At 55.1% G+C, this 56,978-nt stretch carries 52 protein-coding genes (1 of these 52 running past the window's edge); 31 read left to right on the top strand and 21 right to left on the bottom strand.

What is annotated here, in order from left to right:
• The 7 genes from C8N36_RS12270 to C8N36_RS12240 all read right to left on the bottom strand — a co-directional run.
• Window positions 1-226, bottom strand: the start of a protein-coding gene (locus C8N36_RS12270) for a DUF1523 family protein (protein ID WP_097805017.1). Its footprint begins 392 nt before the window's first position; the window shows 226 of its 618 coding nt (coding positions 1-226); its start codon is at window positions 224-226; its stop codon lies off the left edge, out of view.
• 12 nt (window positions 227-238) lie between these two features.
• A complete protein-coding gene (locus C8N36_RS12265) occupies window positions 239-505 on the bottom strand; it encodes a hypothetical protein (RefSeq protein ID WP_097805018.1) in 267 nt (88 codons plus the stop codon).
• Window positions 506-569: 64 nt separating this feature from the next.
• Window positions 570-902 (bottom strand): hypothetical protein, encoded by a 333-nt coding sequence (locus C8N36_RS12260; protein WP_097805019.1) that lies wholly within the window; start codon window positions 900-902, stop codon window positions 570-572.
• Window positions 903-933: 31 nt separating this feature from the next.
• Entirely contained in the window at window positions 934-2,094 is a 1,161-nt protein-coding gene (gene nagA / locus C8N36_RS12255) for an N-acetylglucosamine-6-phosphate deacetylase (protein ID WP_097805020.1), read from the bottom strand.
• Window positions 2,091-3,119 carry an SIS domain-containing protein gene (locus tag C8N36_RS12250; protein WP_097805021.1) on the bottom strand — a complete coding sequence of 343 codons (1,029 nt, stop codon included), beginning with the start codon at window positions 3,117-3,119 and terminating at the stop codon, window positions 2,091-2,093. The genes nagA and C8N36_RS12250 overlap by 4 nt, the downstream gene beginning before the upstream one ends.
• Before the next feature lie 9 nt (window positions 3,120-3,128).
• Window positions 3,129-3,887: a GntR family transcriptional regulator gene (locus C8N36_RS12245; protein ID WP_097805022.1), complete on the bottom strand. Its 759-nt coding sequence runs from the start codon at window positions 3,885-3,887 to the stop codon at window positions 3,129-3,131.
• On the bottom strand, window positions 3,884-4,756 hold the full coding sequence (locus C8N36_RS12240; protein ID WP_097805023.1) for a glucosamine kinase nucleotide-binding domain-containing protein: 873 nt from the start codon (window positions 4,754-4,756) through the stop codon (window positions 3,884-3,886). Before C8N36_RS12240 ends, C8N36_RS12245 begins: the two co-directional genes overlap by 4 nt.
• A 160-nt stretch (window positions 4,757-4,916) precedes the next feature.
• Here C8N36_RS12240 and C8N36_RS12235 point away from each other — a divergent pair, with 160 nt between their 5' ends.
• The 6 genes from C8N36_RS12235 (at window position 4,917) to C8N36_RS12210 (ending at window position 10,976) form a co-directional block, all read left to right on the top strand.
• A complete protein-coding gene (locus C8N36_RS12235; protein ID WP_245910801.1) occupies window positions 4,917-5,840 on the top strand; it encodes an N-acetylmuramic acid 6-phosphate etherase in 924 nt (307 codons plus the stop codon).
• Entirely contained in the window at window positions 5,837-7,090 is a 1,254-nt protein-coding gene (locus C8N36_RS12230; RefSeq protein ID WP_097805024.1) for an ABC transporter substrate-binding protein, read from the top strand. The genes C8N36_RS12235 and C8N36_RS12230 overlap by 4 nt, the downstream gene beginning before the upstream one ends.
• 87 nt (window positions 7,091-7,177) lie before the next feature.
• Window positions 7,178-8,092 (top strand): carbohydrate ABC transporter permease, encoded by a 915-nt coding sequence (locus C8N36_RS12225; protein ID WP_097805025.1) that lies wholly within the window; start codon window positions 7,178-7,180, stop codon window positions 8,090-8,092.
• A 12-nt stretch (window positions 8,093-8,104) separates the two neighbouring features.
• Window positions 8,105-8,944: a carbohydrate ABC transporter permease gene (locus C8N36_RS12220; protein WP_097805026.1), complete on the top strand. Its 840-nt coding sequence runs from the start codon at window positions 8,105-8,107 to the stop codon at window positions 8,942-8,944.
• Window positions 8,941-9,987 carry a Gfo/Idh/MocA family protein gene (locus tag C8N36_RS12215; RefSeq protein WP_176527093.1) on the top strand — a complete coding sequence of 349 codons (1,047 nt, stop codon included), beginning with the start codon at window positions 8,941-8,943 and terminating at the stop codon, window positions 9,985-9,987. Before C8N36_RS12220 ends, C8N36_RS12215 begins: the two co-directional genes overlap by 4 nt.
• Window positions 9,984-10,976: an ABC transporter ATP-binding protein gene (locus tag C8N36_RS12210; RefSeq protein WP_097805027.1), complete on the top strand. Its 993-nt coding sequence runs from the start codon at window positions 9,984-9,986 to the stop codon at window positions 10,974-10,976. The genes C8N36_RS12215 and C8N36_RS12210 overlap by 4 nt, the downstream gene beginning before the upstream one ends.
• A 3-nt stretch (window positions 10,977-10,979) precedes the next feature.
• Here C8N36_RS12210 and C8N36_RS12205 read toward each other — a convergent pair whose 3' ends face one another.
• From C8N36_RS12205 to C8N36_RS12185, 4 genes are all read right to left on the bottom strand, one after another.
• Complete coding sequence (locus C8N36_RS12205) at window positions 10,980-12,599, bottom strand: Na/Pi cotransporter family protein (RefSeq protein ID WP_306456920.1); 1,620 nt, start codon at window positions 12,597-12,599, stop codon at window positions 10,980-10,982.
• A gap of 96 nt (window positions 12,600-12,695) precedes the next feature.
• Window positions 12,696-13,610, bottom strand: coding sequence for an HAD-IIA family hydrolase (locus tag C8N36_RS12200; RefSeq protein WP_097805029.1), 915 nt, complete (start codon window positions 13,608-13,610; stop codon window positions 12,696-12,698).
• Between the two features lie 39 nt (window positions 13,611-13,649).
• Window positions 13,650-13,991 carry a hypothetical protein gene (locus C8N36_RS12195; RefSeq protein WP_141468093.1) on the bottom strand — a complete coding sequence of 114 codons (342 nt, stop codon included), beginning with the start codon at window positions 13,989-13,991 and terminating at the stop codon, window positions 13,650-13,652.
• A gap of 371 nt (window positions 13,992-14,362) precedes the next feature.
• Window positions 14,363-15,565, bottom strand: a complete 1,203-nt coding sequence (locus tag C8N36_RS12185) for a M24 family metallopeptidase (protein ID WP_097805031.1) — start codon at window positions 15,563-15,565, stop codon at window positions 14,363-14,365.
• A 278-nt stretch (window positions 15,566-15,843) separates the two neighbouring features.
• Between C8N36_RS12185 and C8N36_RS12180 the strand changes: the two genes are divergently transcribed.
• On the top strand, window positions 15,844-16,749 hold the full coding sequence (locus C8N36_RS12180; protein WP_097805032.1) for a DMT family transporter: 906 nt from the start codon (window positions 15,844-15,846) through the stop codon (window positions 16,747-16,749).
• Between the two features lie 117 nt (window positions 16,750-16,866).
• On the opposite strand, the gene C8N36_RS12175 is transcribed toward C8N36_RS12180, so the two are convergent.
• Complete coding sequence (locus C8N36_RS12175; protein WP_097805033.1) at window positions 16,867-18,333, bottom strand: NAD-dependent succinate-semialdehyde dehydrogenase; 1,467 nt, start codon at window positions 18,331-18,333, stop codon at window positions 16,867-16,869.
• Between the two features lie 82 nt (window positions 18,334-18,415).
• On the opposite strand from C8N36_RS12175, the gene C8N36_RS12170 reads away from it, so the two are divergent.
• From C8N36_RS12170 to C8N36_RS12130, 9 genes are all read left to right on the top strand, one after another.
• Entirely contained in the window at window positions 18,416-19,204 is a 789-nt protein-coding gene (locus C8N36_RS12170) for an alpha/beta hydrolase (RefSeq protein ID WP_097805034.1), read from the top strand.
• Window positions 19,205-19,278: 74 nt separating this feature from the next.
• Window positions 19,279-19,812: an RNA polymerase sigma factor gene (locus tag C8N36_RS12165; RefSeq protein WP_170125867.1), complete on the top strand. Its 534-nt coding sequence runs from the start codon at window positions 19,279-19,281 to the stop codon at window positions 19,810-19,812.
• A complete protein-coding gene (locus tag C8N36_RS12160) occupies window positions 19,809-21,758 on the top strand; it encodes a vWA domain-containing protein (protein ID WP_097805036.1) in 1,950 nt (649 codons plus the stop codon). Before C8N36_RS12165 ends, C8N36_RS12160 begins: the two co-directional genes overlap by 4 nt.
• 159 nt (window positions 21,759-21,917) lie before the next feature.
• Window positions 21,918-24,092 carry an esterase-like activity of phytase family protein gene (locus tag C8N36_RS12155; protein WP_097805037.1) on the top strand — a complete coding sequence of 725 codons (2,175 nt, stop codon included), beginning with the start codon at window positions 21,918-21,920 and terminating at the stop codon, window positions 24,090-24,092.
• A gap of 162 nt (window positions 24,093-24,254) precedes the next feature.
• Window positions 24,255-24,806, top strand: a complete 552-nt coding sequence (locus tag C8N36_RS12150; RefSeq protein WP_097805038.1) for a hypothetical protein — start codon at window positions 24,255-24,257, stop codon at window positions 24,804-24,806.
• Between the two features lie 180 nt (window positions 24,807-24,986).
• On the top strand, window positions 24,987-25,766 hold the full coding sequence (locus C8N36_RS12145) for a dihydroxy-acid dehydratase (RefSeq protein ID WP_097805039.1): 780 nt from the start codon (window positions 24,987-24,989) through the stop codon (window positions 25,764-25,766).
• On the top strand, window positions 25,744-26,631 hold the full coding sequence (locus C8N36_RS12140; protein WP_370739154.1) for a DUF6478 family protein: 888 nt from the start codon (window positions 25,744-25,746) through the stop codon (window positions 26,629-26,631). Before C8N36_RS12145 ends, C8N36_RS12140 begins: the two co-directional genes overlap by 23 nt.
• A 14-nt stretch (window positions 26,632-26,645) precedes the next feature.
• Window positions 26,646-27,023, top strand: coding sequence for a hypothetical protein (locus C8N36_RS12135; RefSeq protein ID WP_097805079.1), 378 nt, complete (start codon window positions 26,646-26,648; stop codon window positions 27,021-27,023).
• A gap of 77 nt (window positions 27,024-27,100) precedes the next feature.
• A complete protein-coding gene (locus C8N36_RS12130; RefSeq protein WP_097805040.1) occupies window positions 27,101-28,015 on the top strand; it encodes a DMT family transporter in 915 nt (304 codons plus the stop codon).
• Here C8N36_RS12130 and C8N36_RS12125 read toward each other — a convergent pair.
• The 5 genes from C8N36_RS12125 to C8N36_RS12105 all read right to left on the bottom strand — a co-directional run bounded on the left by C8N36_RS12125 (window position 28,012) and on the right by C8N36_RS12105 (window position 33,360).
• On the bottom strand, window positions 28,012-29,325 hold the full coding sequence (locus C8N36_RS12125) for an NAD(P)/FAD-dependent oxidoreductase (RefSeq protein ID WP_097805041.1): 1,314 nt from the start codon (window positions 29,323-29,325) through the stop codon (window positions 28,012-28,014). The genes C8N36_RS12130 and C8N36_RS12125 overlap by 4 nt on opposite strands.
• Window positions 29,322-30,140 (bottom strand): ABC transporter permease, encoded by an 819-nt coding sequence (locus C8N36_RS12120; RefSeq protein ID WP_097805042.1) that lies wholly within the window; start codon window positions 30,138-30,140, stop codon window positions 29,322-29,324. Before C8N36_RS12120 ends, C8N36_RS12125 begins: the two co-directional genes overlap by 4 nt.
• A complete protein-coding gene (locus tag C8N36_RS12115) occupies window positions 30,137-31,027 on the bottom strand; it encodes an ABC transporter permease subunit (protein ID WP_097805043.1) in 891 nt (296 codons plus the stop codon). The genes C8N36_RS12120 and C8N36_RS12115 overlap by 4 nt, the downstream gene beginning before the upstream one ends.
• A 54-nt stretch (window positions 31,028-31,081) precedes the next feature.
• Window positions 31,082-32,209, bottom strand: a complete 1,128-nt coding sequence (locus C8N36_RS12110) for an ABC transporter ATP-binding protein (protein WP_097805044.1) — start codon at window positions 32,207-32,209, stop codon at window positions 31,082-31,084.
• 65 nt (window positions 32,210-32,274) lie between these two features.
• Window positions 32,275-33,360, bottom strand: coding sequence for a polyamine ABC transporter substrate-binding protein (locus tag C8N36_RS12105; RefSeq protein WP_097805045.1), 1,086 nt, complete (start codon window positions 33,358-33,360; stop codon window positions 32,275-32,277).
• 153 nt (window positions 33,361-33,513) lie between these two features.
• On the opposite strand from C8N36_RS12105, the gene C8N36_RS12100 reads away from it, so the two are divergent.
• From C8N36_RS12100 to C8N36_RS12065, 8 genes are all read left to right on the top strand, one after another.
• Window positions 33,514-34,188: a GntR family transcriptional regulator gene (locus C8N36_RS12100; RefSeq protein WP_097805046.1), complete on the top strand. Its 675-nt coding sequence runs from the start codon at window positions 33,514-33,516 to the stop codon at window positions 34,186-34,188.
• A gap of 115 nt (window positions 34,189-34,303) precedes the next feature.
• On the top strand, window positions 34,304-35,689 hold the full coding sequence (locus tag C8N36_RS12095) for an aspartate aminotransferase family protein (protein ID WP_097805080.1): 1,386 nt from the start codon (window positions 34,304-34,306) through the stop codon (window positions 35,687-35,689).
• Window positions 35,690-36,067: 378 nt separating this feature from the next.
• Window positions 36,068-37,876 carry a DNA mismatch repair endonuclease MutL gene (gene mutL / locus C8N36_RS12090; RefSeq protein ID WP_370739155.1) on the top strand — a complete coding sequence of 603 codons (1,809 nt, stop codon included), beginning with the start codon at window positions 36,068-36,070 and terminating at the stop codon, window positions 37,874-37,876.
• Window positions 37,873-39,240 (top strand): DNA recombination protein RmuC, encoded by a 1,368-nt coding sequence (locus C8N36_RS12085; RefSeq protein ID WP_097805047.1) that lies wholly within the window; start codon window positions 37,873-37,875, stop codon window positions 39,238-39,240. Before mutL ends, C8N36_RS12085 begins: the two co-directional genes overlap by 4 nt.
• A gap of 231 nt (window positions 39,241-39,471) precedes the next feature.
• A complete protein-coding gene (gene aceE / locus C8N36_RS12080) occupies window positions 39,472-42,129 on the top strand; it encodes a pyruvate dehydrogenase (acetyl-transferring), homodimeric type (protein ID WP_097805048.1) in 2,658 nt (885 codons plus the stop codon).
• A gap of 21 nt (window positions 42,130-42,150) precedes the next feature.
• Window positions 42,151-43,401 carry a dihydrolipoyllysine-residue acetyltransferase gene (gene aceF, locus C8N36_RS12075; protein WP_097805049.1) on the top strand — a complete coding sequence of 417 codons (1,251 nt, stop codon included), beginning with the start codon at window positions 42,151-42,153 and terminating at the stop codon, window positions 43,399-43,401.
• A gap of 11 nt (window positions 43,402-43,412) precedes the next feature.
• Window positions 43,413-45,146, top strand: coding sequence for a dihydrolipoyl dehydrogenase (gene lpdA, locus C8N36_RS12070; RefSeq protein WP_097805082.1), 1,734 nt, complete (start codon window positions 43,413-43,415; stop codon window positions 45,144-45,146).
• 154 nt (window positions 45,147-45,300) lie between these two features.
• The gene (locus C8N36_RS12065) at window positions 45,301-45,630 is read left to right on the top strand and encodes a DUF3775 domain-containing protein (protein WP_097805050.1); all 330 of its coding nucleotides are present in this window, start codon (window positions 45,301-45,303) and stop codon (window positions 45,628-45,630) included.
• Between the two features lie 8 nt (window positions 45,631-45,638).
• Here C8N36_RS12065 and C8N36_RS12060 read toward each other — a convergent pair whose 3' ends face one another.
• Window positions 45,639-46,892: a DNA polymerase IV gene (locus C8N36_RS12060; protein ID WP_097805083.1), complete on the bottom strand. Its 1,254-nt coding sequence runs from the start codon at window positions 46,890-46,892 to the stop codon at window positions 45,639-45,641.
• A gap of 113 nt (window positions 46,893-47,005) precedes the next feature.
• Here C8N36_RS12060 and C8N36_RS12055 point away from each other — a divergent pair, with 113 nt between their 5' ends.
• Genes C8N36_RS12055 through C8N36_RS12045 form a run of 3 tightly spaced genes read left to right on the top strand, consistent with a single transcriptional unit; the run spans window position 47,006 to window position 48,591 of the window.
• Complete coding sequence (locus C8N36_RS12055) at window positions 47,006-47,899, top strand: SPFH domain-containing protein (RefSeq protein WP_097805051.1); 894 nt, start codon at window positions 47,006-47,008, stop codon at window positions 47,897-47,899.
• On the top strand, window positions 47,899-48,171 hold the full coding sequence (locus C8N36_RS12050) for an NfeD family protein (protein ID WP_097805052.1): 273 nt from the start codon (window positions 47,899-47,901) through the stop codon (window positions 48,169-48,171). Before C8N36_RS12055 ends, C8N36_RS12050 begins: the two co-directional genes overlap by 1 nt.
• Window positions 48,172-48,174: 3 nt before the next feature.
• The gene (locus C8N36_RS12045; RefSeq protein ID WP_097805053.1) at window positions 48,175-48,591 is read left to right on the top strand and encodes an NUDIX domain-containing protein; all 417 of its coding nucleotides are present in this window, start codon (window positions 48,175-48,177) and stop codon (window positions 48,589-48,591) included.
• 28 nt (window positions 48,592-48,619) lie between these two features.
• On the opposite strand, the gene pyrF is transcribed toward C8N36_RS12045, so the two are convergent.
• The gene (gene pyrF / locus C8N36_RS12040) at window positions 48,620-49,315 is read right to left on the bottom strand and encodes an orotidine-5'-phosphate decarboxylase (protein WP_097805054.1); all 696 of its coding nucleotides are present in this window, start codon (window positions 49,313-49,315) and stop codon (window positions 48,620-48,622) included.
• 55 nt (window positions 49,316-49,370) lie between these two features.
• Window positions 49,371-49,643, bottom strand: coding sequence for a hypothetical protein (locus tag C8N36_RS12035; RefSeq protein ID WP_097805055.1), 273 nt, complete (start codon window positions 49,641-49,643; stop codon window positions 49,371-49,373).
• 206 nt (window positions 49,644-49,849) lie between these two features.
• Between C8N36_RS12035 and clpB the strand changes: the two genes are divergently transcribed.
• A complete protein-coding gene (clpB, locus tag C8N36_RS12030; protein WP_097805056.1) occupies window positions 49,850-52,462 on the top strand; it encodes an ATP-dependent chaperone ClpB in 2,613 nt (870 codons plus the stop codon).
• Window positions 52,463-52,521: 59 nt separating this feature from the next.
• Here the strand turns inward: clpB and C8N36_RS12025 are convergent, their stop codons facing one another.
• Complete coding sequence (locus C8N36_RS12025; RefSeq protein ID WP_170125866.1) at window positions 52,522-52,965, bottom strand: DUF302 domain-containing protein; 444 nt, start codon at window positions 52,963-52,965, stop codon at window positions 52,522-52,524.
• A 116-nt stretch (window positions 52,966-53,081) separates the two neighbouring features.
• Here C8N36_RS12025 and C8N36_RS12020 point away from each other — a divergent pair, with 116 nt between their 5' ends.
• From C8N36_RS12020 to msrQ, 3 genes are all read left to right on the top strand, one after another.
• Complete coding sequence (locus C8N36_RS12020) at window positions 53,082-54,575, top strand: FMN-binding glutamate synthase family protein (RefSeq protein ID WP_097805057.1); 1,494 nt, start codon at window positions 53,082-53,084, stop codon at window positions 54,573-54,575.
• 161 nt (window positions 54,576-54,736) lie between these two features.
• Window positions 54,737-55,636: a protein-methionine-sulfoxide reductase catalytic subunit MsrP gene (msrP, locus tag C8N36_RS12015; protein WP_097805058.1), complete on the top strand. Its 900-nt coding sequence runs from the start codon at window positions 54,737-54,739 to the stop codon at window positions 55,634-55,636.
• The gene (gene msrQ / locus C8N36_RS12010) at window positions 55,636-56,232 is read left to right on the top strand and encodes a protein-methionine-sulfoxide reductase heme-binding subunit MsrQ (protein ID WP_097805059.1); all 597 of its coding nucleotides are present in this window, start codon (window positions 55,636-55,638) and stop codon (window positions 56,230-56,232) included. The genes msrP and msrQ overlap by 1 nt, the downstream gene beginning before the upstream one ends.
• Window positions 56,233-56,978 lie beyond the last annotated feature (746 nt).

Genomic DNA, 56,978 nt, shown 5'->3' with positions numbered 1-56,978 from the left:
TGCCGTCCGGTGTCGTGGTTTGGATAAAGAACACGTCACGATTGGGCATTGTACCATCGCTGCCCACATCTGCTTGGGCCCAAAACAAGCTGTTGTCGCCGGGATCGACCCGCTTTTCATAGGTGTCGGTGATCCGAACAATGTCGTGCTGCGGCAGAGTGTAGTGCAAGAAGCCAGCTACAATGACCCAAAACACAACAATTAAGGTCCATTTGACATACGCCATTTCCGGCCCCTTTCAGTGGAAATTTGTCAGATATACGATGGTCAGCACAATGCAGATTGGCAGACCATAGACCAGAGCAAACAGTGACCAGCGCCGTAGTTTTTGGCTTTTTCTGAGGCCGTCATCGACATAATCGTCCACATCGCCCTTGCGTCCGTCGACGCGCCAATCGTCTTCGAGCGCGTCGCGCTTTTTTGCGCGCAGGCGCAACAGCGACACGATATAGACAATCGATAGGACCAACAGGCCGACGATCACAAAACGCCCCAGCGCGATCATTGCATTCCCCTTTGCTAGTTATCATCTGAGCCTAAGGGAGAGAAAAATCAACCTTTGGTGTGATCTACCAAGTGTTCGTTGTCCACCGGCGCGGTGCTGTTGAAACAACCAGCGCCAAAATCGGCCCCCAGATCAAACCGGCTTTAGCCCCCAGCGATAAAAAATGCCAAAAGCCGGTGGAACCGTCTCTCAGCAAGCGCTCTGTCAATTCGGGGTTCTCGACCTGATAAAGCGCTGAAAACCCCAAGGCTGAAATCAAAAGCATTGCGGCGCAAGACAGCACTGTCAAAAAGACCAGCCCGCCAATCGTTTCCGGTACAAGCCGCTCTAGACGGCGCGGCACTACAATGGACGCAAGCGCCAGAAAAACAGATGGGACAACGAGCTCTGTGAACATGAATGTAGAAATAAACCGGGCTACAGGCGCGTCAAGCGCCAGTTGTGGTTTCGGTTAGAGCCGGTGATTGTGGGTTCAGCGCAAATTCAGGGGTAATGCGGATCATATCCAATGCATTTGCCCCGATCAGGCGGCCTTGTTTCAATCCCGCTAAATTCGCCGGAACGGACGTCGCGGCCCGCAAAGCAGACTGCAAAGGAATGCCGACCTGCCGAACCATCACGCGCAAGGCGGTGCACAGGTCCAGATCTGCGCCGGCCAGAGTGCCGTCTTGCAACGTCAGCTGACCCTGATTGCGCAAGACGATGCGGCCGTCGATTTCAAACGACTGAATGTTACTTCCAGCGCAGGCCATCGCATCACTGACCAAAAACACCTCGCTTGGGCCTGACTTGGCGTCCCATGCGGCGCGGATCGTAGCAGGATGCACATGCACGGCGTCTGCGATCAGACCTGCTGACAGCGCTCCGTTTTGCAATGCGGCCCCCACCAAGCCGGGCTCGCGGTTTCCAAGTTGGCTCATGGCGTTGAACAGATGCGTGACACAGCGCGCGCCAGCGTCGGTATATGCCATACAGGTTTCAAAATCGGCGTCGGTATGCCCCAGCGAAACAATGGCTCCGGCCTGAGCCAATGCCTGCACTTGATCGGTGCGGACATTTTCAGGGGCAACTGTCAGCATCAAGGCGGGTAACTCTGCAGCCGCGTCTAACAGCATTGCCAAATCGGCATCATCCATCGGGCGGATTAACCCTGCTGAATGCGCGCCCTTTCGGGCAACCGACAAATGCGGACCCTCCAGATGCAATCCGGCGATCCCCGGGGTGTTTGCGGCGATGGCTTGTTTTGCAGCGGCGATCGCGGAGGCGGTTTTATTCGCTGTATCTGTGATCAAGGTGGGCAAAATCGACGTTGCCCCAAGGCTGCGATGCGCGCGGGCCATGCGTTGCAAGGTTTCCAACGTCGGGGCATCGTTGAACATCACCCCGTCGCCGCCATTCACCTGCAAATCAACAAAACCCGGTGCCAGTATGTCTCCGCCCAGATCGATCGCTTCAAAATCATCCGTGCTATTTCGATCAGGCTCTATTGACGCGACCACCCCATCTTGGGCGACCAAGCAATGATCGTTCAGCAACCGTTCCCCGTCAAAGATCGGACCACCGTGAAAGATCTGGCGCGCAGGGTTCATACCGTTTCCGTTACCTTGTTCAGATGGCGCGGGGCGTCCGGATTGACATTTCGCGCGGTCGAGACCTTTTCGACCATCGCGTAAAAGGACACAACGGATGAAATCGGGTCGGTCAGCCAATGATCTGTCCGTTGATGCGGCAGGCAGATCGCCTTTTTGGCTTTGCGGCTGGTGACAAAGGCCAGTGCGCCTTTTTCGGTCAGCGCATCAGCCACATCTACCAAAGATTGCTCTGCTGCATCCGCAGCGGCAAAGGCGATTACTGGAAATCCGCGCTCAACTATCGAAACGGGGCCATGCATGACCTCTGCCGAAGAATAGCTCTCGGCGTGAATTTGGCAGGTTTCCTTGAACTTCAGCGCAGCTTCGTTCGAAATGGCAAAAGACGGGCCGCGCCCCAAGGTCAAAACAGATTGGCCGTTGATTGCATTGGCGGCCATGGTCCAATCGCATTTGGTTGCGGCTTCCAAGTGCTCGGGCAGGGCGCGGATTGCGGTCAATAATTCGGTGTTGCCTTTCAATTCAGCGATCAACCACAAACCCGCCACCATCGAGGTGACAAACGTCTTGGTTGCCGCGACGCTCAGCTCAGGTCCGGCGCAGATTGGCAGGGTTGCCGTCGCGATCTGGGCCAGCGGCGACGTGTCGTCATTGGTGATCGCCACACTGGTGGCTCCGGCCTCGGTCAAGGCGCGGGTCAATTCGACAATGTCGGGGCTTTTGCCGGATTGCGAGACCGACAGGCATAGCGCGTTTTTCGGGACCTTTAGCTTGGCCCCGTAGATCGACGCGACCGACGGTCCGACCGAAGCCATCGGCAACCCCAGTTCCAGCTCGCACGCATATTTCAAAAACGAACAAGCGTGGTCAGACGAGCCGCGCGCGACAGACATAAGATAGGGAATATCATCGCCAATCAGGGCTTTGGTCTTGGCGATTGCGGGGCCTCCTGCAGTGAGCAGGCGATCAACAGCCGCGGGGATCTCTTCGATCTCGCGGCGCATCTGGGTCGTTTCAGTGGTCATAACTCAGCCTCATGCGTTGGATAACCGCAATTCGGCGACAAAGTCATAGGCGTCACCGCGATAAAGCGATTGGGTGTATTCCGCGACACGTCCGTTTTCGAGGAACGATGTGCGTTTGATGCTTAGCCCTGCGGTGCCTTCGGCGACGCCCAGAAGCTCGGCATCCTTGGCGGGCAAATTGACAGCCGAAATTTTCTGAACCGCGCGCACGGGCCGCTGTCCGCTGGCATCAAGAAGCTCATAAAGCGACGTGGTGACCTCAAGCGGGTTGGGTAAAATGTCTAGCGGCAAGGCTGCCCGTTCAATTGCCATCGGCCGTCCACCTGCTTCGCGCAGGCGGGTGATGCGCGCTACGGATTCGCCCGTGGACAGGGCTAGGGCTATGACTTCGTCGGGGGAGGGCATAAATATCCCGCGTTCAAGCCAGCTGGACGTCGTTTCCATCCCGCGTCGACTCATGTCTTGGGTAAAGGACGTCAGATGTGACAGGGATTGTTCAACTTTTGGTTCAGCTTCCCGAACGAAGGATCCAGACCCCTGACGCTGAATGATCAGGCCCTTTTCGACCAGTTCATGAATGGCTTTGCGCACGGTGACGCGGGACAGATCTGTCATATCTGCCAGTTCACGCTCCGGCGGCAGTGAACTGTTGGCAGGTAAAACCCCGTCGGCAATGCCCTGTTCAAGCCGCCGGCGCAGTTGGACATAGCGCGGACCGGCACTGGGCGAGAGCCATTGCTCAGGGTCCAGAAACGTAGAAACACTCATCCCATGAGCTCCTTTTTGAAGTCATAAGCGAGGGCGATGGCCCCATCGAGCGGGGTTCCAAAGGCGGGGGCCAGCACGTCTTGCAAGTCCTCGTGGAAGTAGCGGGCGTAGCAAGGTGCAATTCCGCCAGTAAAGGTAATCGGCATTGGTGCGGCCCACCCCAAGCGTTTGATCGCGAAGGTCAGCCAATTTGCGCCATCTTCCAAAATGGTCCTAGCGATCGCATCGCCTGCCTCTCCCGCTGCCGTGACGTCTGGTGCGATTGTTCCAAGGTCAGAGGCCGAGGCCTTTGCCGCAAACTCAACGATCCCTGTCGTTCCGCCAAATTGTGCAAGCAAAGCGGTTGTCAAATCCGTATGCGGTGTCAATTGATCCCGCGCGTTCAGGGTTGCGGACAAGGCCATTCGCCCCACCCACTGCGCCGATGCCTCGTCGCCCAGCCTTGCGCCCCATCCGCCTGCAAAGCGCGGGTGCCCGTCGGTTTGGACCACCTGAAAAGACCCGGTTCCACAATGGATAAGCGCCCCGTTGCCCAGCCCCAAAGCACCGCGTGCCGCAGCTACGCGATCTTCTTCGATGCGAACCTGTGAGAACGGCAATCGTCCTGCAACTTCGGAGGCCTTGCTTGGGCCAGTAACGCCTGCCAGCCCTAAATAGGCCGGAACGGAATGCAGTTTTGAGGCGTCAAGACTGATGACTTCGGCAAGCCCGTCAAGTCCGTCCAGAATTTGCTGTGCGGCCCCGTCCATATCGGATGTGACATTGCAGCTGCCGGATTCATAGGTGTGACGTTGGCCTGCGATCTCGCAGGAGACGCGGCACCGGGTGCCTCCGCCATCTATGGCGATTATGTCGGGTGGTCTGGTCATGGTGCTACCTATATAATACCTTTTGTAAAATTGAAAGGCCGAAATGATACCTATTGGACGATTTGCGTGGCGTAAATCGCCGAATATCAACAGAAATAAAAAATGGTAGACAAATGGTATTGTAAAGGTATGCTTCTGGTCAGATGAGGGGATTCTTGCTGTGACGCCAACAACTGAACAAATACATCCGCAAGCTTTGGCGTTGGACGTGCAGACGCTGGACGCGGCTGTGATGGCTATATGCGATGCGCAGGTTCAGGCCGCTGGTGTCGTCGCGCGTTGCACTGCGCAGTTGCAAGCCGGTGGCGTGGCGATGGCAGAGGCTATTCGCAGTGATGGCAAGCTGTACTATGTTGCGGCTGGATCCTCGGGGTTGATGGCTGCGGCCGACGCGATGGAATTGGGTGGCACGTTTGGTATTCCCTCCCGCCAGATTGAAATCTTGATGGCAGGCGGTGTGCCTTCCACGGCGCATATGCCCGGTGATGTTGAAGATGAAGTCGCGCAACTGTCTGTGGCGTTGGCGGGTCTGCAAAGCCGCGATTGCCTGATCGCGGTCACAGCCAGCGGCAGTACTCCTTACACGCTGCGCGCCGCCAAAATAGCGCAATCGGTTGGAGCAACCGTCATCGGTATCGCCAACAATCCAAATGCCGTGCTGTTTGACCTTTCAACCCATGCCGTCGCTTTACAAACGCCGCCGGAAGTTCTGTCCGGATCAACTCGGCTTGGGGCCGGTACGGCGCAAAAGATCGCCCTTAACGCCTTGTCGACGCTGATGGGGGTCGCGCTGGGGCACGTCTATCAAGGTATGATGGTCAATTTAAAGGCGGACAATATCAAGCTGCGCGAACGCGCCAGAGGTATTGTCTGCCGCATCACTCAGGTCGACGAGGCCGCTGCGACAAGCGCACTGGCGCGCGCAGATGGGGATGTCAAAACCGCCTGTCTTTTGTCTTTGGGTGCGCAAACACCTGAATTGGCCCATGCTGCATTAGGTGCAGCAGAGGGGCATCTGGGCCGCGCAATGTCGGGGCTAAATCTGCACATAATAAAAACTGAAAAACTGGGAGTAACATTATGAAACACAAGGCACTTTTTCTGGCATTGGCCAGCACAGCCCTGACAGCAACGGGCGCTTTCGCCGAGGATGTGACGCTGAACATCGAAAGCTGGCGCAATGATGACCTGACTCTGTGGCAGGACAAAATCATTCCGGCGTTTGAGGCCGCTAACCCCGGTATCAAAGTCAACTTTACCCCGTCCGCGCCAACCGAATACAACGCGGTTTTGAATTCCAAATTGGATGCCGGTTCTGCCGGTGATTTGATCACCTGCCGCCCGTTTGACGCTTCTTTGGCGCTGTATGATGCAGGTCATCTGGCCAATCTTGCCGACATGGAAGCCATGGGCAATTTCTCTGATGTAGCAAAATCCGCATGGCAGAGCGACGATGGATCTGCCAGCTTTTGTGTGCCAATGGCATCGGTGATCCACGGCTTTATCTATAACAAAGAAGCCTTTGAAGAGGTTGGCGTAGCGGTCCCAACCACCGAAGGCGAATTCTTTGCGGCGCTTGAAGCCTTCAAAGCGGACGGCAACTATATCCCGATGGCCATGGGCACAAATGACCAGTGGGAAGCGGCCACAATGGGCTACAACAACATTGGTCCTAACTACTGGAAGGGCGAAGAAGGCCGTCAGGCGTTGATCGCAGGTGAGCAAAAGCTGACTGACGACGCATGGGTGAAACCATACGAAACGCTGGCGAAGTGGGGTCCCTATCTGGGCGACGGTTTTGAGGCGCAGACTTATCCAGATAGCCAAAACCTGTTCACCCTTGGCCGCGCGGCGATTTATCCTGCGGGCTCATGGGAAATCACAGGTTTCAACGCTCAGGCCGACTTCGAAATGGGTGCCTTCAAGGCCCCTGTTATGGCCGCTGGCGACACCTGCTATATCTCGGACCACACCGACATCGGCATCGGTATGAATGCGGCAACCGCGCATCCCGAAGCGGCAAAAGCGTTTTTGTCATGGGTCGCCTCACCTGAATTCGCGGGCATCTTTGGCAACGCGCTGCCCGGGTTCTTCCCACTGTCGAACACACCGGTTGAGCTGGAAGACCCGCTGGCCAAAGAGTTCGTAAGCTGGCGCGGTGAATGCGAAAGCACCATTCGGTCAACTTACCAGATCCTGTCACGTGGTACGCCCAACTTGGAAAACGACACGTGGGGCGCTTCTGTTGCCGCGATCAAGGGGACATCAACTCCGGCTGAGCTGGGCGCAAAACTGCAAGACGGTCTTGCGATGTGGTACGAACCACAGCAGTAAACCTTTGGCTTGAGAGCTGAACGTTCGGGCGGGATCTGCCTGCCCGAACACCCCTATCCCCCTTGAAATCATTTCCAGAGGTTCCCCATGGATCGCCCTCGCTTTCGCTGGCACATTGTTGTGTTTCTGGCACCCGCTGTGCTGGTCTACACCGCCGTGATGATTTTCCCGCTGTTCAATACGCTCCGTCTTGCGCTGTATTCCAAGATTGACCAAGAGCGCGTGTTCGTCGGACTAGAAAACTTTCAGCGCCTGTTTCTGGACCCGATTTGGTCGGAACAGTTTTGGAATGCTCTGGGAAATAACTTTTGGTTCTTTGTTGTTCATATGCTGGTGCAAAACCCGATCGGGGTGGCGCTGGCGGCGGTTCTGAGCCATCCACGCCTGCGGTTTGCGGCGCTCTATCGCTCTGCCATTTTTATTCCGACAATCCTGAGCTTTGTTATTGTGGGATTTGCCTGGAAACTGATCCTGTCTCCGATTTGGGGTATTGCCCCATCGATGCTGGATGCGGTTGGTCTCAAAGCTTTGTTCGCCCCGTGGCTGGGTAAAGAAGAATACGCGCTGACCACGCTCGCGCTGATTTCAGTCTGGCAATATGTTGGCATCCCGATGATGCTGATCTATGCCGCGCTGCTGACCATTCCGGAAGAGGTTCTGGAAGCAGGCGAGATTGACGGTGTCACTGGGTTTTCCGCCTTCTGGAAGATCAAACTGCCACTGATCCTGCCGTCGATTGGAATCATCTCGATCCTGACATTTGTTGGTAATTTCAATGCCTTCGATCTGATCTATTCTGTCCAAGGGGCTTTGGCTGGACCAGATTTTTCAACGGATATCCTTGGCACCTTTATGTATCGCACCTTCTTCGGATTTCAGCTTCAATTGGGCGACCCGCACATGGGCTCTGCCATCGCCAGCGCCATGTTCGCGATCATCCTCGTCGGTGTGTGCATCTATCTCTTCGGCATCCAGACCCGGATGCGCCGGTATCAGCTGTAAGGAGGCCGAGACATGAATAAAGCACGTTCAAATCCAGTCGGGGCCATCGCGATGCATGGTGCGCTGATTGCCTACACACTCATCGCGTTTTTTCCGGTTTTTGTGATCCTTATCAATAGCTTCAAAACCCGAAAGAAAATATTTCGCGAACCATTGGCACTGCCGGATGCAGACAGTTTTTCGCTGGTTGGGTATCAAACGGTTCTCAAGCAGGGGGATTTCTTTCTCTACTTTCAGAACAGTTTCATTGTCACTGTGGGGTCGTTGTTCTTTATCTTGCTGTTCGGGGCAATGGCGGCCTACGCGCTGAGCGAATATCGCTTTAAGGGCAATATGATAATGGGTCTCTATCTGGCGCTTGGCATCATGATCCCGATTCGTATCGGCACTGTCGCGATCCTTGAAATGATGGTGCAAACGGGGCTGGTGAACACGCTTTGGGCGCTGATTTTGGTCTATACTGCGCAGGGGTTGCCGCTGGCGGTCTTCATTTTGTCCGAATTCATGCGGCAGGTGTCCGAAGACCTCAAGAATGCAGGCCGTATTGACGGGCTGTCTGAATACACGATCTTTTTCCGTCTGGTTTTGCCTTTGGTGCGCCCGGCCATGGCGACGGTGGCGGTGTTCAATATGATCCCGATCTGGAATGACTTGTGGTTCCCGCTGATCCTTGCCCCCGCAGAAGAAGTAAAAACACTCACCCTAGGGTCCCAAGTGTTTATCGGTCAGTTCGTCACAGACTGGAATGCAGTGCTGTCGGCCCTGTCCATGGCGATCCTGCCGGTGTTGATCCTCTATGTGATTTTCTCGCGTCAATTGATTCGTGGCCTTACGTCGGGGGCAGTCAAATGATCCGTGTTTTGATTGCAGGGCTGGGCAACATGGGGGCCAGCCACGCGTTGGCTCATCACGCCGGTTCTGAATCCGAGATCATCGGATTGGTAAGCCGCTCTGGCACCGTTTCGCATCCTGATTTGCAGGGATATCCGATCTACTCGGACTTTCGTCAGGCATTGGACGATGCCAAACCCGATCTGGTTGTTGTCGCCACCTATACTGAAACCCACGCGGACTATGCCATTGCCGCGATGGAGGCCGGCGCACATGTCTTTGTCGAAAAGCCGCTGGCGATGACGGTTGCGGATGCGACGCGAGTCACCGCCAAAGCACAGGCAGCTGGGCGAAAACTGGTGGTTGGCTACATTTTGCGACATCATCCATCTTGGGTGCGCCTGATCAAGGAAGCCCGTGATTTGGGCGGGCCCTATGTATTTCGGATGAACCTGAACCAGCAAAGTTCGGGACCTGAATGGGACACGCACAAAGCGCTGATGGAAACCACATCGCCCATCGTGGATTGCGGAGTGCACTACGTAGATGTGATGTGCCAGATCACCGATGCGCAGCCTGTGCGCGTGAATGGCATGGGCATGCGTCTCAGCGATGAAATCGCCGCAGATATGTATAACTACGGCCAGCTTCAGGTGTTCTTCGACGATGGTTCTGTCGGGTGGTATGAGGCCGGCTGGGGCCCGATGATGTCCGAAACCGCCTGTTTCGTAAAAGACGTGGTCAGCCCCAATGGTTCGGTTTCGATCACCGATGGAAACAAAGGCGCGTCAGCCGACATTGACGGGCACACATCGGTTGGCGGCTTGCTGGTGCATCGCCCAAGCGGTGATCAGGTGATCGACCTTCCGGATGAGCCGGGCCATCAGGAGTTATGTGATGCCGAACAGGCGTACATGATCCGTACCATACGCGAAAATATTGATCTTACACGACATATGAATGATGCGGTGCAGTCGCTTGCGATTTGCCTTGCCGCTGACCAAAGCATCCGAACGGGCCAACCTGTAGCACTGCCCGTCTCGCCAAAGGAGACATCCCAATGACCGCGCTTTCCCTAACCGGCGTCCACAAATCCTTTGGAAAAACCCATGTCCTGAAGGACATCAGTCTAGAGGTCGAGGACGGTGAGTTTGTTGTCTTTGTTGGTCCCTCAGGCTGTGGGAAATCCACGCTTTTGCGGGTGATCGCGGGTTTGGAAGACGCCAGCGCTGGCGAGATCCAGATCGGCGGCGAAGTGGTTAACCACACACCGCCCGCCAAGCGCGGCATCGCGATGGTGTTTCAAAGCTATGCTTTATACCCGCATTTGAATGTGCGGGGCAACATGACACTGGCACTGAAGCAAGAGGGCCAAAGCAAAGAGGAAATAGATGCGCGCGTAGCAGAAGCATCGCGTATGCTGGACCTTGAGGATTATCTTAAACGGTTTCCGTCCGAGCTTTCTGGCGGGCAGCGGCAGCGTGTTGCCATTGGGCGTGCCATTGTACGCCAGCCGAAACTGTTCTTGTTTGACGAACCTCTGTCGAATCTTGATGCGGCGCTGCGGATGAACACCCGGATTGAAATTTCCAACCTTCACCGCCAATTGGCAGCGTCGATGATTTACGTGACCCACGACCAAACCGAGGCGATGACTCTGGCCGACAAGATTGTGGTTCTGCGCGATGGTCGTGTCGAACAGGTCGGCAGCCCGATGGAGCTGTATAACAATCCGGCCAATCAGTTTGTGGCGGGCTTTTTGGGGTCGCCTTCGATGAATTTTTTACCCGCATCGGTGGTGGACAGCGCGGACCCGCGTACAATGGGCATTCGGCCAGAAGACCTGCGTATTGACCCGCAAGGCGACATCAGCGGCACAGTGGCCCATGTGGAGGCACTGGGCGGCGACACCAATGTCATGCTCAAAACCGGAACACAGAACATAACCTTGCGATTGTTTGGCCAGCACTTTGCCCGGATCGGCGACGAGATGCGAGTTTCTGCCCCTGCTGAAAAACGGTTCTATTTTGATGAAACAGGCGCGCGGATGTAGGGCCTATTTGGTGCCACCTTCGGGTGTCGCCGACAGCCGAGTTTGCAACAGATCGCCGGTTTCCAGCAAGATCGGATAGCCTACCAGCGCAAAGGATGTGTTGACTTGTTTAAGGGCGCGCAGGGTTTCTTGGTGAATGTTACTGGTCTCAATGCTTTCGGATTGACCGTGCTGGAGCCTCTCCAGATGTTTGCGCTGCAAACGTTGTTCAACCAGACGAATGCTGTCTTTTTCCGCAACCAATTCGCGGGCTTCATCCGGGTTTTGGGTCATCATGACATTCAAAGCCAATTGAACATTGGCAAGAACACGATCATGAAAATCTGCGATTTCACGCTGCCCATCCGGTGAAAAACTAAGCTGCTCATGTTCGAGCCGATGAGCCAAATCGACCATACGATGCCCGACCAAATCCGATGCGGCAGCGAGATTGGTTGCCAGCAGTGACAGGTCCATCGCCCCTTTGACCGTTTCCGCATCCAAGGCCTGTTGGTTGAGTTTGGACAAATAAAGTTTGATGTTGTTTTGAATCTGCGTCACGGTTTTAGAGTTCGTCCGAATTACGTCAACGACAGAGTTATCCCATTGATTATAAATTGTATTAACTGAGGTGAGCATTGCCTCAACCCGTTCGCCCATGCGCAGGGTTTCGCGGGCGGCGCAGCTTAGGGCGCGGCTTGGGTGGGTCAGCGCAGCAGGGTCCAGAGCGGTGAAGGCCATGTCGCTTTCGTCGGTGTTTACAGGTTTCACAACGCCCGCCGCCGCCTTTGAAATCAAGTCCACAAATGGCAAGGCCAACACGCAAAGCGCTGCATTAAAAGCCAGATGCAGGTTGATAACTCGCGTGGGACCAGCGGCCCCGAGCCATTCAAAGAACTGGGGCGCAAAAATCAGAGCGACCAAGACCAAACCCGCGCCGCCGCCGCGCAACACCAAATTGGCCACGATGATGCGCCGTGCCTCCGCCGGGGCGGCCAAGGTCAAGACATACGCAATCATCGCACCGCCCAAATTAGCCCCCAAAACCATGGCCATAGCTGCCTCGGGCGGCAACGCACCCTGCGCGACCTCGGTGACAAACAGCAATACAGCCGCCACGCTGGAATGAACCATCCAAGCAAATATCGCGCCAATCAAAAAAGCGGACAACAGATCGCTTTGCAGATAATTGAGGATGTTCAGCGCCGCCGGATTGTCAACAATATGCTCCGTCGCGGCGCGCAGCATATCCAAGGCCACAAAGATCAGTGCCAAACCGATAAAAATGCGCCCTGTCTGGCGCAACTTACGGTCACCAGCCTTGAGAAATAGAACTGTACCGAGCAGCAATAGCGCCGGGATCATCAGGGTTTGCCGAACCAATAGCAGCTGCGTAACAATGGCAGACCCCAGATCTGCCCCCAGCAAAATTGCCAATCCAACAGCCGTGTTTACGGTTCCTTTTGCGGCGAAATTAGACACCAAAACGGCCACTGCGGTTGAGCTTTGCAGCATCATCGCCGTGACAGTGCCTGCGGTGGCAGCAAGGCCACGGTTTGCAGCCGAACGCCGCAGCCAAAGGCGCAGTTGAACGGCAAAAGCGCGCTCAACACCGGTGCGGACAAGGCGCACGGCCCAGATCAATAAGGCGGCAGCACCAGCGACATGAATAAGAAAAGGAATCAGAGAAGAGCACCTTTCAAAGTGAGGTTAAGAGGGGCATTCGCTGCCGTAAGGCGATCAAGTGGTTGGGACGATCCAGTCAGGGCGAATGCCCGACCGGCAAATGTAGGGTGCGGTATCACAGCCCTGAAACAGTCCATGATCCGTGATCAGCACCGTTCCCAAACCTGCGGCTGCACCGCCTAGAATATCTGTGTGCAGCGTATCACCGACCATAGCGATGCGCTGCCGGTCAACGCCCTGTAGTCGCGCAATTGCGACATCAAAGGCATCCCCAAAGGGTTTGCCAAAGAAAGATGGCGAAATGGTCAACGTATCCGCGATTTCATGGGCAACGGCACCCGGCTCCAATGAAAGACCGCTGGCGCGCGGTGCAACCAGATCGGGGTTTGCAACAACCAAAGGACGCGGGTTGTCAGAAAGCGCCTTGGTTAGCCGGGCACTTTCTTCTTCGCCAAGCGCCCCGTTGGATAGGAATAAAAACCCACCGGCTCTTTGGAGGAGCGTAGGATCTTGGGACAAGGATTCCAGCGGGAGTAAGCTGTCTGAAAAGTCATCATTTGGCAGGCTTATCGCCGCCCAGGGTTTGCCGTCAGGAAGGCTTGGTAAATTGGCCAAAGCGACATCACGGCTGGACACAACTTCGGAGGTGTCAAAATCAAAACCCAACCGGTGATATTTGGCAAGCAAATCGGCCCGTGTATAGCTGGCGGCGTTGGTCAAAACGATCAGTTTTTTGCCCATTTCCCGTAGCTGGCGCATGCGGTCCGGCGCTTCGGGGATAGGGTCGTCGCCGCGATTTAGAACACCGAAGGCGTCTAGAATGAAAGCGTCAAAATGCTCGGCCAGATCTGCCAGATGCGCCGCATGTCTAGAGGTCTTTGGATAGCTGGCCTTTGGCAGGCGCGGGCGGATCGCTTCGTATCTATCAAAAGCCCAGTCGGTCGTAATCCGCGCGGGAATGTTTTGCATTTTTGGGCCTCAAAAAAAGGGTGGTTATCCTGACCCGAGTCAGGTTTTGTGACGGCGGCTGCGGTTGAGCATGTCCCGAGCTATCGGTGAGAGTTTCATCGACGCCGCATCGATTGCGCCGTGGTTGTTGAGCGATAGATTGGCCGTGCGGGCCGTGCCGATCAACCCCAATTGTTCTCTTACGGCGACTTCTTTGGGGCGTCTGCGGGTGCAAACCAGTCGCCTGTTCAGTCCAAGCGGGGCTGCCAGCAAGGGCAAAAATGTGGGTTTTTGCGTCCGAAGGGGTCGACGATGACCAAGAGCTTCGACCAAAGACATTGGTTCCAGCCGTCGACCTGCAAACACATTCGGTTCGGCGGTACTGAGTATAAATAGGTTCATTTTAAATTGGGGGCAGGCTCCTCTTTAGACACGAAGACGTTGACGATGACGCAGGCAGTCAAAAGCTCTGATGAGACGATCGCCAAAGGCCTTTTGGAACGCCGGGACAGGACCAGACAGGACTGGCAGTCCCAATCTTCTGGGGTTTCTAGGGGTGATCCCGACCGGCAAACCTGCAAGCGCGATGATCATCTCCGTGACGCAGCGCATCTTTTCAACGTTTGACCGACGGCTGCGTCTCTTAAAACAAGCGGGGACGCAGATCTTGGGGATTGGCGCTGCGGGATTGCCAAAGCCGGTGCGATCAGACCCAATGCAATCAACCAATGTGTGTCCAAGGCCGCAAAACCGGGCTGCCTTGGACAGTAGGTTTATCCCACGACGTTGGTTGCCGGACCGTAGGGATAGCCGGTTATGTTTTCATTGTCGTCTTCTGTGATCACAAGAATATCGTGCTCTCGGTATCCACCGGCACCGGGTTGGCCCTCGGGGATGGTCAGCATCGGTTCCATGCTGATCACCATGCCGGGTTCCAGCACTGTATCGATGTCTTCGCGCAGCTCTAGACCTGCCTCGCGCCCATAGTAATGGGACAGCACACCAAAGCTATGGCCATAGCCAAAGCTGCGGTATTGCAGAAGATCACGTTCGGCAAAGAAAGTGTTGATTTTTTCCGTGACCTCGGCGCAGCTGGCACCGGGTTTTAGAAGCGAGATGCCATATTCATGCGCCGCTACATTCGCCTCCCAGATCTTCAGGCTGGCGGGATCAACGTCCTGCACAAACAACGTCCGTTCGAGGGCGGTGTAATATCCTGAAATCATGGGAAAGGTATTGAGAGACAGAATATCGCCCCGCTCCAATTGCCGTGCTGTCACGGGGTTATGGGCCCCGTCCGTGTTGATCCCGGACTGAAACCAAACCCATGTGTCGCGGTATTCGGCATCGGGAAAGCGTTTGGCGATTTCCAATTCCATGGCATCGCGCCCGGCCATGGCGATATCAATTTCGCGCAGGCCGGGTTTGATGGCGTCGCGGATGGCATAGCCCCCCACATCGGCAACCTGCGCGCCGTGGCGGATCAAGGCGATCTCGGCCTCGGATTTATGCATCCGTTGCAGCATGGTTGCCGGGGCGATGTCAGTGGTTGTGCTGGGGGTCAGAAACTCATCAAGCAGCGATTTTTGCGCAAGGGTCAGATGATCTCCCTCGTACCCGATTGTCTTACCGGAACCGGTCAAGGACAAGATGGCGCGCCAATAGTTGTTCCGCTGCCAATCGGTGTAGGTGATATTGTCAGCATGACTGCGCCGCCAAGGTTGAGCCGCGTCAATACCCGCTGAAATGGTCACGCTGTCCGTCTGTGTCACAACCAAGCCATAGGGGCGGCCAAAGCTGCAATACAAAAAGCCCGAGAAATAGGCGATGTTGTGCATAGAGGTGAAGACGCACGCATCAACGCCTTGTACCGCCATTTCAGCGCGGAGTTTTGAAAGCCGCGCATCATATTCCGCGTTTGAAAACGGCAGAATCTTTTCACCTTGGTGAAAGCGGTATTGTTGGGGACGTTCCATGAAACCCTCCTGGAATGGGCGGGGACCCTTCCCCCACCGCATTGGTAAAGCAAGGTCCCGGCGTGCAGGACGGATAGGGGCCAATAGGTGACGACGCCATCGTCTGACCCTGAAGGTAGAGTGCAGGAGAGGGGTTGGTTTGACAAGAGTGAGCTGCGGCGATTTTCGGGTTTGTGATATTCGGGCGTTTGCAACGTTGGCTAAAGTGGTTAGTCAACTGGACAGGAATTGGCTGGTCAATTGAGAGCCAGACAGGCTGTTGAAAGCGCAACGAACCCATGGAACTTTGGATACCGATCACGATCGCAGCGGCGTTCTTACAGAATGTGCGGTCTACTTTGCAAAAGCACCTAAAAGGGGTCATGGGCACAACCGGTGCAACCTTTGTCCGTTTTGGATTTGGCGTTCCGTTCGCCCTTTTGTATTGGGGCATTCTGATTTGGGGTTTTGGCTATGACGTGCCAACCTTGTCACCCGAATTCGCCATTTGGTTGGGTATTGGAGCGATGGCCCAGATCGCCGCCACGTTCTTGTTGGTTCACCTGTTTTCGCTTCGAAATTTTGCAGTGGGCAATGCCTATTCGAGAACCGAACCAATGCAGACGGCCATCTTTGCGTTTGTTCTTTTTGGCACTCAGTTTACGGTTGGCGCGATTGTTGCAATTTGTATTGCGGTGGTCGGTGTTATGCTGATTTCGGTCTCACATACCAAGATCACCATCCGCAACCTTGTGTTATCGATGACCAGTCGCACTGCAATGATCGGGATTGGTGCGGGGACGTTGTTCGGATTGGCGGCGATAGGCTTTCAAACTGCCGCACGGAGTGTCGGGTCGGATATTTTTGTGGTGCAGGCAGCCACCACTCTTGTGATCGGTATATCTTTTCAAACCACGGTGATGCTGTTGTTTATGCTGTTCAAGGACCAGAGCGAGTTGTTGCGCATTCGGCGGGCATGGAAACCGGCTCTTGCGGTGGGGTTTGTTGGCGCGACTGCGACATTCGGATGGTTTGCGGCCTTTACTTTGCAGCAAGCCGCCTTGGTAAAAGTGGTCGCGCAGATAGAGATGTTGTTCAGTTTTGGGTCGAGCATCTTCATATTCAAAGAGGTTATCAATCGAACTGAAATAGTTGGATGTGCCTTGATCGTTGGCAGCATTATCTGCTTGGTGTTGGTTGCGTAACTTCTGTTGTGGGTTCAAATACGTCAGAAGGCGAGGGGCCAGCCCCTCGCGCTCCCCGGAGTTTAGTTGGCAAGATGAAGTTGGGACGAGTTGGGTCACCGCGCCCCTTGTTTTGATCTAGACCGTCAAGCAGACGTATTTCAGTTCGAGATAGTCTTCGATGCCGTGGTGGCTGCCTTCGCGGCCCAGACCCGATTGTTTGACGCCGCCAAATGGCGCGTTTTCGGTTGAGATGATGCCCGTGTTGACACCGACGATACCGTATTCCAAGGCTTCGGCGACCTTGTACACGCGGCTTAGGTCGTTGGCGTAGAAATAGGAGGCGAGGCCAAAGATGGTGTCATTGGCCAGCTCGATCACTTCGTCTTCGGTTTCGAATTTGAATATCGGGGCAAGCGGGCCAAAGGTTTCTTCCGTTGCAACGGCCATGTCGCGCGTTACCCCTTTGATGATTGTCGGGGCAAGAAAGTTGCCTAGCGACTGCGGGGTGTCACCTGCATAGACCACTTCACCGCCTTTTGCCTTTGCATCGGCAATGTGATTTTGGACTTTTTGGATTGCGGCAGGGGTGATCAGGGGGCCAAGTTCGGAACCTGCTTCCAGTCCATCGCCGACCTTCATTTGCGCCACACGCGCAGCAAGTTTTTCAGTAAAGACGTCATAGACTCCCGACTGTACATAGATACGATTGGCGCAGACGCAGGTTTGGCCATTGTTGCGGAATTTGCAGATGATTGCGCCTTCGACGGCGGCGTCCACATCTGCGTCATCGAACACGATAAACGGCGCGTTGCCACCCAGTTCCATCGAGCATTTCATCACGTTGTGCGCGGCCTGCGCCAGCAAGATGCGGCCAACGCCCGTAGATCCGGTGAATGTCAGTTTGCGAACTTTTTGATTTTCGCAAAACTCCTTGCCGATTTCCGAAGCGTTGGAGGATGGCAAAATGTTGAAGACGCCCGCAGGAATGCCTGCCCGATCCGCCAGAACAGCAAGCGCCAGCGCGGATAGCGGCGTTTCAGATGCCGGACGGCCGACAAAGGCACAGCCCGCAGCCAATGCTGGTGCCGCCTTGCGGGTAATCATTGCGTTGGGAAAGTTCCAAGGCGTGATCGAGGCGGCAACCCCTATGGGTTGCTTCATGACCATGATGCGTTTGTCGCGCATGTGGCCGGGGATCGTTTCGCCGTAGATCCGTTTGGCTTCTTCAGCGAAAAATTCAATGAAAGACGCACCGTATGCGACTTCGCCCTTGGCCTCGGCCAGCGGTTTGCCCTGTTCGGCGGTCATGATGGTGCCAAGGTCATCCTGGTTTGCCATCATTAAGTCGAACCATTTACGCAGAACATTTGCGCGTTCTTTGCCAGTCCATTGCGCCCATTCTTTTTGCGCCACATAGGCCGCGTCGATCGCGCTGGCCACCTGTTCGCGGGACAGGTCTGCGACCTGCGCGATGATATCACCGCGCGCCGGGTTGTCGACGTCCAGTTGCGCGGTGCCTTCGACCCATGCACCATTGATATAGGCGCGGGTTTCGAGCAGCGACGGATCTTTGAGCAGGCTTGAAAGGTTGGTGGCGGTCATGGGGTTTCCTTAGGCGTTTCTTGCTTGGCAAGAGGCAGAGCATCTGGTGAAGTGATTGTATAGAGCCAAATGAGAAGAGCCGATGGACCTAGATGATGCCTATGCCAACATGCCCTATATTCCGGGCGGTGCCGAATTTCCTGACAAATGGGCGGCAGACGCAGATGCGTTTCGTAAATCCCAAGCGCTGACAGGGCGGGCCCGTTTGGGGTTGATGTACGGCCATGGCACACGCGAAGTGCTGGATTTGTTTATGCCAGAAGGCACGCCCAAAGGTTTGGTTGTCTTTGTGCATGGTGGCTATTGGATGAAATTTGACCGCTCATACTGGTCACATTTTGCAGCAGGTGTGCAGGCGCAGGGGTGGGCAGTTGCGATGCCCTCTTATGATCTGTGTCCACGGGTTCGAATTTCTGACATCACGCGGCAGATTGCCAATGCGGTGACGGTCGCGGCACGTGAAATAGATGGTCCGGTGCGTTTGTCGGGCCATTCGGCGGGCGGGCATTTGGTGGCGCGGATGTGCGCACCGGGCGTGTTGCCGGATGATATTGCCGCGCGTCTGGCCAAGATCCAACCGATCTCACCGGTTTCGGATTTACGGCCTTTGATGCAGTTGACCATGAACAGTGACTTGCGGGTTGATGAGGCTGAGGCGCAAACCGAAAGCCCGATCTTTCAACCGAAACCAACGGCACCGGTGACGGTTTGGGTTGGCGGTGATGAACGGCCGGTGTTCTTGGATCAGGCACGTTGGTTGGCCGAAGCATGGACGTGCGGGCATCAAGTTGTAACTGGCAAGCATCACTTTGACGTCATTGATGCGCTGGCCAATCCGGATAGCGATATGACTCGCGATTTACTGGGTTAACCTATCAACTGCAAAAAATTGGGTATGGTATCCAAGGATTGCGCGCCCAGCTGCGTCCAAGTCATGAGATGCGGATGAATGTATGTGACGAAGAATTGGCTTTGGCCGCAGCGGGCGGTGACCGGGAGGCGTTTGGAGCGCTTTTATCCCGCGTCTATGACCGGATGTTCGGGCTGGCGTTTAAACTGACAGGCAATCGGGCCGAGGCAGAGGATTTGGTACAGGATATCTGTGCGGCCTTGCCGGGCAAGCTGACCAGATTTCGCGGCGACGCAAAGGTGACAACCTGGCTCTACCGGATCGTTGTGAATGCGGCGCGGGACCGGCATCGGCGTCGTTCAACCCATGCCAAGGCTGCAAGCGGGTGGGGCGATTGGGAAGTGTCCCGCCGCGCCGCCGAGGCAGAGGCCGCAGAGCGCGCTGATTGGTTGCGGTTGGCGATGGATGCGCTGACGCCGCCGGAATTGCGCGAAACACTGGTGTTGGTTCTGGAAGGGTTGAACCATGCACAAGTGGCCGAGATTTTGGATGTCTCCGAAGGCACCATCAGTTGGCGCATCTCAGAAGCGAAAAAGAAGCTTAGAGCCATGAAGGAGCGCGACGCATGAGTGAATTTGATGACCTGAAACGCGCGCTGGATGCGGCCGCACCTGCACCTGATGCCGCCCGCAAGCAGGACAATTTCGCGCTTGCGATGGAAAATTTTGACGATTTACAATTTTCTCGCCAAGGAAATGCAAACGGCGCGCGTCCTACCTCTGAACACCCCAAAACGGGGTTGCTTAGAGGAGTAAGAAACATGATTGCCCATTTCTCAACCAAGGGACTTTTGACCGCTTCCACAGCGCTGGCCGCTTTTGGCTTGGTGGTTTTTCTTCCTGTCTTGCGAGATAACATGCCGAACGGATCAGATCTGTTGGCGACCGAACAAGCGGAGCCTGTGGAGAATGCAGTTTCCGCAGAGATTTCCGATGCACCGTTGATTGAGGCGGACGAAGTCACTGATTCTCTGGTGAGACCCAAGCCGACGCTTTTGCCAGCTCCGGCCGCTGCGGCCAAATCCGGCGTTCCGTCTGCCGCGCGTTCTCAAGGGCTGACATCCTTGTCCGCTGACGGCATTGCCAGAACATTGCCTGCACCCATGCCTGAATTCCGGCCTGCGCCCGATGCGGATACCGAAGCCTTTTCAGAGGCAGAGGCCAATCCGCTGAAAGTTACTGCAGAAGAGCCGGTTTCGACCTTTTCCATTGATGTCGACACGGCCAGTTGGTCGATCCTGCGCAATTCGCTGACATATGGCAATCTGCCACCTGAAGGCGCGGTTCGGATCGAAGAAATGGTGAACTATTTCACCTATGACTACCCCACCCCCGAGGGCGATCAACCCTTTAAATCCAGTGTTGGCGTGACGGATACGCCGTGGAACGATGGCACGCAGATTGTGCATATCGGTTTGCAAGGCGCGATGCCTGCCCAGCGGCCGGCGATGAACCTTGTGTTTTTGATCGACACATCAGGCAGCATGGACCAGCCGAACAAACTGCCGCTGTTGAAACAAAGCTTTCGTTTGATGCTGGGGCAACTTTCGGAAGAGGACTCTGTTTCTATCGTCACTTATGCGGGCAGTGCGGGAAGGGTGCTTGACCCGACGCCAGCATCGGACCGCGATACGATTTTGGCAGCGCTTGACAATTTGAAAGCGGGCGGCGGCACAGCGGGACAAGCTGGATTGCAACAAGCTTATGCTACAGCCAAAGAAATGGCAGAAGAAGGTGACGTTAGCCGCGTGATCCTTGCCACGGATGGCGATTTCAACATTGGCATTCACGATCCAGAGGAATTGGAAGCCTATATCGCCAAGGAACGCGATAGCGGAACCTACCTGTCTGTCTTGGGCTTCGGGCGCGGTAATCTGGATGATGCCACCATGCAAGCGCTGGCCCAAACAGGCAACGGAATGGCCGCCTATATCGATACTCTGGCCGAGGCGCAAAAGGTGTTGGTGGATCAGTTGACCGGCGCGCTTGTTCCCATCGCGGATGATGTGAAAATTCAGGTTGAGTTTAACCCGGGGCTTGTCGCGGAATACCGGTTGATTGGCTATGAAACCCGCGCCTTGAAACGCGTAGATTTCAACAATGACAAGGTCGATGCCGGTGAAATTGGTGCCGGTCATCAGGTCACGGCGGTCTATGAGATTACCCCTGTGGGATCAGACGCGCGCCTGACGGATCCATTGCGGTATGGCACCGACCCTGAGGTGATAGACAGCAACGAGCTGGGGTTTTTGCGGTTGCGCTACAAAACGCCAGGTGAGGATGAGAGCCAGTTGATCGAAACACCTATTCTAGCCGACACTGCGCCACTGCCGGATGCAGATTTTGCGCTGGCGATTGCAGGCTTTGGCCAGATTTTGCGTGGCTCTGATCTGATTGGCGATTGGTCCTTTGACGATGCCATAACTCTGGCGCAGGGGGCCAAAGGGGCGGACCCGTATGGCTATCGCCAAGAGGCGGTTACCCTGATGCGTCTGGCGCAAAGCCTGTCGCAGTAACCCGTTTTGGCAAAGTGAGATACGGCCACCCAGAAGGTGGCCGTATCTGTCTGCCCTTCCTTGCGCCCGTCAGGTTTCAAAGCAGAGTTACAAAAACGTCATTCCCTTGTTACCTTTAGCGCTGATTGCCGCTGGTAGATCACTTGCTAGGGGGATTTCATGCCTTTCCGTACAATATGCTTGACCAGCGCCTTGGCTTTGACAGCCAGCTCGGCATTGGCCGAAATGAACTTTAACCGCATCGCAAGCTTTGCCACTCCGTTGAACATGGCTGATGCAGCGGACCGCAGCGCCGAAACTTCGGCTGAGATTATCGCCGCAACCGCCGATGGGATGACATTGGTCTATACCGACAGCCCCTTGGGCGTGCTTGGCCGTATTGACATCACCGACCCTGCGAAACCAATGCCGCTGGGCAATATCGAGCTGGGCGGAGAGCCAACAAGCGTGGCGATCACTGGCGGATTTGCCATTGTCGGGGTGAACACATCCGAAAGCTATGTCGCACCTTCGGGATATCTGGCATCGATCAACATTGCCGACGGCATCGAAACCGACCGCTGTGATTTGGGCGGCCAGCCAGACAGTGTTGCCATTGCCAAAGACGGTTCGTTTGCTGCTGTAGCGATTGAGAACGAGCGCGACGAAGATCTTGGTGACGGCCGCACCGGCCAATTGCCAGCTGGTTTACTTGTAACAGTTGGTTTGACCGGCGAAGGGGTGCTGGATTGCGACACGCTCAAAACGGTTAAAATGACCGGTTTGGCCGAGGTGTCGCCCGAAGATCCCGAGCCTGAGTTCGTTGATATCAACAGCGAAGGCGAAATTATCGTCACCATGCAGGAAAACAACCATTTGGTTGTGCTGTCCAAAGATGGCGCGGTGCTGAACCACTTTTCCGCTGGATCCGTGGATCTGGAAGGTATCGATGCAACTGACGAACGCGGAGCCCTGATTTTCGACGAAAATCAGATGTCGCGCCTGCGTGAACCCGATGCGGTCAAATGGATCGACGAGGATCACTTTGCTACCGCCAACGAAGGCGACATGGACGGCGGGTCACGCGGCTGGACCATCTTCAACAAGGACGGTTCCGTTGTCTACGAAAGCGGCACCAGCTTTGAGCAGGCATTGATTCAGATCGGCCACTACCCTGATAAACGGTCCGACAGCAAAGGCATCGAGCCTGAGTCGATCGAATTCGCCAAATTCGGCGATACGCCTTATGTGTTTGTCGGTTCGGAGCGCGGATCCGCAGTGGGCGTCTACGACGTCACCGATTTGACCGCCCCTGTTCTTAAACAGATTTTGCCATCGGGTGTTGGTCCTGAAGGCTATGTCGCACTGCCTGACCGTAACCTGCTGGTGTCTGCAAACGAAAAAGACCTGATCGAAGACGGCGGGCCACGCGCACATGTCATGGTTTATGAGCTTCAAGACGCAGCCGCGCAGTATCCGACGTTGACCTCCGAAGGGGCGGATCAGCTGATTGGCTGGGGTGCGATTTCAGGCATGGTCGCCGATACAGACGGTATGATTTATGCAGTGAATGACAGCTTTTACGGCTTTCAGCCGTCGATCTTCAAGATTGACCCAAGCCAGACACCTGCGCGTATTGTCGACGTGATCCGTGTGCACCGCGCAAATGGCCAAGCGGCGCAAAAACTGGACCTTGAGGGGATTGCGCTGGACGGCAACGGTGGTTTCTACCTTGCCTCCGAAGGCCGCACAGAACGCCTGATCCCGCATGCGATTTATCACGTGTCCAAGGACGGATTGATCAAAACCAACAAGGGCGAAATCGGCATACCAGCCGAGCTGGCCGCTGTTGAGAAACGCTTTGGTTTTGAAGGTATCACAAAAATTGGCGACACCCTTTGGATGGCCGTTCAACGCGAATGGAAAGATGATCCAAAGAACCATGTTAAACTGGTGTCATATAACCTTGAGACCAAAGAATGGGGCGCTGTTTTGTATCCCAAGGCCGAGCCGAAAACCGGTTGGGTTGGTTTGTCCGAGATCGTCGCCCATGGTGATTGGGTTTATATTATCGAACGCGACAATCAGATCGGCGGCAACGTGGTCACCAAAAAGATCTACCGTGTGCCCGCCACAGACATGGTTCCTGCCAAATTGGGCAGCGTATTGCCCGTGGTTTCCAAAGACGAAGTGCGTGATTTGATCCCTGATTTGCAGGCATTTGGCGGATATGTGACTGACAAGATTGAAGGTTTGGCAATCTTGCCCGATGGAACAACTTTTGTTAGCACCGACAATGACGGTGTTGACGACAGCTCCGGCGAAACCTTCTTTTGGTCGATCGGCAAGATGTAACGCGTGTTAATTTGAATGCCCTAAAGTTGCCCCGCCGGTTCATCCGGCGGGGCATTATTTTTGGGTTGTTTGGAACGTCGTCTAAAGATTCACTGGTTTACACAGTTGTGAAGGCGAAGGCCTCTGGTAGGCTTTGGTCATTTACGAAGGAGAATACCAAAAATGTTGCGAACCGGATTGATGGCACTGACCGCTATGGCACTACCAGCTTTGGCAATGGCCGAGGATTACAGACCTCCTGAACCGGGGACCAAATTTTTATATGGACATTATGAGGGCGGCGACACGCCTTTTATTAGCCATAGTGTTACGGTTTTGGCGGGCGATAGCACCGGATTTGTAGGGCAGGTCGATTATACTGACGGCGGCAGCCAAATGTTGCGCTATTTGTTTGGGTTCACATCCTATCACTGCGACGAGGGATATCACGTTTTTGGCCAAGGATTAGACGTCATCTGGCCCTTGGCCCCGGGAAAGACCGACACCGACGGTGCGTTCTTCGTGATAGGTAAGGACATGGAAGCATGGGTCAATGGGGCCGGGTATGACACTTGGGCTGTGCGTGAGGTTACTGAGCATGGCAGCACTTGGGTTACGCGATTTGCACCTGCCTTGGGCATTGGCGTAGACGAATTGGTCGGGATGGAAACCGGAGCCAGCGTTATGGTTGATCTGGGGGCGGTGCAAAGCTGCCTTGCCGGCGGCAATCCGTAGATCATACCGCTGCAATGCTGGGCTAGAGTGTTTTTAGCGCGTATCAATCATGCGCTCAAACCACCTTTGGCTTTGCGCTTGTTTCGTCTTGCCGTGACTGGCCGCCTTGGGTATTCCCAACTGAACCACTGCCGGGAGCCGACATTTGTCCAGTCACGCCTTCGTTGAACCTAGATTGTCTTGTCCTATTTCCAAGGCCAGTCACGTGCTGAGCGCGGTGCGGTTTTGCTAATGCGGGCGATGCGTTTTGTCATGGCGTTGGGTGTGGCTGCTGTTTTAGCGGGCTGCGACGGCGGACTGCCGGATTCCGGTCCCAATAGCCCCAAGGCGTCGGGAACTGGTGGTTTGGTCAACTCCTTGATGCTTGGCGCTCAGGACAAATCCGGACCAGGCAAAACCAAACTGCCCTTGGCCCGTGTGCGTCTTGCGGGCGGGGATGTCGTCGTTGTAGGCCCCGATGGCTATTGTTTGGATCCCGTCACGGTCGAAAACAGCGCTGCGCGCGGCTTTGCACTGATTGCATCGTGTCACATCTTGTCGGACGGCAAGTTCGGTGCTTCGGTCGAACCAATTTTGGTGACTGTAACAGTTGGCCCCAAGAGCAACGTGGAAGACATCCCAACCCCGAAACAGTTGTCTTTTGCCGCTAACGCCCCCTTGATCGGCGGTGAAACCCGTGACGGGTTTGTGGTCGCAAATCTGGGGTCGGGCGGAGACGCGGTTTTGGACGGTGGGGATACACGCTATTGGCGCGGAGCGTTTTTGCAAGGTGACCGAATGGTTGGTCTTGCTCTATATGCACCGAAAGGCAGCGCCTATGCAGGCTCCCAAGGTGGTGGATTTTTGCGTAAAGTGCATGGGAAAATCGTCTCTCAAAGCCCGGGCGGGGCCGATCCGGCACCTAAATTGGTGAAAAAACCGGGTGAAGAAAACCTTCTTGGGCGTTTATTCAATCGTTAAGATTTGCAATACTACTCTGGCACCGCAGTCGGCGGTGGGGGTGGATCACGGTGTTAACAAAGATTTGGATCGCTATGGCATGGTGCAAAACATGAGTGGCGACAAGCAAAGCTGGCTTGATCGGTCCTTGGACACGGGCACATTACGCCGTTGGACCCGTGCTGCGCGCGCAGCGGGCGAGACGGATTTGGTTGAATTGCGCGGTCAGCGCTTGCGGGCGCGACGGTTAAAGCAGCAACTCGATCAACTGATTCATGTCTCCGAGGCGCGTCTTGCCCTTCCCTATATCGGGAATCAGTCTTTTCCGCGTCCGCCGGATTCCGATTGGGCGTGGCGACCTGCGTTGTGGTGTGGCCCGCTCCCGACGCCGGGTGTTGCGCCAGCCGAAACCAAATCGATGTTCGGGCAAGAAGTAACCCTGTTCCACGACTGCGCCGAATCTGAACTGACCTTGCGCCAAATTCGCAATATGCGCGAAGAGGACTTGGCTGCTTTTGGTCTGCGGATGGATGTGTTTCGCTTTGACGGGTCTTATTTGTCATTGGCGATTGATCTGCCCAAGGGCGCAAGCGATGGCTTGCTTCGCAAGCATTTGATCCGCGTTGAAACCATCGTCGAGATGGAGCATCCCATTGAGATTTTCGCTCGCCTCAATATCAAACACGGCCCGAACACGGAGCAGATTGTTCGAGAACTGCCTTTGAACGAAGAAGAGATCGTTGTCGAATTCGATCTTGCTTATACTAAACTTAATGAAAACCGGATCGAGAAAATCTGGCTTGATCTTATCTTTGAAGGGCCAGAAATGAATCAGGTGATCTTGCGGGATCTGACTTTCAGCCGCCGCAAAAGGGCAGAGCTGTGACAGGAGCAAAAGCCATGAGCGCCTTTTCACTAACCAAAACGCGCTTCCGCGAAGGCATGTGGGAAGGTATTTTGACCGTTGTCGAAAAAGGAGCGGCACAGCCTGAGATTGCAGTCACATTGCGCGATTTGCCTGTCCGCGGGGTCACTATGACCGAAGCGGGCGAACCGGGGCGGTGGGTTGTACAGATCCCGGTCCCTATCGAAGCCGTTAGCGAAGGGGTCCAGACTTTTTTGATTGCCGATGCAAATGCAAATGAAGTGCTGGGCAGTTTCACTTTGATCGCCGGTGAGGTGCTTGGCGATGACATTCGCGCCGAAGTAGATTTGCTGCGGGCCGAATTGGATATGCTCAAGCGGGCCTTTCGCCGGCATTGTTTGGAAAACGGCTAGGGCGCTAAACAGGGCGCGCCTATTGACCTATTTGCGAATGAAGCCCACCGTGCCTGCATCTCGGCCAAGGAGCCCCCATGTCCCCGTTTCGCGGTATCGCGCTCAAGCTGCTTTCGGTGTTTTTGTTCACCATAATGGCGTCTCTGATCAAGGCCACATCTGACCTGGTTCCACCGGGTGAAGCGGTATTTTTCAGGTCGTTTTTTGCAATGCCCATCATTATCGGATGGTTGGCACTGCGCGGCGATTTGAAAACCGGATTTCAGGTTAAACGTCCCTTGGGCCACTTTTGGCGCGGGGTGATCGGCGTCTCTGCAATGGGGTTCGGTTTTGCGTCTCTGGGATATTTGCCCCTGCCTGAAGTCACTGCCATCGGATATGCTGCCCCGATGCTGACAGTGATTTTTGCCGCCATTTTGCTGGGCGAACGGTTGCGGCTGTTTCGGATCAGCGCGGTTGCCTTGGGGCTTGTCGGTGTGATCGTTGTGATGTGGCCGCGTTTGTCGCTTGATCAATTGGATGATGTTGCGGCAATCGGGGTGGCCTGTGTGCTTATTTCCGCTGTTTTGCGAGCCTTGGCTCATATTCACATTCGCAAACTGGTCGCCACCGAAGAAACCTCGGCCATTGTGTTCTATTTCTCATTGACCGCGACCATGCTGTCGTTGCTGTCCATACCGTTTGGCTGGACATGGCCGGGTGTTGCTGGGGCCGGAATGCTCATTGCATCGGGTTTGGTGGGCGGCGTTGCTCAGATCTTTTTGACATCTTCCTACCGGCATGCCGAAGCGGCAGTGTTGGCACCGTTTGACTATGCCTCGATCCTGTTTGCCATTATTTTCGGCTATGTCTTCTTTGACGAAGTCCCGACGCAGATGGTTCTGGCAGGTTCAGCCATTGTTATGGCTGCGGGTGGTTTGATCATTTGGCGAGAACGTCAGTTGGGGCTAAAGCGCGGCAAGGCCCGGCCCGGCATGACACCTCAGGGCTAGCGGTCCAACAGGCCTGCCATTGTATATGCAGGGGCAAGGAGGCATCTGCGGAACCGCCCCAAGGGGAAACGGCTGGGGGTCTTTGAAACTGCGGTTGGGAGCTGGTGGCCTGTTAGGATGTGTTGCGCCAGTAAATGGCCCGAAAAACTGCCCATCGCGACGCCATTGCCGTGAAAGCCCATCGCAGCGAAAAGGCCGGAATGGCCCGGCACTGGTCCGACAAAGGGCATCAAGCGGGGCATCAGGCAGATCAACCCAGACCATTCATGGGTGATGTCCACATTTGTCCAAACCGGAAACAACCTTTGAAAATCTGCGCGGATCTTTTGAGAAATTCGCGCTTGTGACCTTTTGCTTGCGCTCAGCCCGCCGCGCATGCCGAACAAAAAACGGCCGTCCGGCAAAAGCCGAAAGTAGTGTAGCAAATGCCGTGAATCATATGCCATTTGCGAAGACCACCAACCGGCGGCTTGCTGTTCTTTTGCGCTTAGCACACGGGTCAAAATGATGCTGGATTGAACTGGCAAGTATCGTGCCCGCAGCCAGTTTGGCAAATCGTCGGAGGAATATCCGTTTGTTGCTAATACAACCTGACCGGCGGTGACCTTGTGGTCCTGTGCGGTCAATGTCCAACGGCCGTTTTCGCGTTTCAGGTCCGTTACAGGAGCGTTCCCAAACAGGTTTGCACCGGATCGGACTGCATATCGGGCAAGCCCGTCATGATATTTTTGCGGGTTTAAGGCAAATCCGAGCGGGGTTGTCATCGCTCCGAACCAGGGCCCGGCCAAGCCCTGGACTGCTAGATCGCCCTGCTCGATGAGCACGGGGCTGACACCATAATCTGTATATATGTGTTCGGCTTCGGTTTGCATGGCCTTCCACGCGCGACGGGAATGGGCCAGCTGCGTCTCACCTTCCGAATGGGTGTCCGCATCAATACTGTGCTGATCGAGCAACCCGCGCACATGGGCAACCGAATGGGCCTGCGTTTGAAACCATTCCGCCGCCGCATCCGCCCCGAAACGGGACTTGATAATTGAATTGGACAGTTTGGTTCCGCCAAGGCAGCAAAATCCACCGTTACGCCCTGATGCCCCCCACGCGGGCGACATGGCGTCAAGCACTGCTGTTCTTGCGCCGCCCAGAGCCAAAGTGGCGGCGGCGTTTAGCCCGGTAAATCCGCCACCGACAACCGCCACATCAACGTCCAAATCGCCGCCAAGTTTGGCCCACTCGGATTTTGGACCGGTCTGAGCCCAATACCGATCAGTTTCCGCCGAATAGGCCGATGGCTCATAGATCCGTTTCATGCAGACCGTTCGGCAGCACGTTCTTCGCGGGCTTGTTTGACAGCTGTGTGTTTGGAAATGAGCGATGCGGTTATGACGCCAAAGGTGACAATCCCGATCATAATGGTCGACAGAGCGTTGATTTCAGGGCTAACGCCAAGCCGAACCGCTGAAAAGACCTTGATTGGCAGGGTAGTCGCACCGGGGCCGGTAGTGAACGAGGCAATCACCAAATCATCAAGGGACAGCGTAAACGCCAACAACCATCCAGAAATCACCGCAGGCGCGATGATCGGCAGGGTGACCAAGCGAAAAGCTTCGAATGGTGTGCAGCCCAAATCCAGCGCGGCTTCTTCCAGCGATTGATCAAAGCTGACGAGTCGCGAGCTGACAACAACCGAGACATAGCACATAGCGAAGGTTGTATGCGCGAGGATCACAGTCACAATCCCCCGATCGAGCCCAATTCCGATAAAGAGCAGCAGTAGTGACAAACCGGTGATGACTTCGGGCATCACAAGCGGCGCATAAATCATCCCGGAAAACAACGTGCGCCCCGGAAAGCGACCGGCACGGACCAATACATAGGCGGCCATGGTGCCGAGCACTGTGGCAAACGTAGAGGCAAAAAAAGCAACTTTGATGGTGACCCATGCCGCATTGAGAAAATCTTTGTTCTGGAACAGCTCGCCATACCATTTGGTTGAAAACCCCGCCCAAACCGTAACAAGCCGTGAAGCGTTGAAGCTGTAAACGACCAAGATGATCATTGGCAGGTACAAAAAGGCAAAGCCAAGCGTCAAGGAGGTGGCGTTGAACCAAGAAAACCGTCTCATCGCTCGGCCTCCTGTTGCTTTTGCTGGTTGAGTTGGAACAGCACAATCGGCACGATCAAGATCAGCAGCAAGATGACCGCCACAGCGCTGGCAACCGGCCAATCGCGGTTGGCAAAGAATTCTTCAAACAAGATCTTGCCGATCATCAGCGTGCCTGATCCACCCAAAAGGGATGGGATGACAAATTCGCCGATGACGGGGATGAACACCAAAAAGCACCCCGCCAACACGCCGCCGCGCGACAGTGGAAAGGTGACCAGCCAAAAAGCCTGAATTTTTGAACATCCAAGGTCTTCGGCGGCCTCAAGTAATGAATCGTCCAGCTTTTCCAAGGCGGAGTAGATCGGCAAAACCATAAACGGCAGATAGGTGTATACGATGCCAATATAGACAGCGGTGTTTGTGTTCAAAATCGTCAAGGGTTCATTGATAACCCCGAGGCCAAGCAGGGCTTGGTTCAGAACGCCTTCGTTGCTGAGAATGCCTTTCCATGCGTAGACACGGATCAAAAAGCTGGTCCAGAATGGCAAGATAATCAGCATCAGCAGTGTCGGGCGCCATTCATCCGGTGCACGTGCCATGCCATAGGCAATCGGATAACCGACACCCAAAGTGATCACGGTCGAAAAAAAGGCAATTTTGAGCGAGCTGAGGTATGCTTTCCAGTAGAGATCATCCTCAGTCAAAAACACGTAGTTTTCGAAGTCCAGCTCTGCGAGGAATGCCTTAAACCCGTCCCATCCTTCGGAGAGTTCAAGCAACGGCAGGTAGGGCGGGCGGGCAATGGCGGCATCCGAGAGTGAGATTTTGAAGACGATGGCAAAGGGGATCAAAAAGAGGGCCAGCAGCCAGACATAGGGAAATGCGATCAGGGCAAGGCGGCGCATCTTATGTGTCCTCTTTTGGGTGGTTGGCCGATTGTGCTGGGGATGGGCTGCCGGTCATATGCCGCCCTCCAGCACCACCGCAGCCGTGGCGGAAAAGCTGAGCCACACGCTGTCTTCCCAAGTGATCTGACGTCTGGACACGCGCCGGGTGTTCGCAATCTGTGCCTTGACCATCGTGCCGGTCTCCAACTGCACATGATAGGTCGACAAGTTCCCGAGATAGGCAATGTCGATCACCTTGCCGCGCAAGACATTCGGAGCATCTGGCCGTTCGACTGAAATGCTGACTTTCTCGGGTCTCAGGGCCAAGACAACCCGCTTTCCGGCCAGCGCCTGATCCGAATTTGTGGAAACCAAGGGGGCTGTATTCTCACCCCATGTAATTTGCACCCCAGATTCGGCCTTGGTCGCATTGCCTTCGATCAGGTTCACGTCGCCAATAAAATCAGCGACATAGACAGAATTCGGGGCTTCGTAGATCACATCGGGGGTTGAAACCTGAACGATCTTTCCGTGATCCATCACGGCTACGCGGCTGGCGACGGTCATCGCCTCTTCTTGGTCATGGGTGACAATGACAAAGGTTGTGCCAGTGCTTTCTTGAATGTCCATTAGTTCAAACTGGGTTTCGTGCCGCAGCTTTTTGTCCAGCGCCCCAAGGGGTTCATCAAGCAAAAGCAGCTTTGGGGCTTTTGCCAAAGACCGCGCCAATGCAACTCGCTGGCGTTGACCACCGGATATCTGGTGCGGTTTTCGGCGGGCGAACTTTTCCAATCGGGTGAGACGCAACATTTCATCAACGCGTGCGGCGATCTGATCCTTGGGCTGGCCTTCGCGTTTCAATCCGAATGCAATGTTTTCCCAAACGGACAGATGCGGAAACAACGCGTAGCTTTGGAACATCATGTTCACTGCCCGCTTGTTTGGCGGCACATTGCCAATGTCCTGTCCCGCCAGCAAAATTTTCCCTTCGGTCGGAGTTTCAAACCCGCCGAGCATTCGCATCATTGTCGTCTTGCCGCAGCCAGAAGGGCCGAGCAGGGCGAAAAACTCACGCTCGAAGATTTTCTGAGACAGGTTGTCGATCGCCGTAAAATCGCCAAACCGTTTGGTGACGTTCACAAATTCGATCAATGGTTTTTGCTGGGAATCTTCCCAGGGTGCGAAGACGGATTGCGCCATGTCTCTTCCCGTTTAATGGGGCCTGCCCCGAAACTATCGGGTGCAGGCCGATTTGTATTAAGGGATTAGATTCCTGATTTGATACGAGTCCAAAGGCGGGTCGCGACCCGCTGAACTTTGGCCGGATACGGATCCTTGATATAAGTCGCATCCAGCGCCTCGGGCGACGGGTAGATCGCAGGGTCTTCGATCAACGCCTGATCAAGGAATTCCTGTGCGGCCTTGTTGCCATTTGCATAGAATACATAGTTCGACGCGGCAGCCATGTTTTGAGCATCAAGGATGAAGTTCAAGAATTGATGCGCACCCTCGGGGTTCGGGGCATCGACGGGAATGGCCATCATATCAAACCACATCAACGCGCCTTCTTTGGGAGCGTTATAAACGATGTCTACACCAGCAGCAGCCTCGGCTGCGCGGTCGCGGGCCTGCAAGATATCGCCAGACCACCCTACGGCAACACAGATGTCACCATTTGCCAGCGCATTGATGTATTCGCTTGAGTGGAATTTTTGGATGTGCGGGCGAACGGCTTCCAACACGGCGGCGGCTTTTTCTAAATCGTCTTTTTCGTTGGTGTTGGGGTCAATGCCCAAATAGGTCAGCGCCGCCGGGATCATCTCGTCCGGGGCGTCAAGGAAATGCACGCCGCAACCCGCAAGTTTTTCCATATTCGCAGGGTCAAAGACCAAGGCGAGGCTGTCGATTGGGGCATCGTCACCCAAGGTTTCTTTGATCTTGGCGGTATTTACACCAATGCCAGTGGTGCCCCACATATAGTTGATTGCGTAAGTGTTCTCGGGGTCAAATTGGGCGGTGCGCGTTTGAATCACATCCCAAAGATTGCCGTAGTTTGTCAGCTTGGACTTGTCCAAAGGCTGAAACGCCCCAGCCTGAATTTGCCGTTGCAAGAAGCCGCCGGTTGGCACCACGACATCATAGCCAGAACCACCGGCCAGCATTTTGGTTTCGAGCAGCTCGTTGCTGTCAAAAACGTCATAGATGAGCGTTAAGCCGGACTCTTCTTCGAATTTTTGCAACAAAGCTTCGTCGATATAATCGGACCAGTTGTAAACGCGGACCTCATCCGCGCTGGCCATTCCGGCGATCAGCGCTAGCATGGCAGTCAACGTGGTGCATGTCTTGATCATCTTATTCTCCTAGCTGGACTCAGGGTCTTTTTTGCCCCGTCTGCGAATTTTGATCATAAGTTGCGTTGCAAAGCAACTTTTGCGATGCTTGCACGGAAGAATTACCTCGGCAAGGTCTCGGATTGACCTTGATAGACTACGGGAAGTGAATTGATGAAAACACAGGCACGAAGAGCCGAAAGTGTAGGGTTACCAGCGCATGAGCAGGTTTATCGCGATTTGCGGGAATCTATTCTGTTCGGCGTATTTAAGCCCGGAGAAGCCCTGACTATTCAAGGACTTGTAGAGCGTTTGGGTGTTGGAATGACACCAGTAAGGGAAGCTCTGCGCCGGTTAACGGCAGAGGGGGCTTTGTTGGCGCTTGGGAACCGCCGGATTATGGTTCCAGAGTTGGATTTGCCGGCCGTCGAAGAATTGATTGAGGCCCGGCTTGCGCTTGAACCGATGCTTGCCAAAAAGGCTGCAATACGGATCAAGCCAGAGGACATAGATCTGTTGACGGCTATTGATGAGCGACTCGATCAGGCGATTGAACGCGGCGATGTGCCTTTGTATCTTCGTGAGAACCACGCCTTTCATGAGGCGTTGAACCGGCTTGCAGAGGCTCCGATCTTGACCGCTATGATTGAGGGGCTGTGGCTGCGGTTTGGGCCCTCCCTTCGAATCGTATGCGGACAATTTGGAACCAAGAACCTACCGGACCGCCACAAGGAACTGCTTGCTGCCCTAAAACTTGGCCACGCCGAAGGTGCGATGAAGGCGATGCAAGACGATGTGGTTCAAGGCATGGACATGATCCGGCAGTCCTTGCTGCAAGATCAGGTCTAGGTTTCAGCTTGATGTTTGCAAAATGTGCAGCTTGGGCATGGTTCAACTGTTCACAGTGATTGACAGCTGGGAATTTGATCATATTCTTGCGGTGACCCTATTAGAGGCCAGTCCCATGACCATTTTATCCACCAACACACCTTCCGAAGAGCTGCGCCGCGTCGACGCTGCACACCACATGCATCCCTTCACCAATAACTCGGAATTGGGCGATAAGGGCGCGCGCGTTGTAACCCGTGCATCAGGCTGCTGGCTGACTGATAGTGACGGCAACCGCATTTTGGATGCGATGGCGGGCCTGTGGTGCGTCAACATTGGCTACGGCCGCGAAGAATTGGCCGAAGCTGCCAAACGGCAGATGTTGGAGCTGCCCTACTACAACACCTTTTTTCAAACCTCGCATGTCCCGGCAATCGCCCTGGCGGCCCGGCTGGCAGAACTGGCTCCGGGGGACCTTAACTCGGTCTTTTTTGCGGGGTCCGGGTCAGAAGCAAATGACACCAATTTGCGCATGGTGCGAACCTACTGGCAGGCCAAAGGGCAACCTGATCGCAATGTGATTATCGGACGCTGGAACGGGTATCACGGGTCGACCGTTGGCGCGATGAGTCTTGGCGGCATGAAGGGCATGCACGAACAGGGCGGTGTTCTGGACGGTATCGAACATATCGATCAGCCCAACTGGTGGTCAGAAGGCGGCGATATGAGTCCTGATGAATTTGGGCTTGAGCGCGCACGTCAGCTTGAGGAAAAGATCCTTGAGATCGGGGCCGACAGGGTTGCGGCCTTTATCGCAGAGCCGGTGCAGGGGGCGGGTGGCGTGATTATTGCACCTGATACCTATTGGCCTGAAATCCAGCGCATCGTCGACAAATACGGGATTTTGTTAATTGCGGACGAAGTGATCTGCGGATTTGGCCGGACAGGCAACTGGTTTGCATCGCAGGCGCTTGGCCTGCGCCCGCATATCATGACCATCGCAAAAGGCCTGTCATCAGGCTATCAGCCGATCGGCGGGTCTATTGTTTGCGACGAGGTGGCCGAGGTCATCGGCGGTGTCGAGTTTAACCACGGCTATACATATTCCGGTCACCCGGTGGCCTGCGCCGTCGCGCTGGAAAACCTGCGCATTATGGAAGATGAAAAGATCGTCGAGCGGGTCCGCGACGATACCGGCCCCTATCTAAAGGAGCGCTTCGAAAGCCTTGGCGATCACCCTTTGGTGGGTGAGGTCAAGATTATTGGCATGATGGGGTCGCTTGCTTTGACACCGAACAAAGCCATCCGTGCGCCTTTTACCTCGGATGTCGGGACCGTTGGGTTTATCTGCCGCGAACGCTGTTTTGCCAACAACCTGATCATGCGGCACGTGGGAGACCGGATGATTATCTCTCCGCCACTGGTGATTTCACGCGACGAGATTGATACGCTGGTCGAACGCGCGCGTCTCAGCCTTGATGAAACGCTGGTTGCGCTTCAAGCGCAGGGGTTGATGGCTTAGGCCGCCGCGCAATTGTGTTCCGGCATTACACATGCATGCTGGAACAAACCCGATCAATTTGGGATGCATGAATTTGTGTTTAGGAGCGCCGAGTGGCTGAAACTGGGCGAAACCAAACCTTGGCGAAGGCCGCGCCATAAATGTTGCTGATGGTTTCATAAGCGACGAGGGAAACTGGCATTTTGCATACTCCTGTTACACGAACTTCTCTATCTGTTAGGTCAAAGCTAGAGACATAAAGTTGCTTTAGATATGCGACTTTTGGAGCGTTCTTACTTTTGCGGTGACCTGATGTTGATGCGCTGGTTTGTTCATTCTTTGTTTCAGAATCGCAGCGGCTCTGCTAAATTTAGTGGCATGAACACCCAAGCCCCCAATATGCGCCCAGTTATCCGTCAACTTGACGATGCCTCTATCAACCGGATTGCTGCTGGTGAGGTGGTGGAACGCCCTGCGTCAGCGGTCAAAGAACTGGTAGAGAACGCCATCGATGCCGGTGCGCGCCGTGTCGAAATCGAAATTGCGGATGGTGGCAAGACGCTAATCCGGATCACAGATGATGGCTGCGGCATGACCGGAGATGAGTTGCCTTTGGCCTTGTCACGGCATGCGACGTCCAAAATTGATGGCTCGGACCTGTTGAACATCCATTCGTTCGGGTTTCGCGGCGAAGCTTTGCCCAGTCTTGGGGCTGTCGGCCGTTTAACCATCCAAAGTCGCGCTCAAGGGTTCGAAGCGGTTGAGCTGAGTGTTGAAGGCGGCGAAAAATCTGCCCTGAAACCCTGTGCCTTGAACGGCGGCACCGTTGTGACCCTGCGCGATCTGTTCTTTGCCACGCCGGCACGGTTGAAATTCCTCCGGTCGGACAGGGCCGAGATGATGGCGATTAGCGATGTGATCAAGCGATTGGCGATGGCCGAACCTTCGGTTGGCTTCATCTTGCGGGATGTGTCCGGCGGCAAAGATCGGGTTACATTTCGGGTTGAACCTGAGACGGGTGATTTGTTTGACGCGTTGCGCGGACGTTTGGGCCGTGTGATGGGCGGGGAATTCACCGAAAACGCACTGGCGATCGATGCAGAACGCGAAGGGTTTCACCTGACTGGATATGCCGCGCTGCCAACTTATTCACGCGGCACGGCCGTTGCTCAACACCTCTTTGTCAACGGCCGTCCGGTGCGGGATAAAATGCTGATTGGCGCGCTGCGCGGGGCTTATCAGGATTTCCTGTCGCGCGAACGTCATCCAGCGGTGGCGCTGTTTGTAGATTGTGATCCGCACAAGGTGGATGTCAACGTGCACCCTGCCAAATCCGAAGTTCGGTTTCGTGATCCGGGTGTGGTGCGCGGGCTGATTGTCTCGGCGCTGCGTCACGGTTTGGCCGAGGCAGGGCATCGCGCTTCGACCACGGTGGCCGGAGCAACGCTGGGGGCAATGCAACCGGAGCCGATGCAGCCACGCGTTTATCAAATGGATCGGCCATCCCCGAGTGCCCGCTTGGCATCTTATCAGGCACAAGCGCCCGGATTTTCGGATTTGTCTGATAGTTACTCTGGCCGTGTTTTCGAACCGGACACGCCAGCGCCAGAGCAACCTGCGCTGGAAGGATTGCCGCTTGGGGCGGCCCGTGGGCAGGTTCACGAAAACTACATCATTGCGCAGACCGAAACGGGCATTGTTTTGGTCGATCAGCACGCCGCACACGAACGCCTTGTCTATGAAAAGCTCAAGAACCAGATGGCGCAAAACGGGGTTGCGGCTCAGGCCTTGCTGATTCCCGAAGTGGTCGAACTGTCACCGGACGAAACGGCCTCCATCTTGGCGGTGTCTGATGAGCTGACCAAAATGGGGCTGACCCTTGAACCCTTTGGCGGCAGTGCGATTGCCGTGCGTGAAACGCCAGCGATCCTTGGCGAAGTGAATGCCAAGGCGCTGATCCTGGATATTCTGGATGAGCTTTCGGACCTAGGTCAAAGTCAGCTTGTTCTGGAAAAGATCGAGGCAATCCTGAGCCGTGTCGCGTGCCATGGATCGATCCGGTCAGGCCGCCGGATGCGGGCCGAAGAGATGAACGCGCTGCTGCGCGAGATGGAAGCAACCCCGCATTCCGGCCAGTGTAACCACGGCCGCCCGACGTATGTTGAGTTGAAGCTAAGTGATATCGAAAGGTTGTTTGGACGCACATGATCCAAATCGGAGACCAAGCCTATTCACTCCAGGACCCGGCTGTCTTGGCTGTATTGGGGGCGGGGGTTGTCCTGCTATTGATACTTGTGTTGTTGATTTCCAGCGTGCGACGGGCGGGCCGTACGGCTCAGACCTCGGAAATGCTGGCCCATGCGCTGACAGATATGTCGACCCGCGTAGAACATCTTGCCAATGGTCAAGGTCATCTGGAGGGCAGCTTGAATGCGGTTGGCCACCAGCAAGTCCAAGCTGCAACGCAACTTACTATTCTGATGGAGCAGCGGCTGGGGGAGGTGCAATTGCGCCTACATGAAGACATGTCCAAAGCTCAGCGCAACACCGGTGAACATCTGGCCCACATGCAACAATCACTGTCTGATAATATGGCGGTCCAGCAATTGAAATTGTCTGAAACGCTGGGTCAAAACCAAATCCGCCTGCAAGAGAACATGGCAGATTTGCAGATGAAAACCACGCTGTCGCTGACCGAAATGCAAGAAAAGATGGGCATTGCATTGAACGGCAGTGCCAAAAACACCGCAACATCATTGTCGGCTTTGCAAGAGCGGTTGCAAACCATCGACAAAGCGCAGGAGAATATCACCAAACTGTCTGGTGACGTGCTGACCTTGCAAGACATCCTGTCGAACAAGCAAACACGCGGGGCTTTTGGTGAAATCCAGTTGACGGACATTGTATCCAAGGCCCTGCCAAAGGACAGTTATACCCTGCAAGCGACACTTTCGAACGGAAAACGGGCGGATTGCCTGATCCATCTTCCCAACCCCCCGGGTCCGATTGTTGTGGATGCCAAGTTCCCGCTTGAAGGTTACGAGGCGCTGCGCAATTCGACGACAGACAGCCAAGTGGTCGAAGCGGCGCGGATGTTAAAAACGTCGGTACGCAAACACATCAAGGATATATCGGAAAAATACATCCTTGAGGGCGAGACTGCGGATGGTGCTTTGCTGTTCCTTCCGTCCGAGGCGGTCTACGCAGAGTTGCACGCAAATTTTCCGGATTTGGTGCGCGAAGGATTCGCAGCGCGTGTTTGGATCGTGTCCCCAACAACCTGTATGGCAACTTTGCATACCATGCGCGCGATTCTTAAGGATGCGCGGATGCGGGAACAAGCTGGGGCCATTCGCAAGGAATTGAGCCTGCTTTCACAAGACGTAGATCGATTGGGAACACGTGTCGGCAGCCTTGATCGTCACTTTGGGCAGGCAGCCCGTGACATCGAAGATATCAAGATTAGTTCTGAGAAGGCCGGTAAGCGGGCAAGAAGGTTGGATAATTTCGATTTCGAAGAATTGGCCAAAGATGATGTTACCAATGTTGTGCCTCTCTCTGACAAAAGCTGATTTAGAAACACTCTAAAGTTTAATGTTAAACTACATGCCATGCGCGATGCGCATGGAAGCTATGCGCGTGCCTATCTGCCGCAACGTCGTTTGACCTGTTAGACCCCAAACCCAACGCGATTGCAGAAGCCGCTCAACTTGAGTAACCTTCTAAAAGTCGCAGTGAAACGCCAGTTGGTTTAATATTAAACCAAATAGATGCGCCAGCGGCGCAATTAAGGGAGAGGACATATGACAGATCACTCGCAAGACATTGATCCGGTCGAGTCCCAGGAATGGCAGGAGGCCGTCGAAGACGTCATCCAGCGTGACGGTGCAGACCGTGCCCATTTCCTGTTGGACAAAGCGGTACAGCAAGCACGAGCAGCCGGGGCCAAGTTACCGTTCTCATCAAACACACCATATCAAAACACCATTTCAACAGATGACGAAGTTGAGATGCCCGGCGACACTGACATGGAATGGCGCATCCGCACCATCAACCGTTGGAACGCCATGGCGACTGTTGTGCGTCGCAATAAAGAAAGCAGTGAATACGGTGGACACATTGCGTCGTTCGCGTCCTCTGCTGCGTTTTACGACGTTGGTCTGAACCACTTCTGGCGTGCCAAAAGCGCGATCCACGGCGGCGACTTGGTGTTTTTCCAAGGCCATGTGATCCCTGGCATCTACGCGCGTTCCTTCATGGAAGGTCGTTTGACCGAAGAGCAGCTCGACAACTTCCGTTCCGAAGTCTCTGGTGGCGGGCTGTCCTCTTATCCTCACCCTTGGTTGATGCCTGACTATTGGCAGTTCCCAACTGTTTCGATGGGCCTTGGCCCGTTGATGGCGATCTACCAAGCGCGTTTCATGAAATACATGCACAACCGTGGCCAGATCGACATGGCCGACCGCAAGGTATGGTGTTTCCTCGGTGACGGCGAAATGGACGAGCCGGAATCAATCGGCGCGATCCATCTGGCGGCCCGCGAAGGCCTTGATAACCTGATTTTCGTTGTGAACTGCAACTTGCAGCGTTTGGATGGACCGGTCCGCGGAAACTCCAAGATTGTTCAAGAACTCGAAGGCAACTTCCGCGGCTCCGGCTGGGACGTTATCAAATTGCTTTGGGGCAAGGGCTGGGATGAACTTCTTGAGAACGACACCTCGGGCAGATTGCGCCAGTTGATGGAAGAAACCGTCGACGGTGACTATCAGACCTTCAAATCCAAAGACGGCGCGTATATCCGCGAACATTTCTTTGGCAAATACCCTGAAACAGCCGCGCTGGTTGCGGATTGGTCCGACGATCAGATCTGGGCCCTGCGCCGTGGCGGGCACGAGCCTAAAAAGGTGTATAACGCCTTCAAACGTGCGACCGAAGCCAAAGGCCAACCAACCGTTCTGTTGATCAAAACGGTCAAGGGCTACGGCATGGGAACGGCTGGCGAAGGCCAGAACACGACGCACCAACAAAAGAAAATGGCCGACGATCAGCTTAAGGCGATGCGCGACCGGTTCAATATTCCGGTCAGCGACGAAGACCTCAAAGACAAAGTGCCGCTGGTCAAACTGAACAACGCTCAAAAAGCTTATCTTGCTGATCGCCGCAAAGATCTGGGCGGGGAATTCCCCAAACGCTTTACTGGTGCGCCAAGCTTGGAAATTCCAGAGCTTGAGAAGTTCAAAGCGCAGCTGGAAAGCACGGGAGATCGTGAAATTTCCACCACAATGGCCTTTGTCCGTATTTTGACCACGCTGTTGCGTGACAAGAAAATCGGCAAGAACATTGTGCCGATTGTGCCGGACGAAAGCCGGACTTTCGGTATGGAAGGCTTGTTCCGCTCGGTCGGGATTTATAACCCGAAGGGTCAGCAATATACACCTGAAGACCGCGATCAGATGATGTTCTACAAAGAATCTGAAACAGGTCAGGTTTTGCAAGAAGGCATCAACGAAGCCGGCGCTATGGCGGATTGGATCGCGGCAGCGACGTCCTATTCCAACCACGGCGTGCCGATGATCCCGTTCTTCATCTACTATTCGATGTTTGGCTTCCAGCGGATTGGCGATTTGGCTTGGGCCGCAGGCGACAGCCGCGCACGTGGCTTTATGCTGGGCGGCACTGCCGGTCGGACCACGTTGAACGGCGAAGGCTTGCAGCACGAAGACGGACATAGCCATATCCTTGCGGGCACTGTTCCGAACTGCGTCAGCTATGACCCGACCTTCAGCTACGAAGTCGCCGTCATCGTGCAGCACGGCATGAAGCGGATGTATCAAGACCAAGAAGATGTGTTCTTCTATCTGACCTTGATGAACGAAAACTACGCACATCCTGAAATGCCGATGGGGGCCGAAGAAGGCATCATCAAAGGCCTGTACCGCATGACAAAAACCGCCAAACCGGCGAAAAAGCATGTGAACCTGATGGGCTCTGGCACGATCCTTGTGCAGGCGATCAAAGCTGCGGAAATGCTGAAAGAAGATTTTGGCGTAACGTCGGACATCTGGTCGGCAACCTCGCTGAACGAATTGGCGCGTGATTGTCAGGATGTGGCCCGCCACAACCGTTTGAACCCGTTGGCTGAACCGCAGACATCTTATGTTGCGCAGCAATTTGCGAATGCCAAAGGTCCGATCATCGCTGCCACTGACTACATGAAGAACTACGCCGAGCAGATCCGCGCCTGTGTGCCGGGCCGCTATACGGTTCTGGGCACTGACGGCTTTGGCCGCTCGGACAGCCGGGTCAACCTGCGCCGGTTCTTTGAAGTGGACGCGAACCACATCGCAGCGGCGGCCATGGTCGATCTCTACCGCGACGGTTCGATCAGCGAAAAAGATCTCGCAGCAGCTCTGAGCAAATATGACATTGACGGCAACAAGCCGAACCCGCGTCTTGTGTGATTGCGGATAGGAGGACAGATTATGACCGTAGAAGTAAAAGTTCCCGATATCGGCGATTTCGATAAGGTTCCTGTAGTGGCCATTTTGGTCAGTGTGGGTGACACAATTGCCGTCGAAGATCCAATCATCGAACTGGAAAGCGACAAGGCCACGATGGAGGTTCCTTCCTCTGCTGCGGGTGTCGTCAAGGAAATCAAGGTCGCCGAAGGTGACGAAATTGGCGAAGGTGCCGTGGTTTTGATTCTGGAAGCGGCCGGTGCGGCTGCTGCACCAGCCGAAGCCCCCAAAGCTGCGCCAGCCGCAGCGGCGGCACCGGCGGCTGCCCCTGCACCTGTTGCAGCAGCTCCGGTGACAGACGCCGGTTTTTCAAAGGTTCACGCATCGCCATCCGTTCGGGCCTTTGCCCGCCGGGTTGATGTAGAACTGGGTAAAGTGAACGGCACGGGCCGCAAGGGCCGCATCTTGCGCGAAGACATTGAGAAGGCGCTTAAATCCAGCGTTTCCCCAGTGGCGACTGCAGCGGCGCAGGGCGGATCAGGTATCCCGCCAATCCCGGCCGTCGATTTCAGCAAATTCGGTCCGACCGAAGATGTCGAAATGCCCCGGATCAAAAAGATCTCTGGCCCGGCTTTGCACCGGTCATGGCTCAACATCCCGCATGTCACCCATAACGACGAAGCGGACATCACCGATCTGGATAAGTACCGCAAGGAAATGGATACGCACGCCAAAGAAAACGGCTATCGCGTGACATTGCTATCCTTTGTGGTCAAAGCTTCTGTTTCGGCGCTTAAACAGCACTGGGAATTCAACAGCTCGATCCATCCTGATGGCGACAAGCTGATCAAAAAGGACTTCTACAACATCGGCTTTGCGGCAGATACGCCAAACGGCTTGATGGTTCCTGTAATCAAAGATGCTGACCGCAAAGGTTTGGTCGAAATCTCTCAAGAGCTCATGAGCCTGTCCAAAGCGGCCCGTGAAGGGAACCTGAAGTCCAAGGACATGCAGGGCGCAACCTTCACGATTTCCAGCCTTGGCGGCATTGGCGGCACCTCGTTCACTCCGATTGTGAACGCACCAGAGGTAGCGATCCTTGGCCTGACACGCAGCAAAATGGCACCGGTCTGGAATGGTGAGGAATTCGTTCCCCGCCTGATGCAGCCCTTGTCGCTGTCTTATGATCACCGCGCTGTCGACGGTGCCTTGGCTGCACGGTTCACCGTGACGCTCAAGAACCTGCTTGGCGATATGCGCAAGTTGATGTGGTAAGGGGAATGACCATGGACGTTACAGTACCTGATATCGGTGATTTCGCCGACGTGCCCGTGGTTGCGATCTTGGTTTCGGTTGGTGACACTGTCGCCGCCGAAGACCCGCTGATCGAACTGGAATCCGACAAAGCCACATTGGAAGTGCCTTCGCCTGCTGCAGGCGTTGTCAAAGAAATCAAGGTTGCCGAAGGGGACAATGTTTCCGAAGGATCGTTGATTTTGGTTCTGGAAGGCGCTGGTGCAGCTGAGGCCCCCAAAGCCGAAGCAGCCCCAACGGCCGCCGCCCCGCAAAGCGTTGCCGCCACTGGCACCGCAACCGGTGCAGGCGATGTGCATGCCGAAGTTGTTGTTCTTGGCTCTGGCCCGGGCGGTTATACTGCGGCCTTCCGTGCCGCGGATCTGGGCAAAAAGGTCGTGTTGATCGAAAAGAACCCTGTTTTGGGCGGTGTCTGTCTGAACGTGGGCTGCATTCCATCCAAAGCGCTGCTGCATGTGGCCAAAGTCATCACCGAAGCCGAAGAAATGTCTTCGCATGGTGTGACCTTTGGCAAACCGCAGATTGACCTCGATGAATTGCGCTCGTTCAAAGACAGCGTTGTCGGTCAGTTGACGGGGGGTCTTGAAGGGCTGTCCAAAGGCCGCAAGGTGCAGATCGTGCGCGGTATGGGCACCTTTACCGGTTCGAATATGATTTCGGTCACCGGCGCAGAAGGCACCACCACGGTTTCCTTTGATCAATGCATCATTGCGGCGGGGTCCGAACCTGTTGCGCTGCCGTTTATCCCCGAAGATGACCGGGTGATCGACAGCACTGGCGCACTGGAACTGAAGGACGTTCCGGAACGGATGCTGGTTTTGGGCGGCGGGATCATTGGCCTTGAAATGGCCTGTGTTTACGACGCCTTGGGCTCGAAAATCACCGTGGTTGAGCTGATGGATCAGATCATCCCCGGTGCGGACAAAGATATCGTCAAGCCACTGATGACACGCATCAAGGGCCGCTACGAAAACATCTTCCTCAAGACCAAAGTGACCGGCGTCGAAGCGACCGATGCAGGCATGAAAGTCACCTTTGAGGATGACAAGGGCGAAAGCTTCTCCGACACTTTCGACAAGGTTCTGGTGGCTGTCGGCCGCAAGCCGAATGGCAAGTTGATCGCAGCCGATCAAGCCGGTGTTGCAGTGGATGATCGCGGCTTTATTGCCGTCGATAGCCAGCAGCGCACGGGTCAGCCGCATATCTTTGCGATTGGCGATGTGGTGGGGCAGCCAATGCTGGCGCACAAAGCGGTCCACGAAGGCAAAGTGGCCGCCGAAGTTTGCGCCGGTCACAAGCGCCACTTTGACGCCAAACTGATCCCGTCGGTGGCCTACACCGATCCAGAGGTTGCATGGTGCGGCGTCACGGAAACCGAGGCAAAGGCCAAAGGTATCACCTATGAAAAGGGTGTGTTCCCTTGGGCCGCGTCGGGCAAATCCCTGTCTAACGGACGGAGCGAAGGCATTACCAAGCTTTTGTTTGATCCCAGCGATGATCGTATCATCGGGGCCTGCATCGTGGGCACCAACGCTGGCGATCTGATCTCGGAAACAGCTTTGGCGATTGAAATGGGCGCGGATGCGGTCGACCTTGGTCATACCATTCACCCGCACCCGACCCTGTCTGAAACGGTGAACTTTGCCGCCGAAATGTTCGAGGGCACAATCACCGACCTGATGCCGCCCCGCAAACGCAAGAAGTAAGCGCGGTACATCAAGATAAAGAGGGCAGGGGAAACCCTGCCCTTTGTGCATTTCGGACCTCCGGCACTTGATTTGCGCAAGATCAAGGCGGGTCTTGTCCCCTCAGCGCATGATCCCAGAGCGAAACAGTCATATTCTTTGCAGGAGACGCGACATGGGAATCATCGGGGACAAAATCGCTGTCCGAAAAGTGGCCGCCATCATCGTTATGGCCCGCGAATTAGATCGGGCAGAAAGCGAATTGCGTGCCTTCATCGACCGTATGGATGAGGAAGAACAAGCAGCCTTGGTTGCTGTTATGTGGATCGGACGCGGGGCCTTTGAGGCCGAGGAATGGGACGAAGCCTATGCCACAGCCGTTTCCGAAGCGACAACACCAACTGCCGACTACCTGATTGGGACACCGCATTTGGTGGACAATCTTGAAGGCGGGTTAGAGGCGATGGGCTTTGATGCCATCGACGAAGAAGACCAGCTTTTATAACGCAAAACCTAACGCAAGGACCGGCCTTTGAGGATCGCGCTTTCGCCAAAGCGGGCGCGGATTTCATCGGTCGCGCGTTCGGCCTTGGCCCGTGTTCCGGCCTTTGGGTCCAGCAGATCGCCAGCGCGGTCTGCGTCTTCCTCTGGACCAAGATGTGAAAGGCCTGCGCCGATCAATCGGTAGGGCCCTGTCCCCGGAACCTGATCAAACAGCGCCCGTGCCGTGCGATAGATGCGATCGGCGATATGGGTGGAATCGGGCAAGGTGACCCGTCTGGTTATCAATTTGAATTTCGAATCTTTGAGTTTGAGCGTCACAACTCGCCCCGCCAGTGCGCGCGCCTTTGCCCGATCCGACACTTTTTCGCATAGGCGCCACAGGTGCCCGTCCAGAATATCAACGTCGCCGGTATCTTCGTAGAAAGTGGTTTCATTCGAGATGGATTTGATTGGCGCATTGTGCTGAACGCCGCGGTGATCCTCGCCGCGCGCCAAGTGCCAAAGCCGGTCGCCCATTGACCCGAACCGCTGAGACAGCGCCTCGCGATCCCACCGCATCAAATCTTCGAAGGTGCGGATACCAGCCCGTTCCAACGATTCTTGCGCCACGCTGCCGACCCCCCAAATCAAACGCACCGGTTTCGGGCGCAAAAAATCAACGGTTTCGGCCTGACCAATCACCGAAAACCCGCGGGGTTTGTCCAAATCTGAAGCGATCTTGGCTAAAAATTTGTTGTGTGACAGTCCGATAGAGCCAGTAATGCCCAATTCCGCCTTCATTCGGGAGACAAGCCGTGCCAGCATGACAGCGGGGGGCTGGCCGTGCAATCGTGCGGTGCCGGTAAGGTCCATAAACGCTTCGTCCAGCGACAGGGGCTCGATCGAAGGCGTCATTTCCTCCATCATTGCACGGATAGCTTTTGAAGTTTCGACGTAGACATCCATGCGCGGTTTCACAACGACTGCGTCGGGGCATTTTTTAAGCGCTTGAAACATAGGCATTGCAGATTTCACACCGCGCATTCGGGCGATGTAGCAGGCTGTCGACACAACGCCGCGCCGCCCGCCGCCTACAATCACGGGTTTGTCCGCCAGTTCTGGATTGTCGCGTTTTTCGACGCTGGCATAAAAGGCGTCGCAATCCATGTGTGCGATGCTCAGATCCCAAAGTTCGGGATGCGCAATCACCCGTGGCCGTCCGCAAGATGGACAACGGGGCCCCGTTTCAAAACAGGTCAGACATTCGCGGCATAGGGACGGCATAGATCCAAGATACATCCCGCCGCGCGAATGAACAATCAGGGTATGGCTTTCAGGACTTTCATTTTGCATGAAAATCCCCATCTTGGTGACAAGATCTTTCAGGAGAGTGAATTATGGATATCGAAGCAATCCTTGCCGAAGTCACCAGCGGAAATATTGTGATTTTATTGCTTGCCGCACTTGTTGTGTTGATGGTGCTGCTTGGGGTTCGGATTGTGCCGCAATCCGAGAAATATGTTGTGGAACGGTTCGGCCGGTTGCGCTCTGTTTTGGGGCCTGGAATCAACATTATCGTGCCATTTCTGGATCGGGTGCGCCACAAGATCTCGATTCTCGAGCGGCAACTGCCGAACGCAAAACAAGATGCGATTACGACGGATAACGTTTTGGTGCAGGTTGAAACATCGGTTTTCTACCGCATTACAGAGCCGGAAAAGACTGTTTACAGAATCCGGGATGTGGACGGCGCAATTGCGACCACAGTCGCAGGGATTGTACGCGCCCAAATCGGTAAGATGGAGCTGGATGAGGTGCAATCCAACCGCTCTCAGTTGATCACTCAGATCAAAGAAAACGTCGAAGACGCGGTTGATGATTGGGGCATCGAAGTGACACGCGCCGAGATTTTGGACGTGAACCTCGATCAGGCAACCCGCGACGCGATGTTGCAGCAATTGAATGCGGAGCGTGGACGCAGGGCGCAGGTAACCGAGGCTGAGGGCGAGCGCCGCGCCGTTGAACTTGCCGCTGATGCGCAGCTCTATGCCGCCGAGCAAGAGGCCAAGGCACGCCGTATTTCAGCGGATGCCGAAGCTTATGCAACCGAAGTTGTTGCCCGGGCGATCAAAGAAAACGGGATCGAAGCAGCCCAATATCAAGTTGCCCTTAAACAAGTAGAGGCTTTGGTCAAAGTGGGCGAAGGGGCTGGGAAGCAGACTGTTTTGCTGCCAACAAACGTCTTGGACGCCTTTGGAGATGCGTTCCAAATGCTGAAGGGCGGCAAGTGATGTGGGATCAGTGGTGGCTTTGGGTTGGCGCGGGAATCATTTTGTTGATCGTTGAGATCTTCGCGCCGGGGTTCATTTTCTTGGGATTTGGCATTGGGGCTTTTGTCGTCGGGGTTATTCTGGCTTTTGGCGGCGGGGTGCTGTCATCGCTGCCCGTTGCTCTCTTGGTGTTTGCGGTTTGCTCGCTGATAGCGTGGTTTGTGATGCGCAAACTGGCGGGCGAACGAAAAGGGCAAATCAAGATTTGGGACACGGACATAAATGACGATTAGACGATGAGTGATCCTCGCCGCGATTTCCTTGGGTGCAAGGTGATGTTGTTCGTGGGGGCACAGTTGGTTGTTTTGATCAGGGATCATACGCCGGGCATTGTCTGGCCGGGCTATTTGGATTTTCCGGGCGGCGGCCGCGAGGATGGGGAAAGTCCTGAAGACTGTGCGTTGCGCGAAGCCTTTGAAGAAGTGGGGCTGGATCTATCCCCGTACGATCTGACGTTGATCCATATTCGGGACAATGATGGAAAGATCAGTTGGTTTTTTGCCGCCCATCTTCCGGAAAGTGCGCGGACCGATATTCGCTTTGGCGGTGAAGGCGATGGGTGGCAATTGATGCCACCCCATCAGTATGTGTCCCATCCCAAAGCCATCCCGCATTTCGCCCGTATCTTAGAGAGCTATTTAGCGTCTGACTGACAGCCAAGCGGTTTTGAGAGGCCGCCGGTCAGACGGTTTTCAATTCCTCAATGATCGCTTGTGCAGCGGCACGTGGGTTGGCGGCCTGATGGATTGGACGACCAACCACGATATGATCGGCCCCGTTTGCGATTGCAGCGGCTGGTGTCGCGATCCGTTTTTGATCGCCATGGTCTGCGCCAACCGGGCGAACGCCGGGTGTTACGATCAGTTTTCCCTGTGCCTCTGGCAAGGCGCGGATCAAAGCTGCTTCATTGGGGGACGCGATGACACCGTCAGCGCCGGCTTCAAACGCACGGGCCGCGCGGGTTGCGACTAGATCGGGGATGTCGCCAGCCTGGATCAGCGAGGCATCCAAGTCTGCGCGATCCAGTGATGTCAGGATAGTTACCGCAAGGATTTTCATGTCCTTGCCTGCTGCGCCTTCTTTTGCGGCACGAACAACATGAGGATCACCGTGAACCGTGAGGAAGTCCAGATCGAACTGGGCGATGCCGCGCACGGCAGCCTCAACCGTCGCGCCAATATCGAACAGCTTCATGTCCAGAAAAATGCGTTTACCGTGTTCGGCCTTCAGCTCATTGGCGAGGGCGAGCCCGCCGCCGGTGAGCATACCAAGCCCGATTTTGTAGAACGAGGCGCTGTCGCCCAGCTTCTCAACCAAATCGATCCCCGCAATTACATTGGGAACGTCGAGGGCAACAATCAAACGGTCATCTGACATAGGATCCGGCCTTTTTCTAAGAAACGGCTCCTTTTGCGGCGCGGACCGGCAATCGTCAAGCCGTCTTGGGCGATAGGCCATGTGGTAGAAAACCGGGAGCAAGCCGAATAGCGCCCTTTGACCGGTATTCCGGCATGTGGCGTGTTTGGCGAAGCGCCTCGGCCAATAGCAACAAACGATGTCGGCTTTGAGTGATCTCAATCCGGCGGGGTAAGGTCAGCGAGACATTGATGCGGGTGTCACCTGCAATCAAAGCAATCGACCCTTGCATCGCACCGCCGGGGGCGTCATCGCAAAAACCGTCATATTCAACCTTGGTTATCATCATAACAGGCACCTCCACGCGGCAAACCTGCGTGTGAAAGTTTTAAGATCGAGTGCATCTGTATCTAAAATTGGATTGGTATTTTTGGCGATGTTGCCCCTTGAAGGCGGAGGCTTGAATTGCCATCTTTTAACCGAGGCCCTGAACGGTTCGTGTGCTGCATAGCGGGCACGATTAGACCCAAGGGCGCTTGGACAAAGGAGAAGGCGATGAACCTAGAAAAGTTCACGGAGCGTTCGCGCGGCTTTATTCAGGCTGCACAAACAATTGCAATGCGGGAAAGCCATCAGAAACTGGCCCCCGAGCATTTGCTAAAAGCATTGATGGATGACGAACAGGGGCTGGCTAGCAACCTGATCAAACGCGCAGGCGGAGAGCCTGACCGCGTTGTGCAAGTCATCGATACCAAAATGGCCAAAATCCCCAAAGTGTCTGGTGATGCCGGGCAGGTCTATCTTGACAGCTCGACTGGCAAGGTGATCGACGAGGCCGAGAAAATTGCCAAGAAAGCCGGTGACAGCTTTGTACCTGTCGAACGGTTGTTGATGGCGCTTGCGCTGGTAAAAACCCCGGCGAAAGAAGCGCTTGAGGCTGGCAATGTATCCGCCCAAAACTTGAACGAAGCGATCAATGATATTCGCAAGGGCCGGACCGCTGACAGCGCCACGGCTGAGGAAGGTTATGACGCGCTGAAGAAGTACGCGACTGATCTGACAGAATCTGCACGCAACGGCAAAATTGACCCGATCATTGGCCGCGACGAAGAAATTCGCCGCACCATGCAGGTGCTGAGCCGTCGGACCAAGAACAACCCTGTGCTGATCGGTGAACCCGGTGTTGGTAAAACTGCGATTGCCGAAGGTTTGGCGCTGCGCATCGTAAATGGCGATGTACCTGAAAGCCTGCGCAACAAGCAACTGATGGCGCTCGACATGGGCGCGCTGATCGCCGGGGCAAAGTATCGCGGTGAATTCGAGGAACGCTTGAAGGCAATCTTGACCGAAGTCACTGAGGCTGCGGGCGAAATCATCTTGTTCATCGACGAAATGCACACGCTGGTTGGCGCGGGCAAGGCGGATGGCGCGATGGATGCGTCCAACTTGCTGAAACCGGCCTTGGCGCGTGGTGAATTGCACTGCGTTGGTGCAACCACACTGGATGAATACCGCAAACACGTCGAAAAAGACGCGGCGCTTGCGCGGCGGTTTCAACCGGTGTTGGTCGAAGAGCCGACGGTAGAAGACACGATTTCGATCCTGCGCGGCATCAAAGAAAAGTACGAGTTGCACCACGGTGTACGGATTTCGGACAGCTCTTTGGTGGCGGCTTCGACCTTGTCGCATCGCTATATCACCGACCGGTTTTTGCCGGACAAAGCCATTGACCTGATGGACGAAGCGGCCAGTCGTTTGCGGATGGAAGTGGACAGCAAGCCAGAAGAGCTGGATGCGCTGGACCGTGACATCTTGCAAAAGCAGATCGAAGTTGAGGCCTTGCGCCTTGAAGATGACCAAGCCTCCAAGGATCGTTTGGCGAAGCTGGAGTTGGATCTAGGCAATCTGCAAGACGAATCTGCACAGATGACAGCCAAGTGGCAGGCGGAACGCGACAAGCTGGCCTCTGCCCGTGATCTGAAGGAGCAGTTGGATCGTGCACGGGCTGGTCTGGATCAGGCCAAGCGTGAGGGTAATCTGGCCAAAGCCGGAGAGCTGTCTTACGGCATCATTCCAGAGCTGGAAAAGCAGCTGACAGAAGCAGAAAACAGTAACGAGGTGATGGTCGAAGAGGCAGTGCGCCCTGAGCATATCGCTGCCGTTGTCGAACGCTGGACCGGTATTCCGACATCAAAAATGCTGGAAGGTGACCGCGAAAAGCTTTTGCGGATGGAAGATGATCTGCACAACCGTGTGATTGGTCAGGATTTGGCTGTGACAGCGGTGTCGAATGCGGTGCGCCGGGCGCGTGCCGGTCTGAACGATGAGAACCGGCCGCTTGGTTCGTTCCTCTTCCTTGGGCCGACCGGTGTCGGTAAAACCGAGCTGACCAAAGCGGTGGCTGACTTCTTGTTCGATGATGACAATGCGATGGTTCGTATTGATATGTCCGAGTTCATGGAGAAACACAGCGTGGCACGTCTGATCGGAGCTCCTCCCGGTTATGTTGGTTACGAAGAGGGCGGTGTTTTGACCGAAGCTGTGCGGCGCAAACCCTATCAGGTTGTGTTGTTCGATGAGGTCGAGAAAGCGCATCCCGATGTGTTCAACGTGCTGCTTCAGGTGCTTGATGATGGTCAGTTGACGGATGGCCAAGGCCGAACCGTGGACTTCAAGCAGACGCTGATTATCTTGACGTCAAACCTTGGGTCGCAGGCGCTTAGCCAATTGCCCGAAGGTGCAGATGCGGCCACGGCCAAACGCGATGTGATGGATGCGGTGCGGGCTCATTTCCGCCCCGAGTTCCTGAACCGTCTCGATGAAACGATCATCTTTGATCGGCTAAAGCGCGAAGATATGGACGGAATCGTTGAAATCCAGATGGCGCGTTTGTTGAAGCGGTTGGCAGCCCGTAAGATTGAGCTGGAACTGGATGATGGTGCCAAGCAATGGTTAGCTGACGAAGGCTATGATCCAGTGTTTGGGGCCCGCCCGCTGAAGCGGGTGATTCAGCGGGCGCTGCAAAACCCCTTGGCAGAAATGCTGCTGGCGGGGGATGTGGTGGACGGCGATCTGATCGTTATCAGCGCGGGGTCCGATGGGTTGATCATAGGCGATCGGGTTGGGGCCACAAACAGGCCCAAGCCAGACGACGCAGTGGTTCACTAAAATAGAAAGGCCCGCCTGATTGGCGGGCCTATTTTCGATTGACGGAATTGGATGAAACGTCAGTCCAAACCAACGGCGCTGCGGGCGATTCCGTCCAATAGGGCTTCGACTTCTTTCATGGCCCCTTCGGGGTAGGTCCGGAACCCGATGGTTGTCACGTCCGGCGTGTCAGGGCGGACCATGACGAAGATGTCATAGGGGCAAAACACGATATTCATCGGGTCGGCTTCCATGACTTTGCGAGACACTTGGGCCGAGCAAAAGCTGAACACATCAGCATCATTGAACAAGACCACGTCCGACCCCATATCAACGCGGGTCCGTTCCAGCATCGCTCCGGTGTGCGACACGCTGTCGATGACCAATCCAGCGTCCAGAATTGCATTTTCGAGTCCGAACACCACATCGTCGAAACTGTCTTCTGTGTCATAGGTGATCATGTCCGCAGCCACCGCTGCAGATGTTATCAAGCTTAGCGCCAGCGCGCCGATCAGCGTTTTCATGCTCTCTCCCTTTCACGATACCAGCAGCGGGGCTGCCATTTGTCTTGGTTAATGTCACAGTAGCGCCATGGCTGTGGTTTGCCCTGAGGCAAACCGACACATTCAGGGAGTCGCATATGGATTACGCAATGGCCGCGCTGGAGTATTTGGCGCTTTTGTTTGTTTTGTTTTTAGGGGTCGGGTTAGGTGCGGTTGTGGTGCTTTTCTTTGTGGATCGCCGCCAAAAAAGCGACGCGATCCGGCGCAACTATCCGGTTATCGGACGGTTTCGGCACTTGTTCACCGAACTTGGTGAGTTTTTTCGCCAGTATTTCTTTGCCATGGACCGCGAAGAAATGCCGTTCAACCGAGCGCAACGCAACTGGGTGTCACGTGCTACTGTCGGGAAAAGCAATACAATCGCTTTTGGGTCCACCCGAAATCTGAATGTGCCCGGTACGCCGATCTTTATCAACGCGGTCTTCCCACCGCTGGACAATCAATACGCTTCGACCGAACCGATGCAAATCGGGCCGCATTGTCGGCATCCATATGACGCGCCGTCCATCTATAACATCTCGGGTATGTCGTATGGGGCTTTGTCAAAACCGGCGGTTCAGGCGCTCAGCCGGGGGGCGGCCAAGGCGGGCATTTGGTTGAACACAGGCGAGGGCGGGATGTCACCGCACCACTTGGAGGGTGGCTGCGATATTGTCTATCAGATCGGAACCGCGAAATTCGGGGTGCGCGATGCCGATGGCAATCTGAGTGATGAGAAGCTGCGCGAAGTGGCAGCGCGGCCCGAAGTCAAGATGTTTGAGATCAAGCTGAGCCAAGGTGCCAAGCCGGGCAAGGGGGGGATTTTGCCTGCTGCCAAGGTCAGCAAGGAAATTGCTGCAATCCGTGGCATTCCAGAAGGGCAGGCGGGGATTTCCCCAAACCGACATAGCGAGGTGGACGACTTTGCCGGTTTGCTTGATCTAATCGGCCATATCCGCGAGGTGACCGGTAAACCGGTTGGTTTTAAAACTTGTATGGGGTCTTCGGACCCATGGGTGGCACTGTTCGAGTTGATCAAAGAACGCGGGCCGGAATATGCGCCGGACTTTATAACCGTTGATGGGGGCGAAGGCGGAACAGGTGCGGCCCCGATGCCCTTGATGGATCTTGTCGGGATGCCCCTGCGTGAAGCTTTGGTGCGGATGACTGACCTGAGGGACCAATACAACCTGCATGACCGCATTCGCATCATTGCCAGCGGTAAGCTGATCAATCCGGGCGACGTTGCCTGGGCCATTTGTGCAGGTGCGGATTTTGTGACCTCGGCGCGTGGCTTCATGTTTTCGCTGGGGTGCATTCAGGCGCTCAAGTGCAATAAGAACACCTGCCCGACCGGAATCACCACCCATGACAAAGGCCTGCAAAAGGGACTTGTGGTGCAGGAAAAAGACAATCGCGTCGCGGCGTTTGCCCAGTCTATCATATATGAGGTGGAAACCATCGCGCATTCGGTCGGTGTGGCAGAGCCGCGGTTGATGCGGCGCAGGCATGTACGGATTGTCCGTGACGATGGCAGTTCGGCCCGAATGAATACGATGTCGCCTTCTTTTCCGAGAGCCGATGCGCCCTAAACTGGCAGGGCAGAATACCCTTTTTGATCACCCAATCCCCGGGACTTGTTTTCAGGCCCGGGGGGACAAGTGTTACAGACCGGCACGGCAACGTGAGGTGATTTGCATTGGTCGGTGAACGCGGGTGCCTTATCTAGACTTCAACAACCAAGGAGAACCAAATGGCCAAGCGCTGGACCAACGAATTAACACGTGCTGACGTAACACCCGAGAAAAGCTTTTTGAATCGGCGGCAGATTTTGGCTGGAATTGGCGCGGGCGCAGCGATTGGTCTGGGTGGTTCGGTGCAAGCGCAAGAGGACCTCAAGCCCAACTCGTGGGAAGAGATCACCAGCTATTGCAACTATTACGAATTCGGCACTGGCAAAGACGACCCATCCCGCAATGCGCGGGCGCTGACCACTGACCCTTGGACCGTCAAGATTGACGGCATGGTGGACCGGCCCGGTGATTACGCGTTGGGTGATATCCTGGCGAAGATGACCATCGAAGAGCGCATCTACCGGTTCCGCTGCGTTGAAGCCTGGTCAATGGTTGTGCCTTGGAACGGCTTCGAGTTGGCGGATTTGCTGAATATGGCGGGTGTCCAGACCGATGCCAAATATGTGGCCTTTGAAACTGTCTATCGCCCCGAAGAGATGCCGGGCACCCGTTATCCGGTTCTGGACTGGCCCTATGTCGAGGGCCTGCGTCTGGACGAAGCAATGCACCCGCTGACATTGATGGCGACTGGCCTCTACGGAAAGCCGCTGCCCAACCAAAACGGCGCGCCGCTGCGTTTGGTGGTTCCGTGGAAATACGGTTTCAAGTCGATCAAATCCGTGGTCCGCATCACCTTGACTGATACTCAGCCCCCCACAAGCTGGAACAAGTCGAACGCCCGTGAATACGGTTTTTACAGCAATGTGAACCCGACCGTCGATCATCCGCGCTGGTCCCAAGCCACTGAGCGGCCAATTGGTGGCGGATTGTTCGCCAGCAAAAAGGATACGTTGATGTTCAACGGGTATGACGAAGTTGCCAGCCTGTATGACGGCATGGATATGGCCAAGAACTTTTGATGGTGGATCGTTTCAACGCCCTTGCCCGTCGGTTGCCCACTTGGGCCGTCTATCTCATAGGCGTCTTGCCCGCCCCTTGGTTTCTCTATCTTGGGGCGACGGGCGGCTTGGGCGTTGAACCTATCAAGGCGTTGGAGCACGAATTGGGGGCCTTGGCCTTGCAACTGCTAATATTCGGGCTTTGCATTACGCCGCTACGGCGCTTCGCCGGGGTCAATCTAATCAAGTTTCGCCGCGCCATCGGCCTGTTGGCATTCTTTTATGTGTTTTTGCATTTGTTGGTCTGGGCCATTCTGGATGTTCAAGTGTTGTCCCAGATTTGGGCGGACATCGTGAAGCGTCCCTACATAACTGTCGGCATGCTGGGCTTTGCCATGTTGATCCCGCTTGCAGTTACCTCAAACAACTGGTCCGTACGCCGTCTTGGACCGACGTGGCGCAAGCTGCACAAATTGACATATGTCGCTACCGTACTCGGGGGCGTCCACTATCTGATGTTGGTCAAAGGCTGGCAATTGGAGCCTTTGATCTACCTACTGGTGATCGCGGCGATCCTGTCACTAAGAGTCAAATTTCAAAACCTTCGCCACGCGTAGGTCTTGAGTGGAGCCAAGCACAGGCGCAATGCGCAGTCAGTTGTTCGGCGGGGAGCAAAAGCTTGCAATGCTGCTTTCCCCGCCGAAATGCGGCTTCTTCTTAAAAATCCCGCTCCAGCGATTTTTTATGTTTCCCCAGGGGGCTCAGTTCATTGTGGCCCTGAACCGAGGACGCAGGGCGCGTCGTCTCCGACGACGGAAAACTGTCAGACGTCTGATTCCAAAGTATCCAGATGCTATTTCGAGCACCGCTTCAACTTTCCATGGGTCGGCGGCTGCACATGCGATGCAGATTCGTCCAGAACCGAAGGGGCGATTCCTGTTCAGACCTCAAATGTGAGCGATGCTATGTGGATATCTCTGTGGGATTCTTGGGGATAGATCAATTGAATTGCCGCAATGCAGCGATAGGTTGTGTTGTGAGGGGCGTACGCACTCGATTGCTGAAGGGGATTTCCATTAACTAATTGATTTCAATTGATTTTCGTGAAAGTTTCAAAAAAGGGAGTAGTTATTGCGAAAAGGGGTTGCGGGCGTATTGAGTTGGAACTAGAACCCCCTTCACCGGCGGCGCTGAGGCGCTAACGGTTACCCGGAGCGGCAGACGCAGGCGGCGCTAGACAGAGTTTAGCAATGCGGAATTTGCACTCCACGTTATTTGACATTGTGACTATCTGAAGAGATATGTGGGCAGTTTTGGTTCATTCGATGAACAAATGTCTGCATATCAGCATTCCTAGGGGCTT

It is taken from the genome of Pelagimonas varians (assembly GCF_003208435.1).
GTDB lineage: Bacteria > Pseudomonadota > Alphaproteobacteria > Rhodobacterales > Rhodobacteraceae > Pelagimonas > Pelagimonas varians.
The sequence above is the reverse complement of the archived record's forward strand: the minus strand, read 5'-3'. Positions and strand labels throughout refer to the sequence as shown.

Bases quoted from the DNA above. Each gene is read 5' to 3' on its own strand.
- C8N36_RS12265 (WP_097805018.1), bottom strand. From the start codon at position 505: ATGATCGCGCTGGGGCGTTTTGTGATCGTCGGCCTGTTGGTCCTATCG.
- C8N36_RS12260 (WP_097805019.1), bottom strand. From the start codon at position 902: ATGTTCACAGAGCTCGTTGTCCCATCTGTTTTTCTGGCGCTTGCGTCC.
- nagA (WP_097805020.1), bottom strand. From the start codon at position 2,094: ATGAACCCTGCGCGCCAGATCTTTCACGGTGGTCCGATCTTTGACGGG.
- C8N36_RS12250 (WP_097805021.1), bottom strand. From the start codon at position 3,119: ATGACCACTGAAACGACCCAGATGCGCCGCGAGATCGAAGAGATCCCC.
- C8N36_RS12245 (WP_097805022.1), bottom strand. From the start codon at position 3,887: ATGAGTGTTTCTACGTTTCTGGACCCTGAGCAATGGCTCTCGCCCAGT.
- C8N36_RS12240 (WP_097805023.1), bottom strand. From the start codon at position 4,756: ATGACCAGACCACCCGACATAATCGCCATAGATGGCGGAGGCACCCGG.
- C8N36_RS12230 (WP_097805024.1), top strand. From the start codon at position 5,837: ATGAAACACAAGGCACTTTTTCTGGCATTGGCCAGCACAGCCCTGACA.
- C8N36_RS12225 (WP_097805025.1), top strand. From the start codon at position 7,178: ATGGATCGCCCTCGCTTTCGCTGGCACATTGTTGTGTTTCTGGCACCC.
- C8N36_RS12220 (WP_097805026.1), top strand. From the start codon at position 8,105: ATGAATAAAGCACGTTCAAATCCAGTCGGGGCCATCGCGATGCATGGT.
- C8N36_RS12215 (WP_176527093.1), top strand. From the start codon at position 8,941: ATGATCCGTGTTTTGATTGCAGGGCTGGGCAACATGGGGGCCAGCCAC.
- C8N36_RS12210 (WP_097805027.1), top strand. From the start codon at position 9,984: ATGACCGCGCTTTCCCTAACCGGCGTCCACAAATCCTTTGGAAAAACC.
- C8N36_RS12200 (WP_097805029.1), bottom strand. From the start codon at position 13,610: ATGCAAAACATTCCCGCGCGGATTACGACCGACTGGGCTTTTGATAGA.
- C8N36_RS12195 (WP_141468093.1), bottom strand. From the start codon at position 13,991: ATGAACCTATTTATACTCAGTACCGCCGAACCGAATGTGTTTGCAGGT.
- C8N36_RS12185 (WP_097805031.1), bottom strand. From the start codon at position 15,565: ATGGAACGTCCCCAACAATACCGCTTTCACCAAGGTGAAAAGATTCTG.
- C8N36_RS12180 (WP_097805032.1), top strand. From the start codon at position 15,844: ATGGAACTTTGGATACCGATCACGATCGCAGCGGCGTTCTTACAGAAT.
- C8N36_RS12175 (WP_097805033.1), bottom strand. From the start codon at position 18,333: ATGACCGCCACCAACCTTTCAAGCCTGCTCAAAGATCCGTCGCTGCTC.
- C8N36_RS12170 (WP_097805034.1), top strand. From the start codon at position 18,416: ATGGACCTAGATGATGCCTATGCCAACATGCCCTATATTCCGGGCGGT.
- C8N36_RS12165 (WP_170125867.1), top strand. From the start codon at position 19,279: ATGAATGTATGTGACGAAGAATTGGCTTTGGCCGCAGCGGGCGGTGAC.
- C8N36_RS12160 (WP_097805036.1), top strand. From the start codon at position 19,809: ATGAGTGAATTTGATGACCTGAAACGCGCGCTGGATGCGGCCGCACCT.
- C8N36_RS12155 (WP_097805037.1), top strand. From the start codon at position 21,918: ATGCCTTTCCGTACAATATGCTTGACCAGCGCCTTGGCTTTGACAGCC.
- C8N36_RS12150 (WP_097805038.1), top strand. From the start codon at position 24,255: ATGTTGCGAACCGGATTGATGGCACTGACCGCTATGGCACTACCAGCT.
- C8N36_RS12135 (WP_097805079.1), top strand. From the start codon at position 26,646: ATGAGCGCCTTTTCACTAACCAAAACGCGCTTCCGCGAAGGCATGTGG.
- C8N36_RS12130 (WP_097805040.1), top strand. From the start codon at position 27,101: ATGTCCCCGTTTCGCGGTATCGCGCTCAAGCTGCTTTCGGTGTTTTTG.
- C8N36_RS12125 (WP_097805041.1), bottom strand. From the start codon at position 29,325: ATGAAACGGATCTATGAGCCATCGGCCTATTCGGCGGAAACTGATCGG.
- C8N36_RS12120 (WP_097805042.1), bottom strand. From the start codon at position 30,140: ATGAGACGGTTTTCTTGGTTCAACGCCACCTCCTTGACGCTTGGCTTT.
- C8N36_RS12115 (WP_097805043.1), bottom strand. From the start codon at position 31,027: ATGCGCCGCCTTGCCCTGATCGCATTTCCCTATGTCTGGCTGCTGGCC.
- C8N36_RS12110 (WP_097805044.1), bottom strand. From the start codon at position 32,209: ATGGCGCAATCCGTCTTCGCACCCTGGGAAGATTCCCAGCAAAAACCA.
- C8N36_RS12105 (WP_097805045.1), bottom strand. From the start codon at position 33,360: ATGATCAAGACATGCACCACGTTGACTGCCATGCTAGCGCTGATCGCC.
- C8N36_RS12100 (WP_097805046.1), top strand. From the start codon at position 33,514: ATGAAAACACAGGCACGAAGAGCCGAAAGTGTAGGGTTACCAGCGCAT.
- C8N36_RS12095 (WP_097805080.1), top strand. From the start codon at position 34,304: ATGACCATTTTATCCACCAACACACCTTCCGAAGAGCTGCGCCGCGTC.
- mutL (WP_370739155.1), top strand. From the start codon at position 36,068: ATGCGCCCAGTTATCCGTCAACTTGACGATGCCTCTATCAACCGGATT.
- C8N36_RS12085 (WP_097805047.1), top strand. From the start codon at position 37,873: ATGATCCAAATCGGAGACCAAGCCTATTCACTCCAGGACCCGGCTGTC.
- aceE (WP_097805048.1), top strand. From the start codon at position 39,472: ATGACAGATCACTCGCAAGACATTGATCCGGTCGAGTCCCAGGAATGG.
- aceF (WP_097805049.1), top strand. From the start codon at position 42,151: ATGACCGTAGAAGTAAAAGTTCCCGATATCGGCGATTTCGATAAGGTT.
- lpdA (WP_097805082.1), top strand. From the start codon at position 43,413: ATGGACGTTACAGTACCTGATATCGGTGATTTCGCCGACGTGCCCGTG.
- C8N36_RS12065 (WP_097805050.1), top strand. From the start codon at position 45,301: ATGGGAATCATCGGGGACAAAATCGCTGTCCGAAAAGTGGCCGCCATC.
- C8N36_RS12060 (WP_097805083.1), bottom strand. From the start codon at position 46,892: ATGCCGTCCCTATGCCGCGAATGTCTGACCTGTTTTGAAACGGGGCCC.
- C8N36_RS12055 (WP_097805051.1), top strand. From the start codon at position 47,006: ATGGATATCGAAGCAATCCTTGCCGAAGTCACCAGCGGAAATATTGTG.
- C8N36_RS12050 (WP_097805052.1), top strand. From the start codon at position 47,899: ATGTGGGATCAGTGGTGGCTTTGGGTTGGCGCGGGAATCATTTTGTTG.
- C8N36_RS12045 (WP_097805053.1), top strand. From the start codon at position 48,175: ATGAGTGATCCTCGCCGCGATTTCCTTGGGTGCAAGGTGATGTTGTTC.
- pyrF (WP_097805054.1), bottom strand. From the start codon at position 49,315: ATGTCAGATGACCGTTTGATTGTTGCCCTCGACGTTCCCAATGTAATT.
- C8N36_RS12035 (WP_097805055.1), bottom strand. From the start codon at position 49,643: ATGATGATAACCAAGGTTGAATATGACGGTTTTTGCGATGACGCCCCC.
- clpB (WP_097805056.1), top strand. From the start codon at position 49,850: ATGAACCTAGAAAAGTTCACGGAGCGTTCGCGCGGCTTTATTCAGGCT.
- C8N36_RS12025 (WP_170125866.1), bottom strand. From the start codon at position 52,965: ATGAAAACGCTGATCGGCGCGCTGGCGCTAAGCTTGATAACATCTGCA.
- C8N36_RS12020 (WP_097805057.1), top strand. From the start codon at position 53,082: ATGGATTACGCAATGGCCGCGCTGGAGTATTTGGCGCTTTTGTTTGTT.
- msrP (WP_097805058.1), top strand. From the start codon at position 54,737: ATGGCCAAGCGCTGGACCAACGAATTAACACGTGCTGACGTAACACCC.
- msrQ (WP_097805059.1), top strand. From the start codon at position 55,636: ATGGTGGATCGTTTCAACGCCCTTGCCCGTCGGTTGCCCACTTGGGCC.